Origin of the sequence: Acinetobacter sp. V89_7 (genome assembly GCF_029967895.1) — a bacterium.
Taxonomy (GTDB): Bacteria; Pseudomonadota; Gammaproteobacteria; order Pseudomonadales; family Moraxellaceae; genus Acinetobacter; species Acinetobacter soli.
On record NZ_JASCAJ010000032.1, the window covers coordinates 115,343 to 173,013 of the forward strand.

Sequence of the window (57,671 nt, forward strand, 5' to 3'; positions counted from 1 at the left end):
CTGACGCATATAGGTCACAGTACGATCAAATTCTTTTTCAGAATCTGCCAAGCTTTTGCCAATTTCCCACATGATCAGCTTCACAATCAAATCGCGCTGTTTCACCATACGCTGAATGAAGTTTTGCATGCACACAATGCGCTCGGCCACTTTCATCATTGGCCATTCACCACGGCCATTGCTATAAGCACGTACGGCTGCGTCTAGTGCTTCATCACTTTCCTTTTCACCCATTAATGGATAGCTACCTAGCTCAACTTGCTGTAGGCTGCCATCTGGCTGCTGTGTCCAGATCGGAGACAATGTGGTCTTGGTTGCTCCTGCCCATGTCTTGAGTTCACCATCGACCAGTGAAACACGTTGATGAATCTGAGGTAGACGCATATTTTCAGGAACGCCGTCTACTGTAGGAAACTTCTGCTGCAAATGATTTGATAAGCCCATTGTTGTTATCTCCAATTAATTATATGTCTAAACCTGATCAATAACGGTCAGATTTAGCTCCTGTAAATACCAGCATTGCAGCTGGTATGGATCTTGGCTTGTACCATAGGGGTCACAAGCCTTCGAGAATTGCATATTTCTAAAAACTACTACCCGCGACAGACACTGTTGCTTATGCCTAATTTTTGGGTCACTTGTTCGATAATTTGTCTCGGTGAAAGCGTGATATCCACAACAATCGCTTCACCGACACTCGGCTCTTCGAGTGTATCTAGCTGGGTTTGCAACAACGATGGATCAAAGAAGTGATCCGCTCGTTCAGCAAGTCGCTTTTGCAAGACCTCGAACGAACCTTTTAAATAGACGAACCGCACATCTTGATCATTCGCGCGCAAGATCTCGCGATATGCATGTTTGAGCGAAGAACAAGTAAACACTGCGGTCTGGCCCATCTGCTGTTTTTGCTCGATTGCCTGACGAATGGCGTGTAACCACGGCAACCGATCTTCATCGGTGAGCGGAATCCCTTGGCTCATCTTGCTTTTATTGGCAGCCGAATGCAGCGTGTCGCCATCAAGAAAATCACAAGACAACCGCTCGGACAATAACTTGCCAATTAACGACTTACCTGTTCCACAGACACCCATTGCGATCACAATCATGGCGATTCACCTTTAACTATATGAGGACGCTGAGTAACAGCGTAAAAGCCAAACCCAACACCGAAATAATGGTTTCCAATACAGACCAAGTTTTAAGTGTCTGCCCCACCGTCATACCGAAATATTCTTTGATCAGCCAAAAGCCTGCATCATTGACATGTGAAAACACCAATGAGCCTGAACCTGTAGCAAGAACCAACAGTTCCGGTCTAACTTCAACGCCCGCTGTGGCCGCAATCGGGGCGACAATACCGCAGGCTGTCGCCATTGCAACAGTAGCGGAACCAGTTGCTAGACGAATCAAGGCTGCAACAAACCAGCCTAAGAGTAATGGTGATAAATTTGCTTTTAATGCTGTAGAGACAATTTCATTCGAAATCCCGCTATCACGCAAAATGCCACCAAAACCACCACCCGCACCAACGATCAACATAATGCCGGCAATCGAAGCCAAACAGCCGCCACAGAATTTTTCAATTTGTACGCGGGTGAAACCTTGCATGGTGCCAAAGGTAATAAAGCTCACCAATACTGCAATTAACAATGCAATATCAGAGGTTCCAATAAAACGCAGCAAATCGTTGGCAAAAGTTTTAGGTGCAAAAAATAGATCCGCCCAGCTACCTACCAGCATCAACGCCACAGGCAACATAATGGTGAAGATCGTGATACCAAAGCTTGGTAATTCGCGTGTTCTGTTGCTGTCTGCATCAATAAACTGCTGAGCCAAAGGGTTATGTTCAGGCAATTTGACATATTTGTTGATCCAGAGCGCATACACAGGCCCCGCAACAATCGCGGTAGGCACACCGACTAAAAGTGCATAAGCAATGGTTTTGCCAATATCAGCATTGTAGGCCTGCACCGCGAGTAGTGCTGCTGGATGTGGTGGAATCAAGCCATGCACCACAGATAAGCCTGCCAGCATAGGTAAACCCACAATCAGTAACGACTTACCCGTACGCTTGGCAATATTAAAAACAATCGGAATGAGCAGTACAAATCCGACTTCAAAAAACACAGGTAAACCCACCACAAGACCAATCACCATCATGGCCCAATGGATATTTTTCTCGCCAAACCATTGAATCAGTGTAATCGCAATGCGTTCTGCACCGCCCGACTCGGCCATCATCTTACCGAGCATGGTACCGAGTGCGATCACGATCGCAAGGTGGCCCAAAGTTTTACCAGTACCAGCTTCATATGATTTAACAATGTCACCCATTGGCATACCAACAGCTAAGGCCAAACCGAGTGAAACAATAATCAGCACCAGAAACGGGTAAATTCTGAACTTCGCGATCATGACCACTAAGGCAATAATCGCAACTATGGTGTAAATAAGTAACATGCCACCCTGTACGGTCTCCATGTGACACTTCTCCTTGATTTAATTCAATTTGAGCAAACCACCCAAACGAGTGTCTTCAATCGATTAATTTCCTGCGACTGAGACACTATTTTTTATCTTTAAGTATGATCAATATCAGATGATCACGTTCATGCAATATCTAAAAACTAATTAAAATTGATACTTATTCAGTACGTAACTGACTTGCGGCTTGCGCCAAACGCGTAATTTCAGCCCAGTCTTGCGCCGCTACTACCTTTTTAGGTGTTAACCACGAGCCACCCACACACACAACATTCGGTTGCTTTAAGAAATCTGGAGCGGTCTCAACTGTGATGCCACCGGTTGGACAAAAGCGTAAATTTGGAAATGGGCCATAAAATGCCTGAAGCATTGCCACACCACCCGCTTGCTGGGCTGGAAAAAACTTAACCATGTCATAGCCGAGCTCAATCGCCTGAATCAAATCGCTTGGCGTCATCACACCAGGTAATAGCGGCAAACCGGCGTCTTGTGCTGCCAGATGCAAGTCTTTAGTCAAACCCGGCGACACACCAAATTGTGCACCTGCCTTTTTGGCTTGGGCGCAGTGTTCCGGTTTGGTGATGGTACCGACACCAACCACAATGTCATCAGCCAACTGACTTGCCCGCTCGATTGCAGCCAACCCGGCAGCCGTGCGCAAGGTGATTTCAAGCACTTTCACACCGCCAGCATGCAATGCACGAGATACATGCTCACCTTGTTCCGCCGAATCAAATGCCAGTACCGGAATCACAGGGCCTAACTGAACAACATCTTCCATCTTGATCATGATTTTTTGTTCCTATTCTTTATTCTTCAACGTTAAACTTGAACGTCTTCGCCGACCAAGGCACCAAATACAGAAGCACCATGCTCGGCAGGTGCGGCCGCCGAGCGAAATACACCAAATAACTCACGACCAAAACCAACTTCGTTTTCAGCCTGATGCGCTGGCTGTGCAACAGGACGTGATTGCCAAATTTGCTCATCAAGCTCCACATCAAGTACGCCAGCCTCGGCATCGATGATCAGCATATCGCCGGTTTGTACCTTGGCAATCGGACCATTGAGCAAGGCTTCTGGAGACAGATGAATCACGGCTGGAACTTTGCCCGATGCACCCGACATGCGCCCATCGGTGACCAAAGCAACATGAAAACCCTGATCTTGTAATACACCCAGCAAAGGTGTTAAACGATGTAGTTCCGGCATTCCGTTGGCGCGTGCACCTTGAAAGCGAACCACTGCGATAAAATCACGATGCAACTCACCACGATCAAATGCAGCCTGTACTGCCTCTTGTGAATCAAACACAATGGCAGGCGCTTTGACTTTACGGTGCTCCGGTGCAACCGCAGAAATCTTGATCACACCCCGACCTAAACGGCCCTGCATTAAACGCAGACCACCATCAGGCTGAAACGGCGCATCAATGCTACGCAATACTTTTTCATCTAAACTTTGCGCGACTGCATCCACCCAAGTCAGCTTACCGTCTATAAGTTTTGGCTCTTTGGTGTAGTGCTGCAAACCTTTACCAGCTACCGTGTTGACATCGTTGTGCAACAATCCAGCCTCAAGCAAATTACGAATGAGGAAGGCAACACCACCGGCAGCTTGGAAGTGATTGACATCGGCCTTGCCATTTGGATAAATCTTCGCAAGCAATGGCACAACAGCAGACAACTCATCGAAGTCATCCCAGTCAATTAAAACGCCTGCCGCACGGGCAATGGCAATCAGATGCAAGGTATGGTTGGTTGATCCACCTGTGGCCAGTAAGGCCACAATGCCATTGATAATTGATTTTTCATCCACAACATGGCCAATTGGCGTATAGTTGCCGCGTTCAACAGTTAAATCGAGCACACGAATTGCTGCTTCTGCCGTCAGCGCATCGCGCAACGGCGTATGAGGATGAACAAATGCCGCACTCGGCAAATGCAAGCCCATCACTTCCATCAGCATTTGGTTGCTGTTCGCGGTACCGTAAAATGTACAGGTCCCTTGACCATGGTAAGCAGCAGACTCAGCCTCTAACAACACGTCACGCCCGACTTCACCTGTTGCAAACTGTTGGCGGATTTTGGCCTTGTCGTCATTCGACAAACCACTGGTCATTGGGCCAGCAGGCACAAAAATGGTCGGTAAATAGCCAAATTGCAACGCACCAATCAATAAGCCCGGTACGATCTTGTCGCAAACACCCAGACACAATGCCGCATCAAACATATTGTGAGACAGCGCAATGGCAGTACTCATCGCAATCGTTTCACGAGAAAATAACGACAGTTCCATACCTGCATTACCTTGCGTAATGCCATCACACATTGCGGGTACACCGCCAGCAAATTGTGCTACACCGCCATTTTCTCGCGCTGCTGTTTTAATTAAATCTGGAAATGATTTATAGGGTGCATGCGCCGAGAGCATTTCATTATAAGAAGATACAATGCCGATATTGGGTTCGCGTCCGACTTTAATAATGAGTTTTTCTGAATCGTCCATGCTGGCAAAACCATGTGCCAGATTGGCACATGAAAGCGCACCACGAGCAGGAAATTTGCCTTGCGCATCTTCAATACGCTGTAAGTATGCAGCACGGGTTTTTTGGCTACGTGCAATCACACGCTCGGTCACTTTTACTAATATCGGATTCGGCAAGTCCATGCTGGGCGCTCCTTTTACAACCGGATAAGCTGGCAAAAAAATAAACCAAATGATTCTAAGATCATTTGAAAAAATAAATAATAGTATTGGGGTAAAAAGCCACGTGCTATCTCAGTGAATACTAATTCGACAGTCCGTATACATACTTTAAATGGTATAGAGAAATTAGATTTTTAAAATCAGAAGCTCTTAAAAAAGCCTATATATCATTACACTCAAAACCGGTTTTTAAAACTACAGCAAGATTATCTCAATATCAATACCAAGAAATACATTTAAATACACACCATCCAATGACTGTATAAAATAAAATCATATTACAAATTAAATATTTGATTTTTATGTTTTTATTTTGATTATTTCTTTTAATTATACAAGAAATTTAATAGAAAAATTTCATTATATTTTCAAAATTAATAGTAGTATTTCTATTTTTTATATCAATTCATGATTACCAATTTTAATAGTACATATACTTATCTGTATACCTTGTTAAGTTAATACAGCTTATTTATATTCTGAATGGAAAGAATTTATTCAAATAAATCTAAAGGTATTTAAAAAATTAATTGTATGAGCCATAAATTATTTATGTACAAAAAACCGAACTATTCACTGCTGTGAAAATAAACACATCGATTAAAATATGGACGAAATTAAGATTAGTGAGAAATGGTTTGAAGAAGATTATTCTGAGTGATTAATACTTAATATATATAAATCTTAAAGTGTATTAATTAGGCACCAAACTTAATTATTTCAATTTTTATAAAAAAACCAAACTGCCTTTCTGTTCGTAATGGCTTCTTAGTCATGCTTCATTTTTATCAGCGAATATTCTTTTCGCTTTATCTATCCCTATTGATGCTGGCTTATAGTTTGCATCGCGCTGTTTAGATTCACACTAATCAAATATCCGAAAAACAAAAACAACTTAAGGAATTGATTTATATTCATTTATTTAAAATTAAAACCATTTTTAAATGAAATTATCTTACCAAAAGCCAAATCTTTATACAGGAGGTTCGCCCCTATAGAGTTCCAGATCACGCGATTTTCATCAATCATTTACCTGACAGACAGTCTAATTCGCTATGATCAAAGCTCGGCATGAATCTTGTGCGTGGTGCAATTCCTTACAACCAATATCGTGCTCTTTTTTCAATGCCAGTGTGATTGGTGCTTGGCAGTAGGCTATAAATTGTTTAATCGTCGATAGTGCTTAAGTCTAATCTGCTAAAGTCTATCTTGGACATAAAAACAACACATGTTAAAACATTAAGTATGCGCTAACCTTCGAATCGTTCATGAATTTGAATTTCAAGTGAACAAATAATTTACAACAGCAATCGGGTAACCTATCGTGTCTACATCAGTATTAGTTATTAACTGCGGTTCTTCCTCTATCAAATATGCGTTGGTTTCTGAACGACGTGAAGATCGGATCTATGGGCTGGCAGAGAATTTGGGTGGTGCAGATGCGCGTATCAAAGGTATTACCGTTGGAGGCGAGCCGCTTGAACTCTCTATTCCATATGCAGATCACGAAAAAGCACTAGAAACCTTATTGGCTCGACTCGCCAATTACAAACCGCAAGCCATCGGGCATCGCGTCGTTCATGGTGGCAGCTTAACCAAAGCCGAACTCCTCACGCCAGAAATTATTGATCGAATCCGCGCTGCCACACCGCTGGCTCCGCTACACAATCCAGCACATTTAATTGGTATTGACGCCACCATGCGTTTGTTCCCAGAATTGCCACAAGTGGCTGTATTCGACACGGCGTTTCATCAAACCATGCCGGCACATGCCTACCGCTATGCTGTACCTAAATTTTTGTTTACCGAACACAATGTTCGCCGCTATGGTTTCCACGGCACCAGTCACGCTTATGTATCAGAGCGTGGAAGTCAGTTGGCAGGGCAAGTTAAACAAGGGGGTTGGTTAACTGCTCATTTAGGTAATGGGAGCTCGACCTGCGCCATTTGGAACGGCGAAAGCCAAGATACGTCGATGGGCATGACCCCACTTGAAGGTGTTGTTATGGGCACACGTAGTGGTGATATTGACCCTAGTCTTCATAGCTTTTTAGCCAGCAATCTAGGTTGGGATATTGCCAAGATCGACACCATGCTCAACAAAGAAAGTGGCTTACTGGGGCTTTCAGATCAACTCTCCAATGATATGCGCACGCTGATTGAGGCCGCAGATACAGGGCATGAAGATGCCCAGCTTGCAATTGAAGTGTTCTGCTATCGTTTAGCCAAATCGCTGGCTGCATTAAGCTGCGCACTTCCACGCCTTGACGGTTTATTCTTCACAGGTGGAATTGGGGAAAACTCAGCGTATATTCGTGAAAAAACCATGGCATATTTGCCACACTTTGGTTTTGCGCTCGACAAAACACGCAATAACGACTTAAAACGTGGTACGGAAGGTCGAATCGACAATGGCACTGGACCTCAAATCTGGGTTATTCCAACCGATGAAGAAGGCCGGATTGCCAAAGAAACCGAACAGGTCGTCGAACAGGCTAAAACTGCTGATGTGCATGTGCAAATGGCGTAAGCATTCAATGATTTCTATAATTCTTTTTTGATAAGGCGGTTATGAATACTCTTTTACTGATTCCTACCGGGGAAGGCGTTGGCCTGACTTCAGCCTGTTTAGGCCTGATTTATGCACTCGATTGCAACGGTATTAAGGCCGGATTTTTAAAGCCATTTTCACAGGAACTCCCGAATCAGGTGGATCGAACCACCTCCTTATTCAGCCATCTTTTCCAAGGCACCACCGTGACCTCGATTGCGCACGAAAAAGTGCTACAACGCTGGGCACTCGGTGAGCGCGACGAACTACTTGAAGAAGCAGTGAGTCTACATCGAAATGTTGCAGCCAATTATGACGTGATCATTGTGGAAGGCCTTTTACCCACTGCTCAAGATCATTTTGCGACTGAATTGAATGCAGCGTTGGCTCAAGCACTCGATGCAAAGGTGGTGCTGGTGAGTACAGCAGATGTGCAAAATCCGCGTCGTACAGCAGAGAAAGTTGAAGCACATCTACATCAGTTTGGCGGTACATCCTCAAATCGTACCGCTGGTGTGCTCTTTATGCGTACCCGTGGCTTACCTGAAGAAACTGCGCATATTCCACTGACCATTGATCCGTCATTGCGTCTAGATACTGAAATTGCAGACTTTAGCAAAGAGCTACAACGCTATAATCGACATCTTGGCTCACCAACCTTGCCAATTATTGGCATGGTGCCTTTTAGCAATACCTTAAGTGTACCGCGCACGCTCGATATTGCCTCTGTGGTTGAAGGTGACTGGATTCATCAGGGTGATGCCAAACATCGTCGTATTTTGCATTCGAGTCTAATTGCGTCCAGTATCGAATATGAGCTAAATAAGTTTACTGCGGGTGAACTGATTATCAGTGCATCGGAGCGCACAGATGTCCTGTTGGCCAGTAGCTTAGCCACCAGTAACGGTATTCCACTGGCAGGCTTGGTGCTCACCGAACGTAAAGCGCCGAATCCACAAATTCTGGATTTTTGTCAGCATGCCATCAAGCAAGGCTTACCGATTTTACACACTCAACTCAATACACTGGAAACTGCACAACGACTGGCCGATTTTGGAAACGAGATCCCCACTGACGACACCGAACGTGCAGAACAAGTCACGCGTTTTGTCTCAAGTCATATCGATGTGACTTGGCTGCAAGCCCAGATTAATACAGGGGTTCAGCCGCGTTTATCTCCATCTGCATTTCGTCATGAACTGGTACAAAAATCAATTGCAGCCAAAAAGCGCATTGTACTGCCAGAAGGCGATGAACCACGCACCGTTCAGGCCGCTGCCATTTGCCAGTCTCGCGGAATTGCGCACTGTATCTTGTTGGCCAAACCTGAAACTGTGGTAGAGGTAGCCAAAGCACGAGGAATTGAATTGCCCGATGATCTGGAAATTATTGATCCCGATCTGATTCGCAATCAATACATCGCACCAATGGTGGAGCTACGTAAAGGAAAGCTGAGCGATCTTCAAGCCAAAGAGCAGCTTCAAGATACCGTAGTTTTAGGCACTATGATGCTGGCACTTGATCAGGTGGACGGATTGGTTTCTGGTGCAATTCATACCACCGCCAATACAGTTCGCCCCGCTTTTCAATTGATTAAGACAGCACCCAACTATTCTTTAGTTTCCTCTGTCTTTTTCATGCTGCTTCCAGATGAAGTTTATGTGTATGGTGATTGCGCAATTAATCCAGACCCAGATGCCGATCAACTGGCCGAGATTGCTATTCAATCGGCAGATTCTGCAAAAGCCTTTGGCATTGAACCGCGCATTGCCATGATCAGTTATTCTACCGGCACTTCGGGCACAGGTGCAGACGTAGAAAAAGTGGTCCGTGCCACTGAAATTGCCAAACAACGTCGCCCAGACTTACTGATTGATGGACCACTGCAATACGATGCCGCCTCGGTTGAAAGTGTTGGCCGACAAAAAGCACCAGATTCAAAAGTCGCTGGCCGCGCCAATGTATTTATTTTTCCAGACTTAAATACGGGTAATACCACCTATAAAGCAGTTCAGCGCTCGGCAAACGTGGTGAGTGTTGGCCCGATGTTGCAAGGCCTAAATAAACCGGTTAATGATTTATCACGTGGCGCATTGGTCGATGACATCGTGTTTACCATTGCGCTGACCGCTATTCAGGCCGAGCAGCAACTTGAAGCAAAAGCTGCTGCGCTAGCCTCATAATCACTTTTAATCGCTCTTTAAAAAGCCATTTGCCACGATCAAGTGGCTTTTTAAATTGATTACCAGTGTTACTTCTTTTGAGCCAACCATACCGTATGTCCAGTACATTCTGGATCTTCTGCAATCATTTTGATGATTTTAAAGCCATATCGAGCCAGTAAGTTCCGATATTCTGCGGCATCTAAACTGGCATGATAAAGTGGCTCACCAAACATATCACCAATCGCCTCCCCATCGCTTGGCCCACTGGTAAACATAAGCACACCACCTGATGCTGCATGCATTGAAAACTGTGCAAACATTTGGCGCTGATCTTCAGGATTAAGATGAAAAAAACTATCCCACGCCAAGATACCATCAAAGGTTTGCTCAGCACGAAACTGACGAATATCGGCATTTATCCATATCTGTTCAGGAAAATTTTGCTGTGCCATATCTAGCATGACTGTGGACGCATCAACTCCCGTCAATTGACAACCCTGCTCAATCAGATATTTTGCAATGGGTATCCCCGAACCACATCCCAAATCAACCACCTTTGCAGACATGGGTAATAGACCTAAAAAACGATCAAGCCATATTTTTTCGTGTAGAAAATCGCCTCTTAACTGTGTCCAATCACGACCATGTTTTTGATAAATTTCAATAATATTTTTTGCTAAATCACTATACTGCATTAGGATCTTCTCTGTATTAAAAGCACAATTTCCTGCTCTGAATCGCAATCTATGTATCCCTTCGACCTTTAGCCAAAATCTCGCCAAAACTCCCCACAGCCTGATCGTTTTATCATATAATTTAGCCCGCTAGCTAACTGCCCGCTCAAGAGATTTTTTGGTATGACCACAATTATCAAACAAGAAGACTTGATCACTTCGGTCAAGGACGCCCTTCAGTTCATTTCCTACTATCATCCGCAAGATTTCATTCAGGCCATGAGCCGCGCGTATGACCGTGAAGCGAACCAAGCTGCAAAGGATGCAATCGCGCAAATTCTCATCAACTCTCGTATGTGTGCAGAAGGCCATCGCCCAATCTGTCAAGATACGGGGATCGTCAACGTTTTTGTTGATGTAGGTCTAGACGTTAAGTTTGATCTGAGCATGAGCCTAGACGATGCAATCAATGAAGGTGTACGCCAAGGTTATCTTGAAAATACCAACGTACTGCGTGCTTCAGTGCTTGCAGATCCGGCTTTTGGTCGTAAAAATACCAAAGACAATACGCCTGCCGTGATTCACTATAAGCTCGTTCCGGGCAACAAAGTTGACATTACTGTTGCAGCAAAAGGTGGCGGTTCTGAAAACAAATCTAAACTTGCCATGCTCAATCCATCAGATTCGATTGTAGACTGGGTACTTAAAACAGTTCCAACCATGGGTGCTGGCTGGTGTCCGCCAGGTATGCTCGGTATCGGGATTGGCGGTACTGCTGAAAAAGCCATGATGCTTGCCAAAGAAGCATTGATGGAAGAAATCAACATGGACGAGCTACTTCGCCGTGGGCCAGAAAACAAAATCGAAGAACTTCGTATCGAAATCTTTGAAAAAGTAAATGCGCTCGGGATTGGTGCACAAGGTTTGGGCGGCTTAACCACAGTCCTCGATATTAAAATTAAAGATTATCCATGTCATGCAGCAGGTAAGCCTGTTGGTATGATTCCAAACTGCGCCGCAACCCGTCATGCCCACTTTCAGCTAGATGGTTCAGGCCCAGCGCATATTCAAGCCCCTAAACTTGAAGATTACCCAGAAGTGACGTGGGATGCGTCTAAATCAAAACGCGTGAATCTCGACACCATCACCCAAGAAGAAATGAACTCTTGGCAGCCGGGCGATACCTTGTTGCTCAGTGGTACCATGTATACTGGCCGTGATGCAGCGCATAAACGCTTAGTCGAAATGATCGACAATGGTGAAGAGCTTCCTGTCGACTTAAAAGGTAAATTTATTTACTACGTTGGCCCGGTTGATCCTGTACGTGACGAAGTGGTTGGACCTGCTGGCCCAACAACCGCAACGCGTATGGACAAATTCACACGTAAAGTGCTTGAGCACACGGGTCTGTTTGGCATGATTGGTAAAGCAGACCGTGGCCCAACAGCCATTGAAGCGATTAAAGACAATCAAGCCACTTATCTGATGGCTGTCGGTGGTGCAGCGTATTTGGTTTCAAAAGCAGTTCGTGAAGCCGAAGTGGTTGCCTTTGCAGATTTGGGGATGGAAGCCATCTACAAATTTGTCGTTGAAGATATGCCGGTTTCCGTTGCAGTTGATGTAAACGGTACATCGGTACATGCCATTGCACCTAAAATCTGGCAAGAAAAAATTGGCAAAATCCCTGTGATTGATGCCACTGCGGGTTAATCAAAAAAGAAAGCGCCTTCGGGCGCTTTTTTATTCCTCAGATTTTGTGTTCACTCACCATGTGAGTGGATTCCACAGTTTAAACGGCTTGACCAACAATACATCACTCTTTTCATCGTACTTTGCCGGTTTAAGCTCTTGCGCTTTACTTCGAATCTTACCATTTTGGTCTTGTGCAACAAAATTATAACTCGATGATTTGAGGCGGGTAAATGCAATCTGATTGCGCCCAGTTTTTTCAGACACGATTAAAAATGGTCCCGAGCGCTCTTTGCGCCCCGGATTTTCTTCATCGTATTTCACGTAATAGCTTTGTCCAGCCTCAACACTCATGTCGATATATTTAGGGTCTTGAAAATGAAACACTGTGAGTGGACGACTGCTCGACAGTCGATAGGTACCCGCGGGAAGCTCAATCCAGTAATAATGATTGTTTAACAAGCTTGGAATGCGTTTACCATTGATAAATAAATTGGCTGCCGCAATTTCCTGCTGATTCCAGCGCGTGTCGGGTCGATATAGATACACCACGGCCGCTTGTGGATTTTGTGGCTGAATGGGTTGAAAGTATTGACCCAGTTTTTGATTGACCCACCCTCCCACGCTAAATTTCCCGACATGATACTGATCGGTAATTCCGGGTTTCTGCGTCACATCGACAGGCGGTAAAGTCGAGCGCAGTGCTTGCGCATCAGACGATTGAGGCACACTGTGCTGACATCCTGTAAGCAACCCCACACCACATAATAAAAAACATAGATTACGCATGACATCCCTCGAAGCGCTTTTTTTGAATTATTTTTGAGCAATCACTTTGCATCTTTTGTTTTTTTAGATTAACACCAGCTGTTTTTAAAGCCAATAAAAAAGCATGAAATGCGTAAACAAATCATGCTTTTTCAGACGAAATAAATTAAGCCGATTTTGAATCAATCACCTTTAGGTCTGAAGCACTTTGCTCTTGACCAGATGTTTTGGCTAAATGTTCCTTCTTGTAAACAGGCGCAGTTTTGCCCTGAATCACCTCTTCATTGACAATCACAGTACCTACATCTTGACGGCTTGGTAGGTCGTACATGGTTTCAAGCAATACATTTTCCATGATCGAACGCAAACCACGTGCACCGGTATTACGCTCTAATGCCTTTTTGGCAATGGCACGTAAAGCCGACTCTTCAAATACCAAATCTACATTTTCCATCTGGAATAAAGATTCGTATTGACGCGTTAATGCATTTTTTGGCTCAGTCAAAATTTGCATGAGTGCTGCTTCGTCTAGCTCTTCAAGCGTTGCAATCACTGGCAAACGGCCAATAAATTCAGGAATCAAACCAAATTTAACCAAATCGGTTGGCTCAACCTGACGGAAAAGCTCAGCCAGCTTTTTGCTTTCGTCTTTCTTTTTGACTTCTGCATTAAAGCCGATACCGCCTTTTTCATGGCGCTGCTGTACAATTTTTTCCAGACCAGAAAAAGCACCACCACAAATAAACAGGATATTTGAAGTATCAATCTGGATAAATTCCTGCTGTGGATGCTTGCGACCACCTTGAGGCGGAATAGAAGCCACAGTGCCTTCAATCATTTTGAGCAAGGCTTGCTGCACACCTTCACCCGAAACATCGCGTGTGATAGATGGGTTTTCAGACTTACGGGTAATTTTATCGATCTCGTCGATATAAATAATCCCTTTTTGCGCCTTCTCGACATCGTAATCTGCTTTTTGAAGCAGCTTCTGTACGATATTTTCCACATCCTCACCCACATAGCCTGCTTCGGTAAGGGTGGTGGCATCGGCCATTGCAAACGGTACATCCAGCAAACGTGCTAGTGTTTGTGCCAGTAAAGTTTTACCAGAACCCGTTGGTCCAATCAGCAAAATATTACTTTTTGCAATTTCGACTGCATGTTGCTTGTTGGCCTGCCCAGACTGTCCTGCTTTTAAACGCTTGTAATGGTTATATACCGCAACAGATAAGGTTTTCTTTGCCAGATCTTGACCAATCACATACTGATCGAGTGCCGCCCGAATCTCATGAGGTTTTGGCAAATCACGACTTGCCCAATCTCCTGCTTCAACTTGCTGGCTCGTTTGAACAAGATCCAAGCACACATCCACGCATTCATTACAGATATAGGCGTTCTCGCCTGCGATTAGTTTCCCAACCTCAGACTGAGACTTGCCACAGAATGAACAGTGTTTTTGTCCTTGAGGATGTTCGGACATATCTACTCCACAACTTAAATCTTAAAAATTAGGGACGTTTAGAGAGCACTGCATCGACTAAACCGTATTCTTTTGCCGCTTGCGCAGTCATGAAATTATCACGATCGGTATCACGTGCGACACGCTCATAGTCTTGGCCACTATGCTCTGCCATCAGACGATTTAAGCGCTCTTTGATAAATAGAATTTCACGCGCGTGAATTTCGATATCCGATGCCTGACCACGGAATCCACCTAAAGGTTGGTGAATCATAACACGTGCATTTTCAAGGCAATAACGTTTGCCCTTGGCACCCGCATTCAGCAAGAAAGCACCCATAGATGCAGCCTGACCCATACAGTAAGTCACGACATCAGGCTTGATAAACTGCATGGTATCATAAATTGCCATGCCCGCTGTCACTGACCCACCTGGTGAGTTGATGTAAAGGTGGATGTCTTTATCTGGGTTCTCTGCTTCTAAAAACAACATCTGAGCAACAATTAAGTTTGCCATATTGTCTTCGACTTCACCCGTCAAAAAGATGACTCGCTCACGTAAAAGACGTGAAAAAATATCAAATGAACGCTCGCCGCGTGATGATTGTTCAACTACAACAGGAACTAAAGCATTTTCAATCGTTGGAACATACATACGTTTATTTATTCCTAAATTTTTTGTAACTTAACCCATAATCACAATATGAGGGATAATTACTGAAATTGCAAAAAGATTCCAAAGGAAATATCAGATAATTTCAGCTGAAGATAGCGGATTTGGTTGAAACACAACAAAATCACTACAACCATAAAAAAAGGCGCTTGCGCGCCCTTTTTTATCAACAACAATTAACGCGCTTGGCGAGCTTGCTGTTCTTTTAACAACTCTTCGTAAGATACCGCTGTATCTGTTACTTTCGCAGCAGCCAAGATGTGGTCCACTACTTGATCTTCAAGCACAACAGCTTCGATTTGAGCGCGTTGTTGCTGATCATTTTTGAAGTATTCAACGACTTCTGTTGGATCTTCGTAAGAAGATGCCATTTCGTCGATGTAGGCATCAACACGCGCTTGATCAACTTCAAGTTTCGCATCAGCAAGTACTTTGCTTACAAGTACGCCAAGTTTCACTGATTTTTCAGCTTGTTCTTTGAACAATTCGTCTGGAAGCATGCTCTTGTCAAATGATTGAGCGCCTGCACCACCAAACTGCTGCGTGAACTGCTGAATCATTTGCTGACGCTGACGATCAATTTCTTGTGCAACCATTGCTTCAGGCACTTCGATTTCGTTCGCTGCAACAAGTGCATCAAAAGTCGCTTGTTTCACTTGGTTACGAAGACCGTTACGTACTTCGCGCTCCATGTTTTTGCGTACATCTGATTTTAGCTTTTCTACGCCTTCTTCTTCAGTAAGACCGAAGATTTTTAAGAATTCTGCATCGATTTCTGGAAGCTTTGGTTTTTCAACTTGCTTCACAGTGATTTTGAATTTCGCTGCTTTACCTGCAAGGTTAGCCGCTTGGTAATCTTCTGGGAAAGTCACATCGATAACTTTCTCTTCACCCGCTTTCATGCCCACGATACCGTCTTCAAAGCCCGGAATCATACGGCCAGAACCCAAGACCAATTTAAAGTCTTCAGCAGAACCGCCTTCAAACTTCTCACCGTCTACTTCGCCTTCGAAGTCAAAAGTTACTTGCATGTCTTTTTTCGCCATGCCTTTGGTCACAGCCCAAGTTTGACGTTGTTTTTGCAAGTTTTCGATCATGACATCAACGTCTTTGTCGTTGATTTCAGTCGCTTTACGCTCAACTTCTAATGCATCAAACGCGTTTACTTCAACTTCTGGGTACACTTCGACAGTTGCTTCGTACACCAAAGCATCATCTTTATGTTCAACTTTTTCAATGTTTGGCATGCCAACAGCATTGATTTTTTCTTGTTGAATCGCTTCAAATACGGTGTCACGAATGATGTCATTGACCACTTCTTGGTAAATGCCAGCACCGAAATCTGAACGAACGCGAGACAAAGGCACTTTTCCAGGACGGAAGCCGTTGATTTTCACAGTTTTGGCAGTGCGTTTTAAACGAGCTTCAAATTGCTCATTAATACGGCTCGTCGGTACAGAAACATTTAAACGACGGGCAACGCCCGAAACCGCTTCAGTCGTTACTTGCATGGCTTCCTCGATAATTTGGTTAGGTAGTAACAATTTTTAAAGTGCCACATTATATGACAACTTTACCGATATACAAAACGGATCATGAAATTGCAACTTTTTTATTCATTTTTCAAGGTAAAGTTGGCTGAAATAGGTCTGATGAAGCGATCAAATCAGATTTGTAGCATCTTTACAGCACAGCTTGCGCTAGATCACCATTTTATCGTGATGAATTGAATAGCTGAAAAAAGTCTCAGCGCATTTACTTAGTAATGTAAAGTCTTTTAGCTGTTATTACCAAAAAAATTTATTGAAATCTTAAAAAAGTCTTAAAAAATTTATAAAAAAAGTGATTTTTTCTCTTCTTAAAATTTAATTATTTTAAAAATATAAATTAAAACAATAACATAAGCCAAAATAGAAAATTTGGTATCGTTTAAATTCCATAATTTCTCCATTTTTAATAATTAAATCCAATTACATTCGACTACAAATTTTAATAATAATCATTATTATTCGCATACTGTTTCTTATTGATACTGAGACTTCTATGGCGTTTATCACCACTCGAAAGAAGATTGTTTCTTCTGCTATTGCCTCTTCCCTCGCTGTTATGGCCACTCCCGTTATTGCGCAAGACGAGGTCTCTCACCTTGCGACCATTCGTGCACAAGCAGAACAAACAGAAAGCTTAAAAGTTGATACATCTGCCAACAAAAAATATGTCGCGCCGCTACTCGATACCCCAAAATCCGTTGCGATCGTTTCACAAAAATTACTACAGGACACGGGTGCAACTTCTTTAACCCAAGCATTGCAAAATGTACCAGGCATTACCTTTGCAGCCGGTGAAGGCGGTACACCATTTGGTGATACGCCTTATATCCGTGGATATAGCGCGCAGTCTTCCATTTATGTAGATGGCGTAAGAAATGCCACCACACAAAATCGTGATAACTTTGCAGTCGAACAAATTGAAGTCACCAAAGGCTCAAGCTCTACTCTTTCAGGTGGTGGCGGTGTGGGTGGTAGTATCAATCTGATCACCAAACAGGCACACCAAGGCGATGAATACCAAGGGACTGTTGCTGGCGGCACAGATAATTACCGTCATATTCAACTCGATGCCAACAAAGACTTTGGTAACGGTGTTGCAGGCCGTATGGTCGTGATGGGACATCAAAATGAAAAGCCGGGCCAAAGCAATGGTGCCGAATACAATCGTGTCGGTTTAGCCCCGAGTATTGCGTGGGGGCTGGGTACCGCAACACGTGGTTTGCTCAGTTATTACTACCTACAAAGCTACGATGAACCAGATGCAGGTATTCCATTTCCAACCAGAGGCGGCAAGCCGATTTCGGTAAAGCAAGGCACTTACTACGGCTGGAAAAATCGTGATTTTGATAAACGCGAAAACCACATTGGCACGTTCAAACTTGAACACGATTTAAGTGACAATCTGACTGTATCGAATGTAGCCACCTACACTAAATCTAGAACAAATTACGTTTATACCAACTCAAATGACTCTAAAACTGGTACTAACGGCGTAAATAACGTCTTAAATGGCTATGTGTATCGTGGGCATGCACTTTCGCGTATTTCGGATACAGATGCCTATGCTGATCAACTGGCATTGACTGGTAAATTTAATACGGGTGTACTTAAACATTCATTCAATACTGGTGTCGAGTGGAGCTATCAAAGCACTGATTTGGGATCGTATAATTATAGTTATGCTCCAACAACATCAGGAACACCAAATGATACCCAATGTACATCTGTCAATTATTGGTGTACCAGTGTCACTAATCCAGATAATCCAGCTGTCATAGGAACACGAAGTGCAAATGCTGCAGTGACGACCACCCGCAGTCATAATGTTGGCTTGTACGTTTTAGACAATATTGAATTTACACCGCAATGGTTATTAAACCTTGGCTTACGCTGGGATAAATTCAACACCAGTGCAAAATACAATAAAGCCTCAGGTACCACAGCGGCAGGAACGAATATTGAAAGCGACAGCGACTTTTTCTCTTATCAAGCTGGCTTGACTTTTAAACCAACAGAAAATGGTAGCATCTATGCAAGCTATGCCACATCAGCAAATCCTGTAGGTGTTGGTCAAGGCGATAGTAGTGAATCAGCTGTAGCGATTAATATCAAAGACTTGGAGCCAGAAAAAGCACGTACGTTTGAAGTTGGAACAAAATGGGATCTATTTGATAAGCGTGCCAATGTCACGGCTGCTGTGTTCCGTACCGAAAAGCAAAATACCCGTATTACAGATGCTGCAAACAATATCTCGAATGTGGGCGATAGCACAGTAGATGGCTTTGAACTCGGATTAAATGGTCACATTACCAAAAACTGGGATATCTCTGCCGGTTATAGCTATCTCGATAGCGAACTGAAAAATGGCGGCTATTCACGTGGTGTAGCCCTACCGTCAGGCGGTCCAATTCCATTTGTAGCCAAAAACAGTGCGACGCTTTGGTCAACTTATAAAGTGATGCCAAAATTCACCTTTGGTGCGGGTGCACAATACAAAGATAAAGTCTTTGTTAACTCAAGTACAACAGCAGAGAAATACTTACCGGCTTATACCATTTATAATGCCATGGCCAAGTACGATATTAATCCGAATGTGAATCTACAGCTCAACATTAACAATATTTCGGACAAACGCTATTTCACTAGCGCACATGCGGCACATTATGCTTTTGAAGGTGACGGTCGCAATGCAGTGTTGGCAATCAACTTTAAATACTAATCGCTATTCAGCTCAACCTCGTTGAGATTGATGCTTGATCATTTAAAATAGCCTCAGCATGGGGCTATTTTTTTAATTTTGAATCCACTGAACAGACAGGTTTTGCACGTGATCCATCATATTCCAAATGTTCTCAGTAAAGAACAAGTTGCCGAATTTCGTACCCTTATGCATAGTGCCAACTGGGTCAATGGAAAAGTTACCGCGGGAACACTTTCTGCCTCTGTAAAAAACAATCAACAACTTTCAGAGCAAGACCCGCTGACCCACGAGTTAAGTGACCGAGTCATGAAAGCCATCTGGAATCATCCGATGTTTCAGGCAGCTGCACTACCGCATCAGATGATCCCCCCCCTGTTTAACCGTTACGATGCTCAGGAAAGCTTTGGCTTTCATGTCGACAACTCGATTCGGTTGATTCGAGGCACACAGCAGCAAATGCGTACTGACCTTTCATGTACGCTATTTTTGAGTGAACCAGACGAATACGATGGCGGTGAGCTCGTGATTGAAGACACTTACGGCTATCACGAAGTCAAACTTCCTGCCGGAGATGTTGTACTGTATCCCGCGACCAGCCTACACGAAGTGAGCAGCATTACTCGCGGTACACGTTTTGCCTCTTTTTTCTGGGTGCAAAGCTTAATTCGTGATGACAGTAAACGTCATTTGTTGTTTAACTTAGATGAAAGTGTTCGTAGTCTTCGCATACAGCATGGCGATGGTTATGCTGAAGTTGTTAAGCTAACCAACATCTACCACAACCTCATGCGCATGTGGTCTGAGCTGTAATAAGCAGATACTTACAATATTCGGAAAATGTTTTAGAGATAATAATTTTTATCGAATTAAGAATTTTAAGTGGGAAAAATTTCCACTTAATTTAAATTATATGCAAAACTCAGGGAAATATTTTCCAGTTTTTCAAATTAAAATCTACACTATAATTTTGCATGCCTGTGGTTTTTCGCCTAGACTCAAATGATCAACAATGGTATTGAGTGAATTGAAATACCTCAGCATTTAACTCATGGTATATGGAAATGAAACACGTTTTTGCTTGTCCCTCGCTCACCACATCCATCATGGCTCTCCTGATGCTGCGCCTCGCGCGCGTATAAACCTTATGCCTTAATCGGCAGCCTTAATTTTTGACTTTCACTTTTTTATTGAATACCCATATAAGAGCAGTGCGCAACGCCAATAAGACGACAGCATGCACACTGCAACAAGGAGCACTCTCATGATGTTAGCAGATCCAAGCAAGAAATATCGTCGTATGTACCAACGTGTCGATTTGCCTGATCGCCAGTGGCCAGATAACGAAATCACCAAAGCGCCGATCTGGATGAGTACGGATTTACGCGATGGCAACCAAGCCATTTTTGAGCCGATGAGCATTGAACAGAAATTTAAAATGTTTCAAATGTTGGTCAAAATCGGCTTCAAACATATTGAAATTGGCTTTCCATCGGCATCACAAATCGATTTTGATTTCACTCGTAAACTCATCGAAGAAAACCATATTCCAGATGATGTGTACATTGAGGTATTGGTTCAGGCACGTGATCACTTGATCGAACGTACGTTTGAGTCTTTGGTGGGCGCCAAGCGTGCAATTGTGCACATTTACAATGCGAACTCTCCAACTTTCCGCCAAAAAGTGTTGAATGTTGGCGTTGAGGGTGCCAAAAAATTGGCCATCAATGCTGCTGAAAAAGTAAAAGAATACGCTGCACAATACCCTCAGACCGACTGGATTTTTCAATACAGCCCAGAATGTTTCTCTGCCACTGAATTAGAAGTGGCCAAAGATGTCTGTGATGCTGTCACCGAAATCTGGAAAGCCTCACCTGAAAACAAAGTGATTTTAAACTTACCGGCTACAGTCGAAGTTTCTACACCGAATGTATATGCCGACCAAATCGAGTGGATGCATCGCAATCTTGCTCGTCGTGACGGTGTGATTATTTCGGTGCATTGCCATAATGACCGTGGCTGTGGTATCGCGGCATCTGAACTTGCCATTATGGCTGGTGCAGACCGTGTGGAAGGCTGCGTGTTTGGAAACGGCGAGCGTACCGGAAATGTCGATGTGGCTGCGATTGCATTAAACATGTACACCCAAGGCGTTGCACCTGAGCTAGATTTTTCTAATATTAATGAAATCATTGCGACAGTTGAAGAATGTACTGGCTTGCCTGTGCATCCACGTCATCCATATGCGGGTGATTTGGTCTTCACTGCATTTTCAGGCTCACACCAAGATGCCATTAAAAAAGGCTTTGAGTTCCAGAAAAACGAAGACATCTGGGATATGCCATACTTGCCAATCGATCCAAAAGATTTGGGCCGCGACTACGATGCCGTGATTCGTGTGAACAGCCAATCTGGTAAAGGCGGTATTGCTTACTTGCTCGAATCGAATTACAACGTGGTGTTGCCTCGTCGTTTACAGATCGAGTTTTCACAGATTGTACAGCAGCGTACCGACGAAAATGGAACCGAAATCAGTGCATCTGATATCTGGACCTTGTTCCAAGACACTTATGTGAAAGTGAAAGAACAGCACTATACTGCCAAAAACTATCGTCTTTCAGATATTAATGGTACTCAAATTATTGAATTAGATGTGGATATCGACGGTGAAGTTCAGCAGCTTCGCGGTGAAGGCAATGGACCAATTTCGGCCTTTATGAATGCGCTTCAATTGCCAATTGATGTTTTGAACTACGAAGAACGCAGTATCAGTTCGGGTGCCAATGCCAAAGCCCTCACCTTGATTGAAATTCAGGTTAAAGGAACCGGCAAGAGTGCATTTGGTGCAGGCGTACACGACAATACAGTCACCTCATCTATTGAAGCGATTTTAGCCTGTACCAACCGCTTGATTGAGCAAGGCGTGCTCAGTACGGATCAAGTGGCCGCCGCCGCAGTTTAATCTCGCTAAAACCCTCTTTTTGAAAGGATACCTATGGTATCCTTTCTTTTATTATTGATTTAAAGATAAAAGGCGAATTGCTCCCGTGTCTTTTCCATCTGACTCAGTGGGGTTGGTTACTCCGCAAAAATTCCAATTTGAAGATCCTTTGCATTTAGAATGTGGACGTATCTTGCCGCGTTTCGAACTTATGGTTGAAACCTACGGTACACTCAATGCCGATCATTCGAATGCCATCTTGATTTGCCATGCCTTATCTGGCCATCATCATGCAGCAGGTTATCATCATCAAGACGATAAAAAAGCAGGCTGGTGGGATGCATGCATAGGCCCCGGCAAAGCAATTGATACCAATTTATTTTTTGTGGTGGCCTTAAACAACATTGGCGGATGTAACGGATCGACAGGCCCGACATCTCCTAATCCTGAAAATGAAAACCGTCCTTATGGTCCTGACTTTCCACTGGTGACGGTGCGTGACTGGGTCAAAACACAAGCATTACTCTCAGACCGTCTAAAAATTGATGCATGGTATGCCGTAATTGGTGGCTCTTTGGGCGGAATGCAGGCACTGCAATGGTCGGTCGATTATCCAGATCGTCTCAAAAACTGTGTGATTATTGCCAGTGCGCCAAAGCTTTCTGCACAAAATATTGCCTTTAATGAGGTGGCCCGCCAATCGATTCTTTCCGACCCCGACTTCTATCACGGTCGTTATTTAGAACATGACAGTTACCCAAAACGTGGTCTGATTTTGGCACGTATGGTGGGGCATATTACCTATTTATCAGAAGAAGCCATGAAGCAAAAATTTGGCCGAGACTTAAAATCGGGTAAATTTATGTATGGCTTTGATGTTGAGTTTCAGGTCGAAAGTTATTTACGTTATCAAGGCGAGCAATTTAGCCGAAACTTTGATGCCAATACGTATTTAATCATGACCAAGGCACTCGACTACTTTGATCCTTCACGTGAATACGAGCAGTCGCTGACCCGCGCCATGGCCAAAACACAATGTCGCTTTTTAGTGGTGTCTTTTACCACCGACTGGCGTTTTGCACCTGAGCGTTCACAAGAAATTGTAGATGCGCTGATTACCAATCATAAACCTGTGACTTATCTCGATATCGATGCCGAGCAAGGTCACGATTCATTTTTGTTTCCGATTCCACTTTACGTCAAAACGCTTCGCGCATTTTTAGGTGGTGAGGCACATCTCAAATCGACACCAAATCTGGAGGCGATCTAATGCGTATTGACCAACAACTGGCAGAAACATGGATTAAACCGGGTACAAGTGTGCTGGATTTGGGCTGTGGCGATGGTGAATTATTGGCCCATATGAGCAAAAAACATCAAATTCGTGCCTATGGACTAGAAATTGATCAAGAAAAGATTGCAATTGCGGTCAGTCGCGGGTTAAATATTATTCAACAGGATTTGAACTTGGGCTTGAGCCGTTTTGCCGACCAGTCTTTTGACTCGGTGGTGATGGCACAAGCACTGCAAGCCGTCGATGCACCAGACGTGTTATTACGCGATATGGTGCGTGTAGGGAAACAAGCCATTATTACCTTTCCAAACTTTGCGCACTGGAAAACGCGCTCTTTTTTAGCCTTGAAAGGAATGATGCCTGTTTCAGATGCGCTGCCGTATATGTGGTATAACACACCCAATATCCACCTGTGTACATTTAAGGATTTTGAAGCACTCTGTGCTGAAAATGATATTCAAATTATTAATCGACTTGCCGTGAATGGGAATCAGCAAGGGAGCCTTCTGAGTAAGCATGTCCCGAATTTGTTTGGTGAAGTCGCAATTTATCGAGTGAGCGCTCTATGAAAAAAGCACTGTTTGGCACACTAGTAATTGGACTTTTAAGTTTTCAAGCACATGCCGATTACGTTCCACAACCCCAATCGATTGCTGCACAGGCTGCACGTTATTCAGTGATGAGTATCAGCGAACTGACTCAAGCTGCACGAGCTGGTCAGGCAGGTGCTCAGTTTTATCTGGGCGCACATTACCAACATGGTAAAGATGTTGCCAAAGATGATAAGCAAGCGTTTACCTGGTTTAAAGCAGCAGCAGATCAAGGCTTATCCCCTGCTCAGTTAAATGTAGGCCGTATGTATGCAGATGGCGTGGGTGTAGCTAAAAACGAAAGCATGGCGCGTAAGTATTTTGAAAAAGCGGCCAGCAATGGTGATAACCGTGCCAGCTACAATCTGGCAATGATGGAAGAGCAAAAGAAAAACTATCAGGGTGCTTATCAGTGGTACGAACTGTCCACCCGCGATGGCATGCTTGACAATAAAGTCATCAATATGTCGCAAAGCAAAAAAACAGCTTTGGCAGCAAACCTGACCCAAGATCAGATTCGTCAAGCGGTTGACCGTGCAGACAAATGGATTCAAGCGCAGTAAATTTTTTTTAGCATTAAGAGCACCTTCGGGTGCTTTTTCTTTTGTTAAAATCACCTCAAAATTTTGTTCGAGCATTTGTTATGTCCAATTCAGCATGGTTAAATCAAGGCACACTGGTCTTAGCCAGTAACAATAAAGGGAAGATTAGTGAGTTTGAAAAGATGTTTGCCGAACTCAAACTTCCTGTTAATGTCATTCCGCAAGGTCAGCTCAATATTCCCGATGCTATTGAAGATGGTTTAAGCTTTATCGAAAATGCCATTATCAAGGCGCGCCATGCCGCCAAGATTTCAGGCAAACCCGCTATTGCAGATGACTCGGGCCTGTGTGTACCTGTTTTGGATGGTGCGCCGGGTATTTATTCAGCACGCTATGCGGGCGATCATGGCAATGATGCCGCCAATAACGCAAAGCTTTTAGAGGATTTACGCCCTTATCGACAGCACAATCAGCCGATTGCCGGTATGTTTGTCTGTGTATTGGCTTTTGTGGAACATGCTGATGATCCGCTACCACGTATTTTTGAAGGTTTCTGGCACGGCGAGATTCTTAATGCACCGCAAGGTGAGCACGGTTTCGGCTATGATCCGCTGTTTTGGCTGCCTCAACTCGGTATGAGTAGCGCCGAAATGCCAAAAGAACAAAAAAATAAAATCAGTCACCGTGGTAAAGCCATGCAGCTTTTCCGCGACAGTCTTTCGACATCGGTTTAATCACGCCTCGAAGTGGATGTGAGGCTCGCCTTACATCCAACTCAGCAAAGATGTTGTATGAATTATCAGTGCATAGAGTGCAATTAATATACAGCTCATGATTGTACCTGATGCAATATATTTAGCCGATACACCGGTACCTTGATAATGTGTTTCCAGTGCCACAATATTCGCCGCGGGTGGCAAGCAAAACAGTAAAAACATTACGCCAATCGATTGCTGTATATTGGCAATGGGTAAATAAAAATAAGCTGATGTGCAGAGCACGACGCCGCAGATCACTTTTAAACCTAAAATGGCAGCACTACGTTTTAAATCCTGAACATGCACTTTTGTATGTCGTAACCACATGCCGAGCACACACATGCCAGCAAAGCTCATCCCTATTTTCGCAGCGCTGTAAATAAGCTCAAATATGTGAGGATCGTGAATATTTTGTATCCCGACCACTCGGCATAGCGCAGCCAGAATGAGCGCAACACATGGCGGAGACTGTACGACCTTTTGCACAATGATTCGCATGGACTGCGGCGCATCAGAAACAGCTGTGACCGCCCAAATATTGCCAAAAATAGAACCGCCAATATAAAGTGCCACCATGGCCGAACTGATTTGAGGGTCAAAAATCGCAATTGCAAAAGGAAACCCCAGCCACGCCATATTGACATAACTAAAGCACAGTGCGCCCAGTCGCTCTTTAAACAAGGCCATATAGACAGCATATAAGATTAAAGAGACAACGAAGCTAAACAGCATTAAGACAAGACTTCCCGCCTGATAAAACACCATGTTGTAAATAATGACAACTGGGATAAATACACGGGCAAGCACTGTGGCAAGCCATGGCTTGAGTCGCTCACTGTATGTTCCTTGTGCCAGCAAAAGCCCAACAATAAATGCCACGACGGGCAAAATTAAATTCACAACATCGCCTTATATGTTTAATAAACTCATTCAACTTGAGTCTAACAGTACTCGCTTAAAATACGCTTGTCTTAAAACTGAAATAAATCAGTCACATTCCTGTCATGCCTTCTTGCTCAAATATCTGCAAAACATTGGAGTAGAAAAAATGGCAGGTTTATCGATTTGGCACGTGATTATCTTTTTAGTGGTGGTGGTGCTGTTATTTGGTACGTCAAAACTTAAAAATCTGGGTAAAGATGTCGGCGGCGCGGTTAAAGACTTTAAAAAATCAATGCGCGATGAAACAGAAGAAAATGCGCAATTACACACCCCGCGCACGATTGATGCAGAAGTGAAGACGGCTGAGCGTTCTTCTGCCAAAAGCTAAGAGTACGTTGCTATGTTAGATGTCGGTTTTGGTGAACTCTTTTGCTTTGGGATAATTGCCCTGCTGGTGCTCGGCCCAGATAAACTTCCGGTTGCCGCACGCTTTGCTGGCCGCTGGTATGCCAGAGCCAAACGTTACATTTCCAATATACAAAACGAGATTGATCGTGAGCTCAAGCTGTCTGAATTTAGAAAAGAAATGCAAGATGAGCTAGACCGTTTACATTCGTTAGAACAAAGTATGCAGGCCCGTTTAAAAGAAATCGAAAAAGCCTCTCAAGAACAACGAATCCATCTCGCAGAGCAACCTGAAGCCGCTTGTGCACCCCAGCTAAAAACAACTTACATCTTGTGTCATGTGCCACAGCACGTTGTACCGTTTTGTACACATCAACAACCCCGAAGATGTGAACGCCAAAACGATGTGATTCCTCAACATTCTTCTGTCGAGTTAAAGATTGCCGTATGAGCCAGCTTCCTTCAAATGACATCATGCCTGCACCAGAGTCTCTGGAGCAGATGCCTATTACTCAACATTTGATTGCTTTAAGACGTCATCTTTTTAAGATTGTGGGCGTGACACTGCTTTTGTTTTTTATTTTATTGCCTTTTCGAAACACCACCTATCAGTGGCTATCTGAGCCTCTGCGTCGCCAGATGCCAAGTACATCGTCGATGATTGCCACCGACGTTACCGCTACATTTATGGCGCCGTTCAAGCTCAATCTATGTGTTGCACTCATGTTGGCGATGCCGTTTATCCTATTTCAGCTTTGGACCTTCATTAAGCCCGCGCTATACGCAAAGGAAAGACATCTGGCTATTCCGCTACTTGTAGGCAGTATTGTGCTTTTTTATACCGGCATTGCATTTGCATACTTTATTGCCCTGCCCGGTATCTTGCATTTCTTTATGAGTGTTTCACCAGAAACCGTTGCCCCGATGACTGACATCAACAGTTATCTGGACTTTTGTCTAAAATTATTTCTGGTTTTTGGATTTACCTTTGAAATTCCAATCGCCACCTTGCTGCTTATTTTAATCGGCATTGTAAGCACTCAGAGCTTGATTGAAAAGCGACGCTTTATTGTGGTGGGATGCTTTTTTATCTCAATGTTTATTACACCACCCGATGCGATTTCGATGATCATGCTCGCGGTACCAATGTGGCTATTGTTCGAATTGGGACTTCTGTTTGGAAAAATGCTGGAAAAACGTAGAGCTTAATCTCTGCGTTTTTTTATGCGCTATTTTCGTATTTTACGCATCATCAGTTTCATAAATTCATATAAGCCATTCATCACACTGTCTTCAATCTGACATCAAAGTGCAAAAAAAGCGTCATTAAGCTTTTCTAAAATCAGTGCTGTTTTCCTTCTCACATATAATGAACACGGATCTCTCATGACAACGACACCGGCAAATCAACATCCTACCCGTCGCGATCTACTCAAATGGTTTACTGGTCTTCCTTTTTTGCCACTCGGAGCTATGGCAACAGCTGCGACACTGGCAGGCTGCAATGACAGTGATAATGGCACCACTACGATGCCAACCAAAACCGTTAATTTAAAAACGGCAACCTTTACCTCAATGGATGCCCCTTCACTTGCCAATCCTGCTGCAATGGCCACCACAACGGTCAACTCGAAACTGAGCGTAAGCTGGGACGACGGCTCACAAACTGATTATCAGTTGGCCTATAAGCCATTCTTCAAAACAGGCGATTCAGTACCTAACCTGAGTGGTGGAACCATTATTGCAGGGGGTTATGTCGATGCAAAAGGCAACCCAATTGTCGATAAGTCGGTAGCGGGTAAAGAGCGTCAATTCTTTTCTGACTGTCCAGATGGTTCTTCATTAATTACGGTACCCAATGCCAGTGTAGCAGGTGTCACCAATCCGGTTTTTCATGTAGTGCAATTTGAATACACCACTAAAGATCAGGCAGGTGCCAGCATGTATGGCAAGCTGCCTTCTCCGATTGCGATTTTGACACTCGATCAAGACCAAAAAACCGGTCATTTAGAGCTGAAGAAATATTACAACGTTGATATGTCGAGTGCCTACGGACTCTGGATCACCTGTGGTGCCAGTATGTCACCGTGGGGAACACATCTGTCGAGTGAAGAATACGAGCCAGACGCCTTTGATCAGGGTATTGGTACAGCGTTGAGTACCGTGACCGCATATAGCCAAAACTATTTTGGTGATAGCACGACTGCCAATCCGTACAACTATGGTCACTTGCCTGAAATTACAGTCAATAAAGACGGTACAGGCAGCGTGAAGAAGCATTTCTGTTTGGGGCGTATTTCTCATGAACTGGTGCAAGTAATGCCAGACAACCGTACCTTAATTATGGGTGATGACTATACCAACGGTGGCTTTTTCATGTTTGTTGCAGACAAAGAAAAAGACTTATCTGCAGGTACACTTTATGTCGCCAAATACACCAGTGTATTTTCTGAAAATACCATTGCCCCAATTCAATGGATTAATTTAGGTCACGCCACCAGCCAAGAGATTTCAGACCTGATTAACGTTCGCAAAATCAAGCCAAGCGATATCATGGAGAGTCTGACCACTCAACCTGCCGATCTAACTGGTTACACCAAGATTATCCTCAATGCCAAAACCCTCTGGGTAAAAGTTAAATCGGGAATGGAAAAAGCTGCGGCGTTTCTTGAAACACACCGTTATGCAGCACTTAAAGGCGGTAGTATGGCCTTTACCAAACTTGAAGGAACAACCGTCAATATCAAAGATAAAGTGGCTTACTCTGCCGTATCGTATTTACAAAAATCGATGGTCAAAAATGGCGCTGGCTGGACAGAATCTAATAACGTGTCATTTAGTGCTGCAATCAATTCAGGCGCCGTGGTTGCCCACGACATGAAAGGCGGTCAAATCGACTCGACGGGTGCGGTCATCAATAGTGACTGGGTTGCGTATCAATCGCGTGTCTTGATTACTGGTGAAGATCTTGCATCGCCAGATGCGCTAGGCAATACGGCAAATCCGAATAAAATTGCCAATCCAGACAACCTGAAGTTTTCGGAAAGTTTGCGCACCTTATTTATTGGCGAAGACAGCGGCATGCATGTCAATAATTTCTTGTGGGCGTATAACGTTGATACCAAAGTACTCTCGCGTATTTTGTCGACACCATCAGGCGCTGAATCGACTGGTTTGCATGCGGTAGATTCGATTAATGGCTGGACCTATATCATGAGCAACTTCCAGCACCCGGGTGACTGGGAAGGCATTCACTCAAATGTAAAAGGTACTTTGCAAAGTTATATCAATGCCAATTACAACAACGGTTATGCTGCGGCTGTCGGCTATATCACCGCAGACCCAATTGCGCCGTCGAGTGTAAAAAAATCTTAATCTAGATGGCTTGAACCATAAAAAATTGAGCTCGCAACTGCGGGCTCAGTTTTTTTGATCAGTTTAAATTGCAGGTATACATCCAGTTTTTTTCAATCCAGTGTAAACTTAAAACTTGCTTAAATTCATCGAATTGCAATCAGAATGTAAAGACACCGTCATATTAAAACTCTACTTTGAATGGAAAATTTTGATATCCATTTATTGTTTGGGGAAAATACATGACACAGCCAACGCCATATCATGAAGATCAAGAGTTAGACAACAATACATCTGACAACATTCATTTCCGCGATATTTTAGAACAATCGATGTCTCGCCGTTCACTCATTGCAAAAACGGCAAGCGGTGCCGTTGCACTGGCCTTGGCCTCTACATTGACCGGTTGTAACGATAGCAATGATGACAATAACAGCTCTACCCCTGCGGTTGATCCAAACAAACGCCCTGAAAAGCTCAACTTCAAACCTGTCGCAAAAAACTTAAACGATATCGTGACAGTACCAGAAGGCTATCAAGCCACAGTACTCTATGCGCTCGGCGATTCAATTAATCCGCGTGTTGGTGCGTGGGACGACAACAATATTCCATCAGGTCCGAGCTTCCAGTTTCGTTCTGGAGACTGCCACGACGGCATGCATTATTTTGGTTTAAACACGAGCAGCAACCGTTTTGATGACAACGTCTCGACACAGGGGTTGTTGGTGATGAACCATGAATACATCAATCCAACCTTTTTGCACCCGAAAGGCCCAACCAAAGTCGATAATCGCCGACCAGAAGATGAAGTACTCCGTGAAATGAACGCACACGGTGTGTCGATTATCCACATTAAAAAAGACGCCACCACGCAAAAAGTCGAATTCATTCAAAGTTCGGTCTTTAACCGTCGTATTACGGCCTCGACCGTGATGGATTTTGCGGGTGCGGCAGCCGGTGCTGATCTGTTGGTGACCAGCTACTCGCCAAGCGGTAAACAAACCCGAGGAACCCACAACAACTGTGGCAATGGTTATACACCTTGGGGCACGTATTTAACCACCGAAGAAAACTTTATTGGCTATTTTCAGCGTTCGAACAGCGATGACCTGAAACGTCAACCGCATGAAATTATCGCACTCAACCGTTACGGCCTCAAAGCGGGTGCCAGCTCGCGCTACGGCTGGGAAACGGCGATTGGTCAAATTGAAGCACAAGACCTTTATAGCCGCTGGAATGCCGATGTCAATGCAGCACAGGCAGCGCAGGATTATCGTAATAGCCCGAATACCTTTGGCTGGATGGTCGAAATCGATCCGTTTGATGTGCGCCAAAACCCTGTAAAACGGACTTCACTGGGGCGTTTTGCTCATGAAGACAGCGCATGCCGCGTGGTTGCCGGTCAGCCACTGGCCTTTTATATGGGCGATGACTCACGTGGTGAATACATCTATAAGTTTGTGAGTACGGCAAACTGGGATGTTAAAGATATCAATGGCGGCTATACCGCAGGTGATAAATATCTCAACAGCGGTATTTTGTATGTGGCCAAATTTAACAATGACGGCACTGGTCAGTGGATCGAGTTAAGCTATGGTAAAAATGGCCTCGATGCCAGCAACAAAACCTATCCGTTTCGTCATCAGGCCGATGTCGTAACCTTCGCGCGTCTGGCCGCAGACAGTGTTGGTGCCACGAAAATGGATCGCCCAGAATGGTGTACGGTGCATCCAGAAAATGGTGAAGTGTACGTCACCCTCACCAACAACTCGAACCGAGGCAGTAGCTACCCAACCGATGCCGCCAATCCGCGTAACTATGAAGACACCTATGCGGGCAGCAAAACCAACAAAGGTAACGTCAACGGTCATATCATCCGTTTCAAAGAAACCGACAACAAAACCACGGCTACGACCTTCAAATGGGACATTTACCTGTTTGGCGCAGAAGCTAAAATGGCGGCAAATATTAACCTGTCGGGTTTAAATGACAACAACGACTTTTCAAGCCCAGATGGTATGTGGTTCGATGCACGCGGCGTCTTGTGGATTCAAACCGATGACGGCGCTTATACCGATGTGACCAACTGCATGATGTTGGCGGCTTTACCGGGAACCCTTGGTGACGGTACGACAGCCACGACATCAAATGGCCAGCAAACCATTGTGGGCGCGAAAGTAACCGATGAAAATCTGCGCCGTTTCTTGGTGGGACCAAAAGAATGTGAGATTACCGGCATTGCCATGACGCCAGACAATAAAGCCATCTTTATTAATGTTCAGCATCCGGGTGAAGATTCTAGCAGCTACGACAAGCCAAGCAGTCACTGGCCCGCAACCCAAACCGACCCAAGCAATACTACAGCTCGCCCTCGCTCGGCGACCGTGGTTATCACGCGTAAAGACGGTGGCGTGATTGCAGGTACCTAAACCCGCATATAATAAAAAAACTGGCTTCGGCCAGTTTTTTTATTATTGTCGTTCAATCTTGATCTCGGTGATCTGTCCCTGCTGCTCACCCTGCTGAATTTTTTCACGCCAGTGCCAGTGATGATCATCAAGCGTCAGAAAATTTGAGCACCGTGTGCCGTATACGGGGCTTTGAATAAAGGTCGAAGAGAGCAGCTCTTCCATCTCAAGGCTAATTCCGGTTTCGGGTAGCCGTTCAGGAATCACCTTGCGTTCATCTTCCAATATATCCCACGCGGCATGCTCTAAAGTTGCCGCGGGTGTATGCACCTGCATCATAGGTAAAAACTCTTGGGTAAAGCGCTTACGTAAATGTGCTGTTTTTTCCCAGTGCTCCGACATTAAACCGTTGGAGACCACATAAACGCCTTTAGCCAAAACTTGTGGCGCTTCACCGCGGTTGCTCATATAGACTGCCTGCGTTGCATCACCTAAAAATAGATTAAATCCCGCATATGCCTGCTGATGTTGCTCAAGGGTTTTTGCAAAACGGATCGGCGACAGATCTGAGTGTAGAAAATCGGCAATCAATGCCCCACGTGATGTGGGATAGTGCTGCTGATCTTTGCCATCACGAAAATTGGTCACCACCGCCCAGCGTCCAGATGCTGTAATGCCCATCCATGTCCCACCCGATTGCAGATCTTGACCCGCAATAATCGGACTATCGGGCCATTGCTTTAAAGACGCAGTGGGACGCGCGTAAAACTCATCACGATTTGAAAGTAAACAAACAGGCGTGTGGTCGAGCACCTGCCATGCCAAGGCAACAATACACATGATCTTTTCTCGTCATCTTTACACATTGAATGTACAACATTTTTCTGACATTCCGTTAAAATCTCTGGCAAAGATAAAAGCAAGGTACAGGTATGCTCACCTATCCCAATATAGACCCGGTTGCTGTTTCGCTTGGTCCGCTCAAGGTCCATTGGTATGGACTGATGTATTTACTGGCATTTTTATGTGCTTGGGGGCTCGCGTCCTATCGTGCAAAACAACGTGATGGCTGGACCTCGGAAATGGTTTCCGATCTGGTCTTTTACGGCGCTCTCGGCGTGGTGCTGGGTGGACGTGTCGGCTATGTACTGTTTTACGAGTTCGACAAATTTCTTGCCAATCCGATCTGGCTGTTTCAGGTCTGGACAGGCGGTATGAGTTTTCACGGCGGCTTTATCGGCGTGATGTTGGCCATGATCTTGTGGTGCCGCAAATACCAGAAAACTTGGTTTGAAACATTGGATTTTATTGCACCCTGCGTCCCAACCGGTTTGATGTTTGGCCGTATTGGTAATTTTATTGGGGGCGAGCTGTATGGTCGCGAAGTCCAAGATCCGAACTATCCTTTCGGGATGATCTTCCCAACCGATCCGTTTCATCTGGTGCGTCACCCTTCCCAGATCTATCAAGCCATTTGTGAAGGTTTGTTGCTGTTTATCTTGTTGTGGTGGTTCAGCTCAAAACCGCGACCACGTATGGCAGTGTCTGCCTTATTCCTGATGGGATACGGTGTAGCACGCTTTGTGATCGAATTCTTCCGTGAGCCCGATGCAGATCAAGGCTTTATTTTATTTGGATGGATGACCAAAGGTCAGATTCTGACTGTGCCGATGTTATTGATTGGCTTGTGGATGATGTGGTACGCCTACCGCCGTAAACTTTACGACTGGGGACCACTCAAAACCCGATAACATCTATCGCTTTAATTTTAAAGGCGGGTCAAGTCAAGCTTTTCCCGCCTTTGATTTTTTGTGGTAAATTCTGCCTATTCTTTTTGAATGATACCTGCACATGCTTGAATTCTGGTTTGACCCGAACATTTCTCGGATTCAAAAATTTTTCATTCTTCTTCTCACCCTCATCGTGGCGATTGCACTGTTTTATCATCAGCCTTTACCACTCGACGTGGTGCTGATGTTTACAGGAACAGGCATAATCTTTCTGATATGTCGCTACCTAAAGCTGCATTTTGCTGCGCAAAAGCCAACTGGTTTACTGTATCGCCTGCTGACCTGGATTCCAATTGCACTGATCTTTGCACTGTTGTTTGTAAAAACCATGAACAATCTGATGTGGTGGGGTATTCAAGGGATCGCCTTTATGGCGCTGGCGGTGTTTATTTTTTCACCACAGTTTTTGTTTAGATCTTCAAATTCAGACGTGAATCCCGATGCTTGAGTTTTGGTATTCCGAGCGTATCACCCGTCCGATACGTTTTGGATTTTGTATTGCGTTATGCGCAGTGATTTACTGGCTCTCGCACATACAGCCGCTTAGCCCGAAATATGTCGTGGTCAGCGTTTTGATTGGAATAGTGACGCATATCATTCGCCATAAACGACAACAGATTCATCATGATAATCCTTACCGCGAAGGCTTTCACATAATCGCTCACATCTTGCTAATTGTACCGTTCATCATCACTATTTCGCTGCTGCCCGACTCATCAAAATGGATACCGGGCCTGCAAGTATTGGGCTTTAGCGTGCTCGGATTATGCTTGGCCTCTACCGCCCATTATCGTGAGCCACGTAAATAACGCAGGCAAGATTGTTTGCTGTTCTTTGAAGGCAAAAACGGCTAAAATTTGCAGTCGATTGAAACTTGTTGTTGCTTAGCCAAGCGGCGACTATACGATTAGAGAGAACCATGCGCACCTACTTAAACCTTTTACAACATATCCTAGACAATGGCGGCGATAAAGGTGACCGTACAGGGACAGGAACACGTTCTGTATTTGGTCATCAGATGCGCTTTGACCTCAGCCAAGGCTTTCCTCTGCTCACCACCAAAAAAGTACACTTTCGTTCGATTGTGATTGAACTGTTGTGGTTTCTAAAAGGTGATACTAACGTACAGTACCTCAAGGACAACAAAGTCAGCATTTGGGACGAATGGGCGACAGCTGAGCAAACCGCGCGTTTTGGTCGCCCAGAAGGCGAGCTTGGCCCGGTGTATGGTCATCAGTGGCGTAATTTTGGCGCCAGCAAAAATGCAGATGGCAGCTATAACCAAGACGGATTTGATCAGATTTCATGGTTAGTCAATGAAATTAAAACCAATCCGAACTCACGCCGCTTGATTGTATCTGGCTGGAATCCAAATGAAGCTGGACAGGTCGCACTGCCACCGTGCCACACGTTGTTTCAGTTTTTTGTACAAGACAATAAATTGTCGTGTCAGTTATATCAGCGCAGTGCCGACGTATTTTTGGGTGTGCCGTTTAATATTGCCAGTTATGCACTCCTTACTCACATGATTGCGCAAGTCTGTGGCCTCGGCGTGGGAGATTTTGTCTGGACAGGTGGCGATACACATTTATATGCCAACCATTTTGAACAGGCCAAACTGCAACTCACCCGTGAACCGTTACCACTTTGTCAGCTTAAATTAAACCCTGAAATTACCGACCTGTTTGATTTTAAATTTGAAGATATCGAGATTGTTGACTACCAGTCTCATCCTGCAATCAAAGCACCTGTCGCTGTATAAGGAAAGCAATTAATGGCATTTCAAGGCTTAGAAGTGGTTCACGTGGTGGCCATGGATCAGAAACAGTGTATTGGCCAAGGTAATGCATTGCCGTGGCATATTCCCGCCGATCTCAAGCACTTTAAAGCAATTACCCAAGGTGGCGTGGTGGTTATGGGGCGTAAGACACTTGAATCGATGGGGCGCGCATTGCCCAACCGCAGTAATTGGGTGATTACCCGCGATGTAAACTGGTCATTCGCAGGTACACATGTAGCACATAGTATTGAAGCCGCTTTAGAAGGTGCTGCCCAAGAGGCAAAAGCCGCGAATCAGCCTGCACTCTTTATTATCGGCGGGGGAGAAATCTTTAGTCAGACACTGGATATTGCCGACCGGCTTGAGCTGACGCATGTCGAGCTTGATGTGCAAGGTGATGCATTTTATCCAGACCGACCTGCTGCCTTTAAAAAAATTGCCAGTGAATCACATATTGATGACAAAACAGGTATTGCGTTTGAGTTCGCAAGTTACCGAAAATAAAGGCAATCCCTAGCTGATTGTTGGTTATGCATACAACTGGAAAAAAAGAATTTTTACATGCCCTAGGGATGGGGCTTTTACATATGATTTTCAGTGTTTTTGTGATCTGCTCAAGTATTTGGGTGTGTGCAGCACTCTGGATTCAGCAACCTTTTGGATGGCTAGGTAGTCGAATTCTCATCGGGATCTGGATTGTTTTTGCCCTCAGCGTATTGGGGATTTATATCAGTCAGCATATTTTAGGGCGCGGTAAAGATATCGTGCTGTACATGCTGGCATTCTTAGTTGCACTCCTGTGGTATTTTTCATTGGCGCCCGCGCAAAATCGTGATTGGGACCCTGAGGTCGCTCGGCTACTAGATTACCAACGCCAAGGAGATCAGATTACCCTGCACAATGTACGAAATTTTGACTGGCAACCTGATGGCCAGTATACCGAACGCTGGGAAACTCGCCATTACAACCTGAATCAGCTTCGAGGGGTCAATATCATTACCTCATACTGGATGGGCCCGCAAATTGCCCATACCTTGGTGAGCTTTGATTTCGAACAGCAAAAACCACTGGTGTTTTCCATCGAAATCCGTAAGGAAAAAAATGAGAATTTTTCGGCAATTGGTGGTTTTTTTCGGCAGTTTGAATTAAGCCTAGTCGCAGCCGATGAAAAAGATATTGTGTATACCCGCAGCAATGTTCGCCATGAACAGGTCTATCTGTTTCCTGTTCAGGTATCTAAAGAGCAAGCCAAGGCTTTATTTTTGGAATACCTTAAAACCTCAGATGAACTACGGGCAACACCAAAATGGTACAACACCCTGACCAGTAACTGCACCACCTTGGTTTTTGATATGGCACAAGCCATCAATCCAGATGAACTTCCTAAAGATTATCGCTTACTGGCGTCGGGATACCTACCAAACTACTTATATGACTTAGATGTACTCAGTCATGACTACAGCATTGCCAAGTGGTATCAGATGGCTTACATCAATGAACGGGCAGCCGAGTATGAGAAATTCAAACACCAAAACAGTCTAAATTTCTCAGAAGTGATTCGTTATGGTATTCCACAGCCGAAGCAGTGACGCCTCAATCTTCGAGGATTACCCCGTTCTTCAACCCGATTATGCTGTATATTTTTTCTTAATGATCGAGAATCGATCGGGTTAGATCTTGTCTCATCATCTCGTAAAATAAGCTTACACAATCACACGCTTTTCTACTCGATGTATCTACATTGATTTGTTTTGCTACTGCTCAAGAACAAGTTGTGAAGCAAAGAGACATCAACATGATCAAAACATGGCTAACAGGGACTTGCCTGTGTGCAAGCGTGCTTTTTACCGGATGTGCGGTAACCCCTTCGACATCATCAACTGATTCTACGACCAAAACAGCTGTAACCTCTAGCAGTAGCGCCAATGCGAGCACGGCCAATGTACTGCTTGATCGCAACTGGACGGCTACTGAAATTAATGGCTTTCAAATTAGTACTCAGGTCGCGAATAAACCGAGTTTGAAATTTGATTCAAAAACACAGCGATTTAGCGGTACAGATGGATGTAATCGTATGATGGGAAGTTTTAAGGCAGACGCCGAATCACTTCAATTGGGCGCTGCGGCATCGACCAAGATGATTTGTCCAAATACGGATCAAAACATCAGTGTGCAATATCAGCAAGCACTTACAAACGTATCGCGTTACCGAGTAAGCCCTGAACATCTCATTCTGATGGATCAAAGCGGACGTATCGTGATGGCTCTCGATGCATCAAAATAAAGACATTGTGTCTTATGGTCTTTTAATTGAGCAGGTCGCCTCAATATAGATTGTACGTAAACGAAAAAACGTGATATTAAAACCCTTTGCTATTTCGAGGAAAACCATGCAACAGGCATTATTTGGCGGCGGATGTTTCTGGTGTACTGAAGCAGTATTCTTACAAATCCGTGGCATCGAAAAAGTTGTCAGCGGTTATGCAGGCGGTGATACACAAAATCCGACCTACGAACAAGTCTGCACAGGTGAGACCAATCACGCAGAAGTGATTTTGGTGGACTTTGACGAAACACAGGTCAGCTACGACGATTTACTGCACGTGTTTTTTGCTATCCACGATCCAACCACGCTGAACCGTCAAGGCAACGATATCGGTACGCAGTATCGTTCTGTCATTTATTATTTTGACGAGCAACAAAAAGCAGATGCAGAAAAACTCATTCAAGAGTTAAAAGCCGAAGGCATGAATGTAGTCACCGAGCTCAGCCCAGTACCTACTTTTTATGCGGCTGAAGATTATCATCAAGATTTCTACACCAAGAATCCGTCTCAAGGCTTTTGTAATTTTGCAATTCCCCCAAAAATTGCTAAATTACGTAGCAAATTTCAGTCTTTACTTAAGGCCTGAACAAAAAAAGCAACTCGATCGAGTTGCTTTTTTATTGCGCTCAATCTAGAGCGTTTAATTTTCACTGACAAAAGCAATATCGCTGAGTCCGGCTCCACTCGCGCGAGACATCACTTGTGCCACAGTATCATAACGTGAGGCTTTATCGGCTTTTAGCATAACTGTCGGCTTTTGCGCCTGCTGGCCTGCCTCTTGAAAACGCTGATTAAGCTCATCTAACGTAATGGTTTCTTGCCCCCAAGAGACATCACCATTGGCATTGATGCTAATGGTAATCTCTTTCGGTGGCGGTGGCTGAATCTCAGCCGTGGTTTTTGGCAAACTTAATGGTACCGATGGGTTTGCAACCGTTGCTGTGACCAAAAAGATGATCATCAGTACCAACATGATGTCAATTAACGGAATGAGATTCATCTCATTCATGCCACTGTCGTGGTCTTCACCCAATTGAAATGCCATTAAGCCTGACCTCCAGCAAAGCTTTGTTGCGCTGCCTTCACTTCAGTTTTGTGTTCAGCAGATTCTTGCTGCAACATGGTATCGATCAGCAAGCTATGAGCCTGATCTTGTAAATCATGTGCTAAACCGCGGTTGTAACGTACACAGATGTTGTATGCCAATACCGCAGGAATCGCAACGGCCAGACCTAAACCGGTCATGATCAGCGCTTCACCTACCGGTGTCGCAACTTGTGCCAACCCTGCTTGTCCGCTTTTACCCACTGCCACCAGCGCATGGAAGATTCCCCAAACCGTACCAAACAGACCGACAAACGGTGCCAAAGAAGCAATGGTACCGAGTACTGCAACGCCTTTTTCTGCACTGGATTTTTCTGCAGAAATCTGACGCAGTAACGCCTGCTCTGCCACTGCCTTACGCTGCTCGAAAGTCAAGTGAACAAACTTGGCTTTCAGACTGCTCAGTGCTTTAGCGAGTTGAGCATAAGCTTGTTGTTTTAATTGGCGGGTTCCCATCAAACGTAAGATAAGAATCGTCCAGGTTGCAATCGACATTGCCAAAAGCACGAAGTACAGTGTTTTGCTGACTGCATCTGCATGTTGCCAATAAACTGAAAAGTTCATACTCGAACTCCTGAAAATGTTAGCCGTTAGGATTTAATGTTAAGTCAAAGGGTTGCTCAGCACGAATAGGGTAAGCAACACCATTTTCTTTATACGGTTTAAATTTTGCACTACGTACCGCACGCAGAATCTTGTCATCAAGCGCAGGCACACCACTACTACGGGTAATCCGCGCATTGATAATCTTGCCAGTTTCGTCCGCCTCAATCATCACCACAATACTGCGTGTTTGACCTTGCAAATCACGGTTGGTATATGAAGGACGCGGTGTGCGACTCCACTGCACCCCAGCACCGCCAATCGATACACTCTTTGGTGACGGGTCGCGGTTCACCTGCGGCTGTGCAGCAGGTTGAGGCTTGGCTTTTTCAACAACCTTTTCCGTAACGGTGGTGGTTGTCGTCACTGGTTTGAAGTCTACCTGAGGCTCAGTTTTCACCACTTGTTTTGGCGTTTCTGCTTGCTTGACCTGTTGAACCTTTTCGACTTTTTTCGGTGGTGGTGCAACTTTCTCTACCACCTTGACTTCCTTCACCTCTTTTTTCGGCTTAGGTTGCTCTTTTTTCGGTTCAGGCTTTGGTTCAGGTGGGCGCGGCGGCGGTGCTTGAATTTTTACAAAGCGCACATTGAGTGGTTTTTGTTCAATGGGTTTGAGTTCTGGGCTTTTCATCTGGTTGACAGCCCATAACACTCCCGCATGGCCAATCACAACCGCGACAAGTGCAGTGACGACTTTTTTCTTCATCGGATTGGGAGAATTCGGAGGTGTAGAATTCATCGATAGTGCAGGAGATTGACTCATAAGAATCTAATTACCTATTTGAGAAGCAATTCACAATCACAACATGTCATCGCGATACAGCTTATCGGTTCAAACAATTAAAGTATCGCAATAATAAATGAGAAGTGTTTTCATTTTCAACTGTTTTTTTTCACATTCAAAAGATCTACTGAAATTTCAATATTTCTCATTTGATTGGAAAATGCGATACACCCTCTTTATATCAAGATGCATGACTGGTACACATCCTTTAAATGAAATGCTATATCATAACATCAATAAGATTAAAAAAAGTATGCGGCATGCATACTTTTTTAGGAAATAAACTTATTGAAACACGACAGTTTTGTTGCCATCGACAATAATTCGATCTTCTAAGTGCCATTTGACTGCACGTGCCAGTACGTTACGCTCAACATCTTGGCCCAGCTCGCGTAATTGCTCAACAGTAAAGTCATGATTGACACGCTCGACATCTTGTTCAATGATCGGCCCCTGATCCAAATCCGCAGTCACGTAGTGAGCAGTTGCACCAATCAGCTTCACCCCTTTTTCATGCGCTTGCTTGTACGGATTTGCCCCTACAAATGCAGGCAAGAATGAGTGATGAATATTAATAATTTTCATCTCCCAGTTTTCAACAAAAGTCTCATCTAGGATTTGCATGTAACGTGCAAGGACTAACAAGTCATTGCCCTGCATCAATTCATCAATTTTGGCGTACGCTTCGCGTTTGTTTTCCTTGTTGACGGGCACCACTTCAAATGGAATACCAAAGTTTTCCACGGCCTCACGTAAATCTTCGTGATTTGAAATGACTTTGGTAATTTCACACGGTAAACCACCGCGCGCATGACGCCAAAGCAATTCAAGTAAGGCATGATCCACTTTCGATACCAAAACACCCACTTTTTTCAGATCGTTGACAAATGCCAAACGCCATTGCATGTTATAGCGCTCTGCAACATTGGCCGAAAAAGTCTGAATCAAGGTATCCTTACGACTTTGTAAATGTTCTAACTCAAACTCAACACGCATGAAGTAACGTCCGCCTTGAGCCTCTGTAGCGTATTGATCAAGTGCGGTAATATTTGCTCCCTGATGATACAAAAAGCTCGATACAGCTTGCACGATCCCGGGCCTGTCTTCACAAGTAATCAGTAGACGTGCTGTATTGGCAGTAGTGGTGTTCATTTGATTAATATCACTATAGGTCAGTTTAAAAACAAGCGGGCTATTCTAGCGCGTTTTTATCGCAGACTGAATAGGGTCTGACAATTACTCGGTTTTCGAGGAAATGCGCGCAAACAAATCAGATGGACCAAAGCTCTCAAGCAAACGCTCGTAGGTTTCGCGGCTTTCTCCCATCAAATATGGCCCTTCTAAAAATACCATTTGACGTAGTGCCTGCCACACCCATTTTTCTTCCAGATGATTACTGTCGCTAATATGGCCCGACATATACAAGAAGTTGGTCCAGTTGGTCAGCACAATCCATAAATTGATGATCAGGGCTTCAATTTCAGAAGCCGTCATTTTCATCAAACCCGCGTCGACGAAAGCCTGATAAATTTTTTGCCCTTGCTGCATCACCTGCCCAGCAAATTTTGGATAGATCTTTTTAAAGTCATCATTGTTTTCAATTAAATGATAAACATCCCGATGCAAAAAACGGTATTCCCATAACTGACTACTGAGCACTTGAAAATAACGAATCTTGTCATTGGCATTGAGCAATCGATCTTTGGGCAAGGCCAGCATATCCAGTGTTTCACGCTGGTACTGCTCCATAAGCTCCTTAATAATCTCTTGCTTGTTGCGAAAGTGATAATACAAATTACCCGGGCTAATGCCCAATTCAGAGGCAATATGATTGGTGGTGACAGACCGCTCACCACGCTCATTAAACAGTTGCAAGCTGGTATGCAAAATACGATCTTTCGTTTTGACTGTTTTCGATGCGGACATTGTTTACAACCGTTGATATCTAATGCATTAGAAAACTAACACAGAAACCTTCTTGACTCTTTAGAGTATTTACTCTAAAAATTATATATAGCTCAGTTCCACACTATGGTAACGCGTCATGAACAGTCAAACAAAAACAACTTCGATGACTCCACATTCACTTGATGTTCATCACTTACACGATGTCCTAGAGCAGCAAAAACGTGCCTATGAGCGTTATCCTGTTCCATCTGCAAAAGATCGTATTGATCGATTGGCTCGTCTGAAACGTATTTTGGTCAAATATCAGGACCAGTTTGCAGAGGCCATTAATCGCGATTATGGCAACCGTTCGATTGGTGAAACCAAAATCGGTGAACTACTCACCTGTCTCGAACATATTGGCTATTATAGCAAGCATTTGACACAGTGGATGAAACCGTCCAAACGCCATATCAGTATTTTGCATCAACCGGCCAAAGGCTGGGTCGAGTATCAACCGCTCGGTGTAATTGGGATTATTACGCCTTGGAACTATCCATTGCTGCTGTCTGTAGGGCCACTTATTTGTGCGCTGGCCGCTGGCAACCACGCCATGATTAAAATTTCCAGTGCCTCTAGTCAATTTGGTCAAGTCCTTGAAAATGCCCTTTCAGAAGCTTTCCCGCAAGAGTTGGTTACCGTTATTAATGGCGGTGGTGCCATCTCGGATGCCTTTAGCCACCTTCCCTTCGACAAGATGATTTTTACCGGCTCAACTGCAGTGGGTAAAACGGTGATGGCGGCTGCGGCAGAAAATCTGGTACCGGTGATTTTAGAGCTGGGTGGAAAATCCCCAGCCATTGTCCATCCATCAATGGACATGAAAGAGGCTGCGCAGCGCCTTGCGGTGGGTAAACTCTGGAATGCAGGTCAGACCTGCGTCGCACCGGATTATCTCTTTTTACCTAAAGGCCGTGCTGCGGAGTTTATTGAAAACTTCAAGCTGATCGCAACGGGGATGTATCCACATTTGCGTGACAATCAAGATTACACGTCAATTGTCAACGACAAGCAGTATCGACGCCTGCAAGGCTATTTAGATGATGCACGTGCCCAAGGCGCACGTATTATCGAAATCAATCCACATAATGAATCACTTGAAGATGTGCGCAAGATTGCCCCAACGCTACTCACTGGGGTCACCACCGAAATGGACATCATGAAGAATGAAATCTTTGGTCCTATCTTCCCAATTTTTGAATATGATCAAATGGAAGACGTGATCGAGTTTATTAATCGCCGTCCACGCCCACTTGCGCTATACTACTTCGACTTTGATCAGGCACGTGCCGATTACATTGCACAGCGCACGCATTCGGGCCACTTCGGAATCAACACGGTATTGACTCATGTGGCGCAGGATGATCTTCCGTTTGGAGGCGTCGGTGCATCGGGTATGGGTAAATACCATGGCCCTGAAGGTTTTTTCAACTTGTCGCATGAACGTTCAATGATGTCGAATCCAAAGCTCTATAGCTTAAAATATATTCTGCCACCATTTAACAAACCGATTCATCGGCTTATTTCGAAAACACTTCTTCGATAACCTGATCAAGGCATGATCTGTTACACAGCTTCATGCCGCGTTTTTACCGAATTCGCTTGTCTTTTAATCGTATTTTTGGTATAAAACGCCCCTTGAATAAATTCAATCCGTTTATTTGTATGACTGGCCACAGATTTGCTGTTGGCTAAATCAATGGAGTTCCACCATGTCTAAGGTTTGCCAAGTTACCGGCAAGCGTCCAGTCGTTGGAAACAACGTCTCACACGCCAACAACAAAACCAAGCGCCGGTTCGAGCCGAACCTGCACCACCACCGTTTCTGGTTAGAAAGCGAAAAACGTTTCGTACGTCTTCGTCTAACCACTAAAGGTATGCGTATCATCGACAAATTGGGCATTGAAAAGGTTGTAGCTGATCTTCGTGCTCAAGGCCAAAAGATCTAAGGAGACCTTGCAATGCGTGACAAGATTCGCTTAGTTTCTTCAGCTGGTACTGGTTATTTCTACACTACCACGAAGAACAAACGTACTATGCCGGAAAAAATGGAAATCAAAAAATTTGATCCAAAAATCCGTCAACACGTGATTTTCAAAGAAGCTAAAATCAAATAATTTTAGATTCTGTAAAAAAACGACTTCAAATGAAGTCGTTTTTTTTTGCATTATTTTTGTTCTGCTTGTTAATATTTATCAATATAAAAATTTGGCATTTTTTTTGCTAATTCATACACATTCCATATTTAAGGAGTCTTGAGTGCCACATGACGTAGATTTAATTATTTTACTGGCAGTCGGATTTGGTTTGGCCTTATTTTTTGGCTATATCGCTGCACGTCTACGCCTTCCTCCGCTCATTGGCTATTTGGTTGCAGGTATTTTAATTAGCCCCAATACTCCAGGAATTGTCGCCGATATGAAACTCGCCAATCAATTGGCCGAGCTTGGGGTGATGTTTTTAATGTTTGGCGTGGGAATGCACTTTTCCCTCAGTGATTTACTTCAGGTACGCCGTATTGCGCTTCCCGGTGCGATATTACAGATTGCAGTGGCCACATTACTCGGTATTGGCGTGGCCATGTGGTGGGACTGGAGCTTCGGATCTGCCTTGGTCTTTGGTTTAAGTCTGTCGTGTGCCAGTACAGTGGTCTTACTCAAAGCGCTTGGCGATCGCGGCCTGCTCGATTCGGTCAACGGCAAAATTGCCGTCGGCTGGCTCTTGGTTGAAGATCTGGTGATGGTCTTGGTACTGGTACTGCTTCCTGCCATGGCCGTGCTGCTTGGCGGCAAAGAACTGGCACACGGTGCAACGAGCAGCAATATCTGGCTGACCATTGGCTTAACCCTGTTAAAAGTTGCAGGATTTATCGCTTTTATGCTGATTATCGGCAAACGTTTAGTGCCGATGATCATGCAGTTTGTGGCACGTCTGGGTTCCCGTGAGCTGTTTACCCTTACCGTGGTGGCTGCGGCAGTTTCGATCGCCTATGGCTCCTACGCTGTTTTTGGCGTGTCGATGGCACTTGGAGCGTTTTTCGCCGGCATGGTGGTGAAGGAATCCGATTTTAGTCACCGCGCCGAAGAAGAAACGCTCCCCCTACGTGAAATTTTTTCGATTTTGTTCTTTGTGTCTGTGGGCATGCTATTCGACCCACGCATTTTGCTTGAGCAACCGCTACAAATTTTGGCAGTTGTGGCGATTATCATGGTGGGTAAAACACTGGCCGCCATGGCACTGGTTTTGTTTTTTCGCTATCCGATCAATACCGCACTGACTGTCGGTGCCAGTCTGGCACAAATTGGCGAATTCTCGTTTATTTTGGCCACATTGGGTGTGACTTTAGGCCTACTCACGCTCGATGCGCAAAATCTGATTTTGGCAGGGGCGCTATTTTCAATCACCTTAAACTCTTTTATCTTCTCGGCTATTGAGCCAATCCAGCGCTGGATTAGAGAACGCTCACATCTGGCACGTTTACTCGAACGTAGTGGTGACCCGCTGGCGATGCTGCCCGATGAGCTTGATCAAACCTATTTACGTGATCAAGTGGTGATGGTCGGCTATGGTGAGGTTGGGCGACGCATTACCAAAACCCTCATGCAACAAGAGATTAAGGTGGTGATTGCAGAAGAAAACCGTGAAATTGTCGAAGATTTACGTAAAAAAGGCATTGCTGCAGTGAGTGGTGAAGCGACTGAGCCTAGCGTGCTGATTCAGGCACATATTATGCACGCCAGACTTTTGGTACTCTCGCCAATGGATATTATTGATATTCACCGGATTGTAGATATTGCCAAGCAGTTAAATCCACGCATTGAAGTGCTTTGCTGTGCAGAAAGTCACGAAGAAGCCGACGTGATTCGTAAAGACAATGTAGGACTGGTGTTTTATGCCAAAGAAGAAATGGCCAAAACCATGAGTGCCCATATTTTGGGGCAAATTGAACGTGCACATCAGGCACCAGTAACGCATTAAAAACAACAAATCTAAAAAAAGCGTACTTAAAGTACGCTTTTTTTTAACTCATAAATTCTGGTTGCTCATCCACGACCTCTGCATGCCATTGGTTCACTTGTTTTTCAAGTAAACCAAACAAAGCTGCCTGAATCATGTGCTGGGCAACAAGCGCGGTTTGATCGCCGAGAAGTGCTTTGACTTCATCGTTAAACTGGATCTTCACCAAAGGCTCTTGATTAGAGCCCGCATTGCGCAAGGCCAATTCGCCACCTTCAAGTTGAACCAACTCTAAGATTGCTTCTTGGTTACCAAATAATTCTTTCAACTGTTGTATCGACATAAACCCTCCATGCTTCAACATGGTGGCAAAGAGCACCTGCACTTTGCTAACTGTAGAATTTATATATAGGAGCTCTGCTTGAAAATTTCAAGCATCTCCATCGAAAGATGCACTAAAACTCAACCATTTCATTACGAAAACCGTCAATCAGCTGACTCAGTTCTCGGTGCCATTCACGGAGTATTTTGACATCGGGTAGCCACGATTGCGGCCCTTGCGTGACTTTAATAATCAAATTTGAAGAGGTTTCTTCTTCAGGTGTTGGCTCAGTCGGCTCAGGTGCATACTGACACATGCGATAAGCACGCTTGAGCTCTGCAATAAAGCCATCTTTGGCAATTTGCTGTAGCACGGCGACTTCAGGCGATACCTGCCCCTTTTCTGCCATTTTCTCTTCAATCGATTTGAGCGTCGGTTGCAGGTCGTTTAAACGATAATAACGCACCAGCTCTTGCAAAAACGCCAGCACTGCACCGTGCAAATGAAAGACGGCTGCCTCACGATATGCCTGTGCTTGCTGAACATGCTCAATCTGCTCGGCTTGCTGACACGCCAAACGCGCAAAATAAAGTTTTTGATTGGTTCGGTCGGCATGATAACGTGCAACACGGGACATACAATTTTCCTAATTTTTTGGCATGTGTTATAGGCCTAAGATTAAACTTAATTGAATTCAATGCACAATAAAAAATTACACCACATCCAACTCTATCCAATAAATCTTTCTTCGAGCTGGTATATCCACAGGAGGATGAATGGGCCTAATATTTTCAATGACCCAAGCCCAATAGCCATCTTCCCAATAGCTTGCTTTAGCCGCTTCAATCTCACTTTTCTGCCAAGCATGAACAGATGAAATATCCACCCATGCAACCGCTCGACCTAATTCCTCATCTCCATCCTGATTCAGATCATGTGCATTTTCAACAATAACTAAATCTTTAAGAGGAAGCTCATTGGGGCGCCATGAACGTATTTCCAAGGTTTTTATGCCTTCAGCAATATAGCTTCCCGATGGCGCAACAATCGATAAAGCAGGATAAATTCTTCTCATGATTTTCCCATAAAAAAAGGAGCATACGCTGCTCCTCTCCTTTAAGCCTGCGGCTTATCTTCAGCCTGCTTTACACGAATTCCTGTCCCATGTAAACGCAAAGTATTTAAACCTTTAATGGCTTTCACCGCTTCACGACCATGTGGCATCTCCACAAAAGCAAAGCCTTTAGATTTACCTGTTTCAGCATCTAAAATCAATTGGCAGGTTTCTACTATGCCATATTGTTGGAACAGTTCCAGTAACTCAGCTTCTGTGACAGTACGTTCTAAATTACGAACTAAAATTTTCATTTAACAACCTTCAAAAATAGGCAAAATCATCAAAAAGCAATCGCCTACGCTACTTTCTGAACATTGCACATCAACTACCACAATGTAATTCGCTTAGTTTAATCGAGATTAATCCCAAAATCTAAATTAATCGACTGTCGTTCCATTAAGGCACTTTTTACCGTTTGCTGGCGGGGTTTATGATGCGTTTCCAAGGTACACAGATTGCGGGTGAGATCATTTAAGAAATAGCTTTCAACTTTACGTCCTTGCTCATCCACCACATCTCGCGCCCACAGATTCAGATTTTGCTTGGTAAGAATCAGTTCATTCTGTGCACGAGTCAGCGCGACATAGAGCACCCGACGCTCTTCCTCGACCGCGTCAAAATCACCCTGAGCACGCGCATGTGGGTACTGACCAGCCGTCACATTCGCGACATAACACACTTTCTGCTCCGTACCTTTAGCAGAGTGAATGGTAATCAATGTGACTACATCTGTATCCGACTGACGTTCAATTTCAGAAATAGAAACAGGGTCAAGTACATATTCCTCAAGAAATTCGCTTAATTGTCCATGTTTGGAAGCCAATTGTTTAACCAACTCAAAGTCACCTTGGCGACGGTTCCAGTCTTTTTTATAGTTCTCGGCCAATTGTGCTTCAATTGCTTGAATACCCAAACCAACACACGCTTGTACTTCCTGCTTCAGCACCATCATCTGTTTCATCATCAATAAGGTTTCAACAGGAATACGTCCAAATTGTTCTAATTGATTAAAAATTAGTTCGAATTCAGGTTGAAGTAACAACTGCTGTGCCAGACGACTTGCCCCCACATCGCCCACCCCATTCCATAGGGTAAGAAAGCGCATCCACGCAATATCATCCAAAGGATTGGCAATCACACGTAATAAACTGAGTAAATCTTTCACATGGGCTGTTTCAAGCAGTTTCATCCCTCCAATAAACCGATACGGGACATTGGCTGCAATACATGCCGCTTCAATATGCCGCGCAGCAAAGCTAGAACGGACCAAGACCATATGATCCGACCAGTTATGCCCCTGCAAATAATGACGCTCTTTAATATCAATTGCGATCCATTTGGCTTCATCAAACTCATTCGGGAAAATATGCATGCGCGGCTTAACTCCCTCACCTCGATAGGCATCAAGACGCTTGTCATATTGAATCTCCGATTGATCGAGTAACCAATTCGAAAGGTCTAAAATTTCTTGGGTGGAGCGATAGTTCTTTTCCAGTTTATACACCACTGCATCTGGAACACGCTCCTTAAAATGGTGGATATTTTCAAAATCGGCACCGCGGAAGCCGTAGATGGACTGTGCATCATCACCAACGCAAAACAGGCTGACTTTATCCTTTAAAGGTTCAAGCAATGCCCACTGTAAGGGATTGGTGTCCTGCATCTCATCCACCAGCATATGCTTACAAATCGATGCGACATAATCAACCAAGCCTTCAGATTGATCGAGTGCTGAAGCCACAATCGCCAAAATATCATCATAGTCCAGAAAGCTACGTGCACGCTTGCGTGTCTCATACTCTTGCATGATCTTGGCAATTTGATCCTTAAATGCCAAATATTCAGGATGTTGTTTCTCTAAAGCATCACTCAATTTCTGGCGGGTATTACGCGCAAAAGAATACAAATCACATAGCTCTTGTGGCTTTGGAAGTTGATTTGGATTCTTCTTGTCATCTTTACCGCGAATCAGACGGAACATCATCAGTTGATCATCCCGATCAATAATCGAGAATTGTTCTAAACCAAAGGCTTGCGGTACACGGCGCAGCAGGTACATACAAAACGTATGAAAAGTCGATGCGCGGAGTCCTTTGGCTTGCTCCCCCAAAGCCAACTCGACCCGCGCCACAATTTCACTGGCTGAACGACGGGTAAAAGTTAAAATTTGAATTTGATTGGCAGGAACCCCTTGCTCAATGAGATAAGCTGCACGTGCCACGATGGTTTTGGTTTTACCACAGCCTGCTCCTGCTAGCACAAGACAATGCTGGGCCTGAGTCGTTGCAGCCGCGTGTTGCTGCGGATTTAACTCGCCCATTAATTGGTCAAAACTCATAGCACATCGATCAATTCAAAAATATGCCTTAGTGTAGCAGACTCTACTCCACCTGCGCATGGGGGCTTGTTTTCATCTGTGGCTCGCACCGCTTGCAAAACTACACAACAAAAAAATGCGAGCTGTTTGCTCGCATTTTTTATTGCACTTAGGCTTCGATCCACTTGCCCTTTTCAAACACCAGACTCCATTTGGTCTGTTTACCTTCTGGTGTTTCAGATCCGATGTACTGGGCCTGATTTTTTCGGCTGAATTTAATCAGTGTCGGATTACCTTCTGGGTCTGCATCGGGCGCATCCAAAAGATATTGATACTTTGGATCGAGTTGCTCGGCCACCGTGCGCAGCTCAGCCACTTTTGGCGCTCGCGTTTCACGAATTTTTGGAAACTTGCTGGCTGCCAAAAATAAGCCCGCAGCACCATCACGCAAGACAAAATAATCATCATGCTTGGTCGAGCGCAAGTGCTCCATCTTGATCGGATCTACACGCGGAGGTGCAGGTTGACCACTTTTCAATACTTTACGGGTATTGTCACAGCTGGTGCAGGCAAAGTATGGTCCAAAACGTCCCGTCTTGAGCTGCATTTCACCATCACATTTATCGCATGGGATGGTCGGGCCGTCATAACCCTTGATTTTAAACTCGCCTTCTTCGACTTCGTAGCCGTCACAATCTGGGTTGTTGCCACATACGTGCAGCTTACGGCCACCATCGATCACGTAGCTATCCATCGCGGTGCCACATTTTGCACAGCGATGTTTGGCCATCAAATCTGCTGTTTCAGCAGCATCATCGTCGGAAAATGCAGCCAACGATTCCACAGGGGTTAAGTTCAGGGTACCTTTGCAACGTTCTTTTGGTGGCAGGTTATAACCAGAACATCCTAAAAACACGCCTGTGGTGCCCGTACGAATCTGCATTGGTCGACCGCACAATTGGCAGGCCACATCTGGCACTTCAATCGGCTGATTACGACGCATGCCATCATTGCTGGCAGCAGTATTCAAACGATTTTTGAAATCACCATAAAAACTGTCGAGCAATTCTTTCCAGTTGCGTTCGCCTGTCGCGACTTTATCAAGCTGACCTTCTAAATCTGCGGTAAACGCATAATTCATCAGGTTGTTAAAGCTCTCGTCGAGTCGGTCCGTCACAATCTCGCCCATTTTCTCGGCAAATAAACGACGATTTTCCAGCTTGACATAGCCTCGATCCTGAATGGTCGAGATAATCGCCGCATAGGTCGATGGACGACCAATCCCACGTTTTTCCAGTTCTTTAACTAAAGAGGCTTCGGTAAAACGCGCAGGCGGTTTGGTAAAGTGCTGACTTGGATCGAGTTTTTCAAGTTTGAGTGTTTCGCCAACTTTTACCGCAGGCAGTAACACGTCGTCGTCGGATTTGTTGGCACCACGAACACGGGTAAAGCCGTCAAACACCAAGGTACGGCCTTTGGCACGTAATTCAATATTATTGGCATCGACTGTAAGCGTCGATGACAGATATTCAGCAGGCGTCATTTGGCATGCCACGAACTGACGCCAGATCAGATCATAAAGTCGCTGCGCATCACGTTCCATTCCTGTAAGTTGGTCACCTGTCAGTGCCACATTGGATGGGCGAATGGCTTCGTGCGCCTCTTGTGCACCAGCTTTGTTGCCATAGCGGTTTGGTTGAGCAGGAACATATTTGTCGCCAAACTGTTGCTGAATATGCTCGCGTACCATATTCACCGCATCATCACTTAAAAAAGTCGAGTCGGTACGCATATAGGTAATAAAACCAGCCTCATATAAGCGCTGTGCCATCATCATGGTCTTTTTCACTGAAAAGCCCAAACGTGTGCTGGCAGCCTGCTGCAAGGTCGAGGTGATATACGGTGCGCTTGGATTGACCTTGGTGGGTTTGTCTTCGCGCTGTGCAACTTTATATTCGGCATCTTGAAGCAGTTTCAAAACAGCATCGGTATCTGCTTTGTTACGCAGCTTCAGCGTTTTACCTGCTTGTTTAACGGCTTCTAAGCGAATTTGATCTTTTTTAGATAGCGTATCGGCAAAAATCTGCCAGTATTCTTCGGGAATAAAAGCACGAATTTCACGCTCACGCTCAACCACCAGCTTAACCGCGACCGACTGCACGCGTCCGGCAGATAAGCCACGTGCAATTTTTTCCCACAGTAAGGGCGAAATCATGAAGCCAACCACGCGATCTAGGAAGCGACGCGCTTGCTGAGCATTGACTTTATTGGTATCAAGCCGTGCGGGATGCTTAAATGCTTCCTGAATGGCATTTTTGGTGATTTCGTTAAACACCACGCGCTGATAACGACTCTCGTCGCCACCGATCACTTCTTTTAAATGCCATGCAATCGCCTCTCCCTCACGGTCCAAATCCGTTGCGAGATAAACTTCATCGACTTGCGAAGCAAGTTTTTTCAGCTCGGCCACGACATTTTCTTTGCCTGGCAAGACTTCATATTGCGCCGTCCAACCGTGCTCGGGATCTACTCCCATACGATTAATCAAGGCCGTTTGAGCTTTTTTCTCTTTTTCTTCAGCGCTGAGTTTGGCTCGGCTGACTGGCTTTTTTTCACTTGATTTGGCTGAACCACCTGTCGGCAAATCTCGCACATGGCCGACCGAAGACTTTACAATGTACTGAGAGCCTAAATACTTGTTGATGGTTTTCGCTTTAGCAGGCGACTCCACAATCACTAAGGCACGTTTATTCGCAGCAGACTCTGAAGATGCTGAAGTGCTCTTTTTGCTTGCGGATCGAGGGGCATTCGCCATAATAAACTGTTTTTCCTGTGAATTAATAATGTTTAGACTTCGGCGAGCTTAAGTAAATACGCTTTCATCTCGTCAAGTTGTGTTGCTTTTAGATCGGATTCTTCATCCCAGTACACGCCGACACAGTTTGCCTGCATATCAATAGCATAAATCCCTTTTAATGCAATGGTGGAATGATTAAATTTAGTATCCCCAGCCACGACATTGAGCTGATTGTCCACCACACGCGCACGCATTAGAGCTAAACGCGCTTCTGGAATCAGTACACTATAGTAGGCGACCATACTGGCACGGTTTTCAGAGGCCATCGGAATTTTTGTCCACTCAGGGGCTGGAACAAGACGTGGATGCAGTCCGATCTTACGCGCTTTGTCACGCATCAATCCTAACGCTTTTTCGCGCGGACTGACGCGCAAGCCAAAAATTGAGCCCAATACAAAGACCACGATAATAATCGCAACCCATAATCCTAAATGTTCCATAGTTAACCCTGTTCTACTCTTTTATTAGAGTTGCATAAGCGCAACATAAAACGCAAGTTTTTCATGCAAAGCATCTTAAGCTGGCGCAATGGCCTGTAAAACGAATGCGTTCAGTGAATAAATGTCTGGGCTGTATAATGTAGCTGATCATCATCTAACTGAATGTATCCCTTATCCATTAAACCTTTCAAAAGATGGTGAATATTGGCTTTAGGAAACCAGTCTTGCAACATATCGCGTAAGCTGAAAATATCTTTGGGCCGTGCCAGTTTAAGTTCATGGAGTTTTTGTAACGCCTGCCATTGCAACTCATCTAAAGACGGCGGAAAAGGCCCTTCGGCTGGCGCCTGCTGTTCTTTTAAAAACTGCATGATGGTATCGACATCCCCCACCACCACTTGTGGCATCGCGCTATGGGCCTGGCTTTTCTTCGGCTGTACCGCGGGCGGCTGAGTCTTTGTGCTAGACGCAAGTTCAAGTGCTATCCATTGTTTTAGCATCTTTTTACGAAAGCGCACTTGCCCTTGATCGCGTTTAATCAATTTTAAACTCACCAGCAGCGCCAGAACTTGCGGCACCTGATCTGCACTGAGTTTTAAGATATTGGCAATCGAATTTTTAAGGGCGTCCATGGTCAAGGGTAAACGATCGGGAGCTTGACCAATTGCATCACAGTAGCGCTTGATTTGTAATAAAGCCGGTTGTTCGGCCACAGTATGTGCAGCCGGCATCGCACTGCTGTTCGTCTCTAGGCGCGCAGTATCTTGTGTAACAACCGTTTTGCCCGCTGCGCGCAGCAACTCCGCCAGTTCATTTGCGGCTGAATGCTTCGACTGGAGCTCTATCGATGCTTCCGGATCTAAAAGTGCCAGCAACTGTCCTGCAAGCAAGGCATAGGCCGAAGATTTAGCCGTATGTGTTGGTGTGTCGAGTACCACCAGTTGCCCACTGCTGACCCAACTCGCTAACTCCGTGAGCGCCTGCAAATTACAGGTGAGTTTGTCACGTAAATTAAACACATAAATCAGCTGATCATTTTCAATATATGAACGCAAAAGGTCGATCTGAATGGAGGTCTTTTCCAGATCGATGAGCAGAATACTTTTCATTTCAGATCACTTTGGGGCAAAAGGTGTCAGGTTAAACTTAATAATGTGGCGGCTTATTGGTCATCGGATCGAAAGGCGCAATACCTTCGGATAAATCGGAGGCGTCGACACGCTGATATAAAATTTGCATTTGTTTTTTCAAATCAGCAATTTCAAGTGACTGTAAAGCCAACTGTGTATTTAATTGCTCAACTAATTCATCTAAAAATGCAATTCGGACTTGCAAATCTTCAATGGGTGCGGAAAATGACGCATGATCATCAGACTCTGTTGGTTTAGTCATTTAACTCTCCTCATTTGGGATTCTGGAAAACATTATGGCCTATATTACTTTAAGGGATGTCCAACTTGCATTTGGTGGACCTGCCCTCCTCGACGGCGCGAACTTCGTACTCGAACGTGGCGAACGAGTGTGTTTGATTGGTCGTAATGGTGAGGGTAAGTCTACTTTACTTAAGCTCATTGAGGGAAGTCTCTTGCCCGACCGTGGTGAAGTTTCCATTCAAAATGGCTTAACTGTTTCTATGCTGGCGCAAGATGTACCGATGGATTCAGGTAAAGTGGCTGACATTGTAGCCGATGGGGCTGGCGAAGCGGCGGTGGTACTCAAAGCCTATCATGAAGCCAGTGATGCCTGTGTGCTGGGTGATATGGACGCCTGTGACCAGATGGGCCACTTACAACACAAACTTGACCAGCTCGATGGTTGGGCGCTTGAAAACAAGGTCAATACCATTTTAGGCAAGATGGGACTCGATCCAAATGCTGATCTGGCCGATCTTTCAGGCGGTCGTAAGCGTCGTGTATTGCTGGCTCGTACCCTACTGACTCAACCTGACATCTTGCTCCTTGACGAACCGACCAACCATTTGGATGTAGAAAGTATTGAGTGGCTTGAGAAGTTTCTTCTTGAACAAAACAATCTGACCTTACTGTTTATTTCGCATGACCGTTCGTTTGTCGATCGTCTGGCCACACGTATCGTCGAGCTGGACCGTGGTATTTTGCGTAGCTATGAAGGTAACTATTCTCGTTACCTCGATCTAAAAGCACAGCAACTTGAAGCCGAAGAAAAGCAAAATGCGCTATTTGAGAAAAAACTCGCCGAAGAAGAGGCTTGGATTCGTCAGGGTATTAAAGCACGTCGTACTCGTAACGAAGGCCGTGTTCGCGCGCTAAAGGCATTACGTGAAGAATCGAAGGCACGTCGTTTCCAACAAGGCAAAGTCGCCATGGGTGTTCAGGATGCTCAGCGCTCGGGCAAATTGGTGTTTGATATTGAGCACTTGAGCGTGAGTTATGATACAAAGCCATTGATTCATGACTTTTCTGCCGTGGTTCTGCGCGGTGACCGGATTGGATTGGTCGGTGATAACGGCGTAGGCAAAACCACATTGATCAAAGCCATTTTGGGTGAGCTTGAGCATGAAGGGACAGTCAAAACCGGCACTCAACTCGAAGTCGCGTATTTCGATCAGTTGCGTAACCAACTTGAACTAGAAAAATCGGTGATGGCCAATGTCTCTGAAGGGTCAGATTTTGTCGATGTAAACGGTCAGCGCCGACACATTTACAGTTATTTGCAAGATTTTCTATTTTCTCCAGAACGTGCGCGTACGCCGGTTAAAGCATTATCTGGGGGTGAACGTAACCGTGTCTTACTGGCCAAGTTACTGCTTAAACCATCGAACCTGATCGTCATGGACGAGCCAACCAACGATTTGGACATGGTGACATTAGAACTGCTCGAAGAGATGCTGGCAGACTATACAGGGACCCTACTGCTGATCAGTCACGACCGTGCCTTTATGGACAATGTCGTGACCTCAACATGGGTCTTTGATGGCAAAGGCGGTATTGAAGAGTACGTCGGCGGCTATCAGGACTATTTAATGCAGCGTCCGAACCAGACAGTGGTCGATCAAAAAGCAGATGTGAAAAAAGCCCAAGCCAAAGCCGCAGCAAATACCGCTCCCGTGCAGAAAAAAGTGAAACTGAGTTTTAAAGATCAGCGCGAACTTGAACAACTTCCAGTTGAAATTGAAAAACTTGAAGCCGAGCAAACGCAACTCTCAGATCAACTCGCAGATGGTTCGTGGTTTGTAAAAGATGCAGTAGCAGCAACAGCAGCCAGTGAGCGTCTGGCCGAGATTGAAGAGCTGTTGCTTGAAAAACTTGAGCGCTGGGAAGCACTGGAAAGTTTTAGTAAAGGGAATTAATCATCATCTTCAAACCTCTCATCTAGCTTTTAGATCGAGAGGTTTTTTTATTTTTAAAAATAATATTTACAGATCCATCATGTTTAATCTATAACTAAAACAACGATTTTAAAAATAAAGACTACTAGAGAATAAAGCATGTTAGAAACTTCTCAAGTGATTGCTTTTGTACTTATTTGTCTGGCGATGGTACTTACACCAGGCCCCAACATGATCTACCTAATTTCACGTTCAATTTGTCAGGGGAAAACAGCAGGCTTTATTTCGCTTGCAGGTGTTGCAGCAGGTTTCGTATTTTATATGTTGTGCGCTTCTCTCGGCATTACAGCACTGGTCGTTGCAGTTCCTTATGCTTACGACACCATTCGAATCGCAGGTGCGTTGTATTTACTGTGGCTCGCATGG

At 44.6% G+C, this 57,671-nt stretch carries 55 protein-coding genes (2 of these 55 running past the window's edge); 29 read left to right on the plus strand and 26 right to left on the minus strand.

From position 1 onward, the window contains the following. The 5 genes from QLG00_RS13280 to edd form a co-directional block, all read right to left on the minus strand. Window positions 1-444, minus strand: the 5' end (the start) of a protein-coding gene (locus QLG00_RS13280) for an NADP-dependent glyceraldehyde-3-phosphate dehydrogenase (protein ID WP_004932884.1). It extends 1,182 nt beyond the left edge of the window; only the first 444 of its 1,626 coding nucleotides appear in the window; the start codon lies at window positions 442-444; its stop codon lies off the left edge, out of view. A gap of 149 nt (window positions 445-593) precedes the next feature. Continuing rightward, window positions 594-1,106 carry a gluconokinase gene (locus QLG00_RS13285; RefSeq protein WP_004932877.1) on the minus strand — a complete coding sequence of 171 codons (513 nt, stop codon included), beginning with the start codon at window positions 1,104-1,106 and terminating at the stop codon, window positions 594-596. Between the two features lie 16 nt (window positions 1,107-1,122). After that, entirely contained in the window at window positions 1,123-2,481 is a 1,359-nt protein-coding gene (locus tag QLG00_RS13290; RefSeq protein ID WP_004932875.1) for a gluconate:H+ symporter, read from the minus strand. 163 nt (window positions 2,482-2,644) lie between these two features. Further along, window positions 2,645-3,274 (minus strand): bifunctional 4-hydroxy-2-oxoglutarate aldolase/2-dehydro-3-deoxy-phosphogluconate aldolase, encoded by a 630-nt coding sequence (gene eda / locus QLG00_RS13295; RefSeq protein ID WP_004943699.1) that lies wholly within the window; start codon window positions 3,272-3,274, stop codon window positions 2,645-2,647. Window positions 3,275-3,306: 32 nt separating this feature from the next. After that, on the minus strand, window positions 3,307-5,154 hold the full coding sequence (edd, locus tag QLG00_RS13300) for a phosphogluconate dehydratase (protein ID WP_282471189.1): 1,848 nt from the start codon (window positions 5,152-5,154) through the stop codon (window positions 3,307-3,309). 1,363 nt (window positions 5,155-6,517) lie between these two features. On the opposite strand from edd, the gene QLG00_RS13305 reads away from it, so the two are divergent. After that, the gene (locus QLG00_RS13305; RefSeq protein WP_151868707.1) at window positions 6,518-7,723 is read left to right on the plus strand and encodes an acetate kinase; all 1,206 of its coding nucleotides are present in this window, start codon (window positions 6,518-6,520) and stop codon (window positions 7,721-7,723) included. 41 nt (window positions 7,724-7,764) lie between these two features. Continuing rightward, entirely contained in the window at window positions 7,765-9,927 is a 2,163-nt protein-coding gene (gene pta, locus QLG00_RS13310; RefSeq protein WP_151808453.1) for a phosphate acetyltransferase, read from the plus strand. Between the two features lie 68 nt (window positions 9,928-9,995). On the opposite strand, the gene QLG00_RS13315 is transcribed toward pta, so the two are convergent. Further along, window positions 9,996-10,604, minus strand: coding sequence for a class I SAM-dependent methyltransferase (locus QLG00_RS13315; protein ID WP_004932853.1), 609 nt, complete (start codon window positions 10,602-10,604; stop codon window positions 9,996-9,998). A gap of 162 nt (window positions 10,605-10,766) precedes the next feature. On the opposite strand from QLG00_RS13315, the gene QLG00_RS13320 reads away from it, so the two are divergent. Then, window positions 10,767-12,293 carry a fumarate hydratase gene (locus QLG00_RS13320; protein ID WP_004943712.1) on the plus strand — a complete coding sequence of 509 codons (1,527 nt, stop codon included), beginning with the start codon at window positions 10,767-10,769 and terminating at the stop codon, window positions 12,291-12,293. A 54-nt stretch (window positions 12,294-12,347) separates the two neighbouring features. Here the strand turns inward: QLG00_RS13320 and QLG00_RS13325 are convergent, their stop codons facing one another. The 4 genes from QLG00_RS13325 to tig form a co-directional block, all read right to left on the minus strand. Continuing rightward, on the minus strand, window positions 12,348-13,061 hold the full coding sequence (locus QLG00_RS13325; RefSeq protein ID WP_151808451.1) for a DUF2846 domain-containing protein: 714 nt from the start codon (window positions 13,059-13,061) through the stop codon (window positions 12,348-12,350). 145 nt (window positions 13,062-13,206) lie between these two features. After that, window positions 13,207-14,520, minus strand: a complete 1,314-nt coding sequence (gene clpX / locus QLG00_RS13330; RefSeq protein WP_282471190.1) for an ATP-dependent Clp protease ATP-binding subunit ClpX — start codon at window positions 14,518-14,520, stop codon at window positions 13,207-13,209. Between the two features lie 28 nt (window positions 14,521-14,548). Then, complete coding sequence (gene clpP, locus QLG00_RS13335) at window positions 14,549-15,154, minus strand: ATP-dependent Clp endopeptidase proteolytic subunit ClpP (protein WP_004932834.1); 606 nt, start codon at window positions 15,152-15,154, stop codon at window positions 14,549-14,551. Between the two features lie 194 nt (window positions 15,155-15,348). Further along, window positions 15,349-16,683, minus strand: a complete 1,335-nt coding sequence (tig, locus tag QLG00_RS13340; protein ID WP_004932831.1) for a trigger factor — start codon at window positions 16,681-16,683, stop codon at window positions 15,349-15,351. Window positions 16,684-17,215: 532 nt separating this feature from the next. Here tig and QLG00_RS13345 point away from each other — a divergent pair. The 7 genes from QLG00_RS13345 to rdgB all read left to right on the plus strand — a co-directional run bounded on the left by QLG00_RS13345 (window position 17,216) and on the right by rdgB (window position 25,521). Further along, window positions 17,216-19,441: a TonB-dependent siderophore receptor gene (locus QLG00_RS13345; RefSeq protein ID WP_282471191.1), complete on the plus strand. Its 2,226-nt coding sequence runs from the start codon at window positions 17,216-17,218 to the stop codon at window positions 19,439-19,441. A gap of 108 nt (window positions 19,442-19,549) precedes the next feature. Further along, window positions 19,550-20,233, plus strand: coding sequence for a Fe2+-dependent dioxygenase (locus tag QLG00_RS13350; RefSeq protein WP_282471192.1), 684 nt, complete (start codon window positions 19,550-19,552; stop codon window positions 20,231-20,233). Between the two features lie 451 nt (window positions 20,234-20,684). Beyond that, complete coding sequence (gene leuA, locus QLG00_RS13355) at window positions 20,685-22,382, plus strand: 2-isopropylmalate synthase (protein ID WP_282471193.1); 1,698 nt, start codon at window positions 20,685-20,687, stop codon at window positions 22,380-22,382. An 85-nt stretch (window positions 22,383-22,467) separates the two neighbouring features. Beyond that, a complete protein-coding gene (locus QLG00_RS13360) occupies window positions 22,468-23,631 on the plus strand; it encodes a homoserine O-acetyltransferase (protein ID WP_004932819.1) in 1,164 nt (387 codons plus the stop codon). Beyond that, the gene (gene metW / locus QLG00_RS13365) at window positions 23,631-24,224 is read left to right on the plus strand and encodes a methionine biosynthesis protein MetW (protein ID WP_004932817.1); all 594 of its coding nucleotides are present in this window, start codon (window positions 23,631-23,633) and stop codon (window positions 24,222-24,224) included. Before QLG00_RS13360 ends, metW begins: the two co-directional genes overlap by 1 nt. Continuing rightward, entirely contained in the window at window positions 24,221-24,808 is a 588-nt protein-coding gene (locus tag QLG00_RS13370; RefSeq protein WP_004932816.1) for a tetratricopeptide repeat protein, read from the plus strand. Before metW ends, QLG00_RS13370 begins: the two co-directional genes overlap by 4 nt. 80 nt (window positions 24,809-24,888) lie before the next feature. Further along, complete coding sequence (gene rdgB, locus QLG00_RS13375; protein ID WP_282471194.1) at window positions 24,889-25,521, plus strand: RdgB/HAM1 family non-canonical purine NTP pyrophosphatase; 633 nt, start codon at window positions 24,889-24,891, stop codon at window positions 25,519-25,521. A gap of 30 nt (window positions 25,522-25,551) precedes the next feature. On the opposite strand, the gene QLG00_RS13380 is transcribed toward rdgB, so the two are convergent. Next, complete coding sequence (locus tag QLG00_RS13380) at window positions 25,552-26,445, minus strand: permease (RefSeq protein WP_282471195.1); 894 nt, start codon at window positions 26,443-26,445, stop codon at window positions 25,552-25,554. Window positions 26,446-26,593: 148 nt separating this feature from the next. Between QLG00_RS13380 and tatA the strand changes: the two genes are divergently transcribed. The 5 genes from tatA to QLG00_RS13405 all read left to right on the plus strand — a co-directional run bounded on the left by tatA (window position 26,594) and on the right by QLG00_RS13405 (window position 32,615). Further along, window positions 26,594-26,815 carry a Sec-independent protein translocase subunit TatA gene (gene tatA / locus QLG00_RS13385; protein ID WP_004932808.1) on the plus strand — a complete coding sequence of 74 codons (222 nt, stop codon included), beginning with the start codon at window positions 26,594-26,596 and terminating at the stop codon, window positions 26,813-26,815. A gap of 12 nt (window positions 26,816-26,827) precedes the next feature. Next, on the plus strand, window positions 26,828-27,283 hold the full coding sequence (gene tatB / locus QLG00_RS13390; protein WP_151796136.1) for a Sec-independent protein translocase protein TatB: 456 nt from the start codon (window positions 26,828-26,830) through the stop codon (window positions 27,281-27,283). Next, window positions 27,280-28,041, plus strand: coding sequence for a twin-arginine translocase subunit TatC (gene tatC / locus QLG00_RS13395; RefSeq protein ID WP_004932804.1), 762 nt, complete (start codon window positions 27,280-27,282; stop codon window positions 28,039-28,041). The genes tatB and tatC overlap by 4 nt, the downstream gene beginning before the upstream one ends. A gap of 177 nt (window positions 28,042-28,218) precedes the next feature. Further along, window positions 28,219-30,207 (plus strand): alkaline phosphatase PhoX, encoded by a 1,989-nt coding sequence (locus tag QLG00_RS13400; RefSeq protein WP_004932802.1) that lies wholly within the window; start codon window positions 28,219-28,221, stop codon window positions 30,205-30,207. A gap of 221 nt (window positions 30,208-30,428) precedes the next feature. Beyond that, window positions 30,429-32,615, plus strand: a complete 2,187-nt coding sequence (locus QLG00_RS13405) for a PhoX family phosphatase (RefSeq protein ID WP_282471196.1) — start codon at window positions 30,429-30,431, stop codon at window positions 32,613-32,615. A 42-nt stretch (window positions 32,616-32,657) separates the two neighbouring features. Here QLG00_RS13405 and QLG00_RS13410 read toward each other — a convergent pair whose 3' ends face one another. Next, the gene (locus tag QLG00_RS13410) at window positions 32,658-33,434 is read right to left on the minus strand and encodes an NRDE family protein (RefSeq protein WP_151867349.1); all 777 of its coding nucleotides are present in this window, start codon (window positions 33,432-33,434) and stop codon (window positions 32,658-32,660) included. A 92-nt stretch (window positions 33,435-33,526) separates the two neighbouring features. On the opposite strand from QLG00_RS13410, the gene lgt reads away from it, so the two are divergent. From lgt to msrA, 8 genes are all read left to right on the plus strand, one after another. Then, entirely contained in the window at window positions 33,527-34,345 is an 819-nt protein-coding gene (gene lgt / locus QLG00_RS13415) for a prolipoprotein diacylglyceryl transferase (protein ID WP_004932795.1), read from the plus strand. A 100-nt stretch (window positions 34,346-34,445) separates the two neighbouring features. Beyond that, window positions 34,446-34,832, plus strand: a complete 387-nt coding sequence (locus tag QLG00_RS13420) for a hypothetical protein (RefSeq protein ID WP_004943745.1) — start codon at window positions 34,446-34,448, stop codon at window positions 34,830-34,832. Then, window positions 34,825-35,193 carry a hypothetical protein gene (locus QLG00_RS13425; protein ID WP_282471197.1) on the plus strand — a complete coding sequence of 123 codons (369 nt, stop codon included), beginning with the start codon at window positions 34,825-34,827 and terminating at the stop codon, window positions 35,191-35,193. The genes QLG00_RS13420 and QLG00_RS13425 overlap by 8 nt, the downstream gene beginning before the upstream one ends. Window positions 35,194-35,303: 110 nt before the next feature. Further along, a complete protein-coding gene (gene thyA / locus QLG00_RS13430; protein ID WP_004932789.1) occupies window positions 35,304-36,146 on the plus strand; it encodes a thymidylate synthase in 843 nt (280 codons plus the stop codon). 12 nt (window positions 36,147-36,158) lie between these two features. Beyond that, window positions 36,159-36,668, plus strand: a complete 510-nt coding sequence (locus QLG00_RS13435) for a dihydrofolate reductase (protein ID WP_151977674.1) — start codon at window positions 36,159-36,161, stop codon at window positions 36,666-36,668. A gap of 26 nt (window positions 36,669-36,694) precedes the next feature. Continuing rightward, window positions 36,695-37,753 (plus strand): DUF4105 domain-containing protein, encoded by a 1,059-nt coding sequence (locus QLG00_RS13440; RefSeq protein WP_282471198.1) that lies wholly within the window; start codon window positions 36,695-36,697, stop codon window positions 37,751-37,753. Window positions 37,754-37,959: 206 nt separating this feature from the next. Next, window positions 37,960-38,448, plus strand: coding sequence for an META domain-containing protein (locus tag QLG00_RS13445; RefSeq protein ID WP_282471199.1), 489 nt, complete (start codon window positions 37,960-37,962; stop codon window positions 38,446-38,448). 106 nt (window positions 38,449-38,554) lie between these two features. Continuing rightward, the gene (msrA, locus tag QLG00_RS13450; RefSeq protein ID WP_004932778.1) at window positions 38,555-39,076 is read left to right on the plus strand and encodes a peptide-methionine (S)-S-oxide reductase MsrA; all 522 of its coding nucleotides are present in this window, start codon (window positions 38,555-38,557) and stop codon (window positions 39,074-39,076) included. Window positions 39,077-39,130: 54 nt separating this feature from the next. On the opposite strand, the gene QLG00_RS13455 is transcribed toward msrA, so the two are convergent. From QLG00_RS13455 to QLG00_RS13475, 5 genes are all read right to left on the minus strand, one after another. Continuing rightward, window positions 39,131-39,535: a biopolymer transporter ExbD gene (locus tag QLG00_RS13455; protein ID WP_004932775.1), complete on the minus strand. Its 405-nt coding sequence runs from the start codon at window positions 39,533-39,535 to the stop codon at window positions 39,131-39,133. Next, the gene (locus QLG00_RS13460; protein ID WP_004943757.1) at window positions 39,535-40,158 is read right to left on the minus strand and encodes a MotA/TolQ/ExbB proton channel family protein; all 624 of its coding nucleotides are present in this window, start codon (window positions 40,156-40,158) and stop codon (window positions 39,535-39,537) included. Before QLG00_RS13460 ends, QLG00_RS13455 begins: the two co-directional genes overlap by 1 nt. 19 nt (window positions 40,159-40,177) lie before the next feature. Next, window positions 40,178-40,960 carry an energy transducer TonB gene (locus tag QLG00_RS13465; RefSeq protein ID WP_282471200.1) on the minus strand — a complete coding sequence of 261 codons (783 nt, stop codon included), beginning with the start codon at window positions 40,958-40,960 and terminating at the stop codon, window positions 40,178-40,180. A gap of 306 nt (window positions 40,961-41,266) precedes the next feature. Then, a complete protein-coding gene (gene purU, locus QLG00_RS13470; protein ID WP_004932769.1) occupies window positions 41,267-42,133 on the minus strand; it encodes a formyltetrahydrofolate deformylase in 867 nt (288 codons plus the stop codon). 84 nt (window positions 42,134-42,217) lie between these two features. Then, window positions 42,218-42,907 carry a TetR/AcrR family transcriptional regulator gene (locus QLG00_RS13475; RefSeq protein WP_004932767.1) on the minus strand — a complete coding sequence of 230 codons (690 nt, stop codon included), beginning with the start codon at window positions 42,905-42,907 and terminating at the stop codon, window positions 42,218-42,220. Between the two features lie 118 nt (window positions 42,908-43,025). On the opposite strand from QLG00_RS13475, the gene QLG00_RS13480 reads away from it, so the two are divergent. The 4 genes from QLG00_RS13480 to QLG00_RS13495 all read left to right on the plus strand — a co-directional run bounded on the left by QLG00_RS13480 (window position 43,026) and on the right by QLG00_RS13495 (window position 46,906). After that, window positions 43,026-44,474, plus strand: a complete 1,449-nt coding sequence (locus QLG00_RS13480; protein ID WP_004932763.1) for a coniferyl aldehyde dehydrogenase — start codon at window positions 43,026-43,028, stop codon at window positions 44,472-44,474. A gap of 166 nt (window positions 44,475-44,640) precedes the next feature. Beyond that, window positions 44,641-44,877 carry a 50S ribosomal protein L28 gene (gene rpmB, locus QLG00_RS13485; RefSeq protein ID WP_000048256.1) on the plus strand — a complete coding sequence of 79 codons (237 nt, stop codon included), beginning with the start codon at window positions 44,641-44,643 and terminating at the stop codon, window positions 44,875-44,877. 12 nt (window positions 44,878-44,889) lie between these two features. Then, on the plus strand, window positions 44,890-45,045 hold the full coding sequence (gene rpmG / locus QLG00_RS13490; protein ID WP_001205031.1) for a 50S ribosomal protein L33: 156 nt from the start codon (window positions 44,890-44,892) through the stop codon (window positions 45,043-45,045). A 142-nt stretch (window positions 45,046-45,187) separates the two neighbouring features. Beyond that, on the plus strand, window positions 45,188-46,906 hold the full coding sequence (locus QLG00_RS13495; RefSeq protein WP_151745859.1) for a cation:proton antiporter: 1,719 nt from the start codon (window positions 45,188-45,190) through the stop codon (window positions 46,904-46,906). Between the two features lie 43 nt (window positions 46,907-46,949). Here the strand turns inward: QLG00_RS13495 and QLG00_RS13500 are convergent, their stop codons facing one another. The 9 genes from QLG00_RS13500 to QLG00_RS13540 form a co-directional block, all read right to left on the minus strand. Continuing rightward, window positions 46,950-47,228, minus strand: coding sequence for a hypothetical protein (locus QLG00_RS13500; protein ID WP_004932755.1), 279 nt, complete (start codon window positions 47,226-47,228; stop codon window positions 46,950-46,952). Window positions 47,229-47,340: 112 nt separating this feature from the next. Continuing rightward, window positions 47,341-47,844: a DUF6586 family protein gene (locus tag QLG00_RS13505; RefSeq protein WP_004932752.1), complete on the minus strand. Its 504-nt coding sequence runs from the start codon at window positions 47,842-47,844 to the stop codon at window positions 47,341-47,343. A 75-nt stretch (window positions 47,845-47,919) separates the two neighbouring features. Next, window positions 47,920-48,282, minus strand: coding sequence for an ASCH domain-containing protein (locus tag QLG00_RS13510; protein ID WP_282471201.1), 363 nt, complete (start codon window positions 48,280-48,282; stop codon window positions 47,920-47,922). Window positions 48,283-48,323: 41 nt separating this feature from the next. Beyond that, complete coding sequence (locus QLG00_RS13515) at window positions 48,324-48,575, minus strand: RNA-binding protein (RefSeq protein ID WP_282471202.1); 252 nt, start codon at window positions 48,573-48,575, stop codon at window positions 48,324-48,326. A 98-nt stretch (window positions 48,576-48,673) separates the two neighbouring features. Continuing rightward, window positions 48,674-50,662 (minus strand): ATP-dependent helicase, encoded by a 1,989-nt coding sequence (locus QLG00_RS13520; RefSeq protein WP_282471203.1) that lies wholly within the window; start codon window positions 50,660-50,662, stop codon window positions 48,674-48,676. 148 nt (window positions 50,663-50,810) lie between these two features. After that, window positions 50,811-53,456 carry a type I DNA topoisomerase gene (gene topA / locus QLG00_RS13525; protein WP_111812446.1) on the minus strand — a complete coding sequence of 882 codons (2,646 nt, stop codon included), beginning with the start codon at window positions 53,454-53,456 and terminating at the stop codon, window positions 50,811-50,813. Window positions 53,457-53,488: 32 nt separating this feature from the next. Further along, window positions 53,489-53,938, minus strand: a complete 450-nt coding sequence (locus tag QLG00_RS13530; protein WP_004943776.1) for a hypothetical protein — start codon at window positions 53,936-53,938, stop codon at window positions 53,489-53,491. A gap of 110 nt (window positions 53,939-54,048) precedes the next feature. Further along, window positions 54,049-55,047, minus strand: coding sequence for a hypothetical protein (locus QLG00_RS13535; RefSeq protein ID WP_282471204.1), 999 nt, complete (start codon window positions 55,045-55,047; stop codon window positions 54,049-54,051). Between the two features lie 37 nt (window positions 55,048-55,084). Beyond that, window positions 55,085-55,330 (minus strand): SlyX family protein, encoded by a 246-nt coding sequence (locus QLG00_RS13540; protein ID WP_004932731.1) that lies wholly within the window; start codon window positions 55,328-55,330, stop codon window positions 55,085-55,087. 34 nt (window positions 55,331-55,364) lie between these two features. Between QLG00_RS13540 and QLG00_RS13545 the strand changes: the two genes are divergently transcribed. After that, window positions 55,365-57,266, plus strand: coding sequence for an ATP-binding cassette domain-containing protein (locus QLG00_RS13545; protein WP_282471205.1), 1,902 nt, complete (start codon window positions 55,365-55,367; stop codon window positions 57,264-57,266). 138 nt (window positions 57,267-57,404) lie between these two features. Continuing rightward, window positions 57,405-57,671: the 5' portion of a LysE family translocator gene (locus tag QLG00_RS13550; RefSeq protein WP_282471206.1), read on the plus strand. Its footprint extends 366 nt past the window's final position; the window shows 267 of its 633 coding nt (coding positions 1-267); it begins with the start codon at window positions 57,405-57,407; its stop codon lies off the right edge, out of view.

Coding starts and splice junctions, on each gene's coding strand:
- QLG00_RS13290 (WP_004932875.1), bottom strand. CDS start 2,481: ATGGAGACCGTACAGGGTGGCATGTTACTTATTTACACCATAGTTGCG.
- clpP (WP_004932834.1), bottom strand. CDS start 15,154: ATGTATGTTCCAACGATTGAAAATGCTTTAGTTCCTGTTGTAGTTGAA.
- metW (WP_004932817.1), top strand. CDS start 23,631: ATGCGTATTGACCAACAACTGGCAGAAACATGGATTAAACCGGGTACA.
- QLG00_RS13455 (WP_004932775.1), bottom strand. CDS start 39,535: ATGGCATTTCAATTGGGTGAAGACCACGACAGTGGCATGAATGAGATG.
- tig (WP_004932831.1), bottom strand. CDS start 16,683: ATGCAAGTAACGACTGAAGCGGTTTCGGGCGTTGCCCGTCGTTTAAAT.
- QLG00_RS13370 (WP_004932816.1), top strand. CDS start 24,221: ATGAAAAAAGCACTGTTTGGCACACTAGTAATTGGACTTTTAAGTTTT.
- QLG00_RS13515 (WP_282471202.1), bottom strand. CDS start 48,575: ATGAAAATTTTAGTTCGTAATTTAGAACGTACTGTCACAGAAGCTGAG.
- thyA (WP_004932789.1), top strand. CDS start 35,304: ATGCGCACCTACTTAAACCTTTTACAACATATCCTAGACAATGGCGGC.
- tatB (WP_151796136.1), top strand. CDS start 26,828: ATGTTAGATGTCGGTTTTGGTGAACTCTTTTGCTTTGGGATAATTGCC.
- QLG00_RS13400 (WP_004932802.1), top strand. CDS start 28,219: ATGACAACGACACCGGCAAATCAACATCCTACCCGTCGCGATCTACTC.
- QLG00_RS13435 (WP_151977674.1), top strand. CDS start 36,159: ATGGCATTTCAAGGCTTAGAAGTGGTTCACGTGGTGGCCATGGATCAG.
- QLG00_RS13520 (WP_282471203.1), bottom strand. CDS start 50,662: ATGAGTTTTGACCAATTAATGGGCGAGTTAAATCCGCAGCAACACGCG.
- QLG00_RS13315 (WP_004932853.1), bottom strand. CDS start 10,604: ATGCAGTATAGTGATTTAGCAAAAAATATTATTGAAATTTATCAAAAA.
- QLG00_RS13425 (WP_282471197.1), top strand. CDS start 34,825: ATGCTTGAGTTTTGGTATTCCGAGCGTATCACCCGTCCGATACGTTTT.
- QLG00_RS13420 (WP_004943745.1), top strand. CDS start 34,446: ATGCTTGAATTCTGGTTTGACCCGAACATTTCTCGGATTCAAAAATTT.
- QLG00_RS13465 (WP_282471200.1), bottom strand. CDS start 40,960: ATGAGTCAATCTCCTGCACTATCGATGAATTCTACACCTCCGAATTCT.
- eda (WP_004943699.1), bottom strand. CDS start 3,274: ATGATCAAGATGGAAGATGTTGTTCAGTTAGGCCCTGTGATTCCGGTA.
- QLG00_RS13510 (WP_282471201.1), bottom strand. CDS start 48,282: ATGAGAAGAATTTATCCTGCTTTATCGATTGTTGCGCCATCGGGAAGC.
- msrA (WP_004932778.1), top strand. CDS start 38,555: ATGCAACAGGCATTATTTGGCGGCGGATGTTTCTGGTGTACTGAAGCA.
- tatC (WP_004932804.1), top strand. CDS start 27,280: ATGAGCCAGCTTCCTTCAAATGACATCATGCCTGCACCAGAGTCTCTG.
- edd (WP_282471189.1), bottom strand. CDS start 5,154: ATGGACTTGCCGAATCCGATATTAGTAAAAGTGACCGAGCGTGTGATT.
- QLG00_RS13345 (WP_282471191.1), top strand. CDS start 17,216: ATGGCGTTTATCACCACTCGAAAGAAGATTGTTTCTTCTGCTATTGCC.
- QLG00_RS13475 (WP_004932767.1), bottom strand. CDS start 42,907: ATGTCCGCATCGAAAACAGTCAAAACGAAAGATCGTATTTTGCATACC.
- QLG00_RS13445 (WP_282471199.1), top strand. CDS start 37,960: ATGATCAAAACATGGCTAACAGGGACTTGCCTGTGTGCAAGCGTGCTT.
- QLG00_RS13320 (WP_004943712.1), top strand. CDS start 10,767: ATGACCACAATTATCAAACAAGAAGACTTGATCACTTCGGTCAAGGAC.
- topA (WP_111812446.1), bottom strand. CDS start 53,456: ATGGCGAATGCCCCTCGATCCGCAAGCAAAAAGAGCACTTCAGCATCT.
- QLG00_RS13405 (WP_282471196.1), top strand. CDS start 30,429: ATGACACAGCCAACGCCATATCATGAAGATCAAGAGTTAGACAACAAT.
- purU (WP_004932769.1), bottom strand. CDS start 42,133: ATGAACACCACTACTGCCAATACAGCACGTCTACTGATTACTTGTGAA.
- clpX (WP_282471190.1), bottom strand. CDS start 14,520: ATGTCCGAACATCCTCAAGGACAAAAACACTGTTCATTCTGTGGCAAG.
- QLG00_RS13480 (WP_004932763.1), top strand. CDS start 43,026: ATGAACAGTCAAACAAAAACAACTTCGATGACTCCACATTCACTTGAT.
- QLG00_RS13545 (WP_282471205.1), top strand. CDS start 55,365: ATGGCCTATATTACTTTAAGGGATGTCCAACTTGCATTTGGTGGACCT.
- QLG00_RS13410 (WP_151867349.1), bottom strand. CDS start 33,434: ATGTGTATTGTTGCCTTGGCATGGCAGGTGCTCGACCACACGCCTGTT.
- QLG00_RS13505 (WP_004932752.1), bottom strand. CDS start 47,844: ATGTCCCGTGTTGCACGTTATCATGCCGACCGAACCAATCAAAAACTT.
- rpmB (WP_000048256.1), top strand. CDS start 44,641: ATGTCTAAGGTTTGCCAAGTTACCGGCAAGCGTCCAGTCGTTGGAAAC.
- leuA (WP_282471193.1), top strand. CDS start 20,685: ATGATGTTAGCAGATCCAAGCAAGAAATATCGTCGTATGTACCAACGT.
- lgt (WP_004932795.1), top strand. CDS start 33,527: ATGCTCACCTATCCCAATATAGACCCGGTTGCTGTTTCGCTTGGTCCG.
- pta (WP_151808453.1), top strand. CDS start 7,765: ATGAATACTCTTTTACTGATTCCTACCGGGGAAGGCGTTGGCCTGACT.
- QLG00_RS13500 (WP_004932755.1), bottom strand. CDS start 47,228: ATGTCGATACAACAGTTGAAAGAATTATTTGGTAACCAAGAAGCAATC.
- rpmG (WP_001205031.1), top strand. CDS start 44,890: ATGCGTGACAAGATTCGCTTAGTTTCTTCAGCTGGTACTGGTTATTTC.
- QLG00_RS13530 (WP_004943776.1), bottom strand. CDS start 53,938: ATGGAACATTTAGGATTATGGGTTGCGATTATTATCGTGGTCTTTGTA.
- QLG00_RS13440 (WP_282471198.1), top strand. CDS start 36,695: ATGCATACAACTGGAAAAAAAGAATTTTTACATGCCCTAGGGATGGGG.
- QLG00_RS13535 (WP_282471204.1), bottom strand. CDS start 55,047: ATGAAAAGTATTCTGCTCATCGATCTGGAAAAGACCTCCATTCAGATC.
- QLG00_RS13285 (WP_004932877.1), bottom strand. CDS start 1,106: ATGATTGTGATCGCAATGGGTGTCTGTGGAACAGGTAAGTCGTTAATT.
- tatA (WP_004932808.1), top strand. CDS start 26,594: ATGGCAGGTTTATCGATTTGGCACGTGATTATCTTTTTAGTGGTGGTG.
- QLG00_RS13460 (WP_004943757.1), bottom strand. CDS start 40,158: ATGAACTTTTCAGTTTATTGGCAACATGCAGATGCAGTCAGCAAAACA.
- rdgB (WP_282471194.1), top strand. CDS start 24,889: ATGTCCAATTCAGCATGGTTAAATCAAGGCACACTGGTCTTAGCCAGT.
- QLG00_RS13325 (WP_151808451.1), bottom strand. CDS start 13,061: ATGCGTAATCTATGTTTTTTATTATGTGGTGTGGGGTTGCTTACAGGA.
- QLG00_RS13540 (WP_004932731.1), bottom strand. CDS start 55,330: ATGACTAAACCAACAGAGTCTGATGATCATGCGTCATTTTCCGCACCC.